General features: G+C 62.7%; 57 protein-coding genes and 2 pseudogenes (1 of these 59 running past the window's edge). 34 read left to right on the top strand and 25 right to left on the bottom strand.

Features of this window, described 5'->3' with window-relative positions; genetic code table 11:
* Positions 1 to 1636 carry the 5' portion of an ATP-dependent nuclease gene (locus B3E91_RS20795; RefSeq protein WP_273234149.1) on the bottom strand. Its footprint begins 95 nt before the window's first position, so only the first 1636 of its 1731 coding nucleotides appear in the window; the start codon lies at positions 1634 to 1636; the stop codon falls past the left edge of the window.
* 444 nt (positions 1637 to 2080) lie between these two features.
* On the opposite strand from B3E91_RS20795, the gene B3E91_RS20790 reads away from it, so the two are divergent.
* Both B3E91_RS20790 and B3E91_RS20785 read left to right on the top strand, forming a co-directional pair.
* Entirely contained in the window at positions 2081 to 3049 is a 969-nt protein-coding gene (locus tag B3E91_RS20790; protein ID WP_178383276.1) for an SPOR domain-containing protein, read from the top strand.
* 124 nt (positions 3050 to 3173) lie between these two features.
* Positions 3174 to 3740: a hypothetical protein gene (locus B3E91_RS20785; RefSeq protein WP_073672918.1), complete on the top strand. Its 567-nt coding sequence runs from the start codon at positions 3174 to 3176 to the stop codon at positions 3738 to 3740.
* Positions 3741 to 4092: 352 nt separating this feature from the next.
* Here B3E91_RS20785 and B3E91_RS20780 read toward each other — a convergent pair whose 3' ends face one another.
* Together B3E91_RS20780 and B3E91_RS20775 are read right to left on the bottom strand one after the other, a co-directional pair.
* Entirely contained in the window at positions 4093 to 4758 is a 666-nt protein-coding gene (locus B3E91_RS20780) for a transmembrane anchor protein (RefSeq protein ID WP_073672919.1), read from the bottom strand.
* Positions 4759 to 4770: 12 nt separating this feature from the next.
* Positions 4771 to 5508 (bottom strand): HupE/UreJ family protein, encoded by a 738-nt coding sequence (locus tag B3E91_RS20775; RefSeq protein ID WP_033985547.1) that lies wholly within the window; start codon positions 5506 to 5508, stop codon positions 4771 to 4773.
* 495 nt (positions 5509 to 6003) lie between these two features.
* Between B3E91_RS20775 and B3E91_RS20770 the strand changes: the two genes are divergently transcribed.
* The 5 genes from B3E91_RS20770 to B3E91_RS20750 all read left to right on the top strand — a co-directional run bounded on the left by B3E91_RS20770 (position 6004) and on the right by B3E91_RS20750 (position 8803).
* Positions 6004 to 6297, top strand: a complete 294-nt coding sequence (locus B3E91_RS20770) for a metal-sensing transcriptional repressor (RefSeq protein WP_003246772.1) — start codon at positions 6004 to 6006, stop codon at positions 6295 to 6297.
* Positions 6298 to 6305: 8 nt separating this feature from the next.
* A complete protein-coding gene (locus B3E91_RS20765) occupies positions 6306 to 7427 on the top strand; it encodes a nickel/cobalt efflux protein RcnA (protein WP_142028713.1) in 1122 nt (373 codons plus the stop codon).
* Positions 7428 to 7868: a YqaA family protein gene (locus B3E91_RS20760; RefSeq protein ID WP_033985552.1), complete on the top strand. Its 441-nt coding sequence runs from the start codon at positions 7428 to 7430 to the stop codon at positions 7866 to 7868.
* Positions 7868 to 8569 carry a TraX family protein gene (locus B3E91_RS20755; RefSeq protein WP_073672922.1) on the top strand — a complete coding sequence of 234 codons (702 nt, stop codon included), beginning with the start codon at positions 7868 to 7870 and terminating at the stop codon, positions 8567 to 8569. Before B3E91_RS20760 ends, B3E91_RS20755 begins: the two co-directional genes overlap by 1 nt.
* Before the next feature lie 99 nt (positions 8570 to 8668).
* A complete protein-coding gene (locus tag B3E91_RS20750; RefSeq protein WP_142028712.1) occupies positions 8669 to 8803 on the top strand; it encodes a YHYH domain-containing protein in 135 nt (44 codons plus the stop codon).
* Between the two features lie 47 nt (positions 8804 to 8850).
* On the opposite strand, the gene B3E91_RS20745 is transcribed toward B3E91_RS20750, so the two are convergent.
* Genes B3E91_RS20745 through B3E91_RS20735 form a run of 3 tightly spaced genes read right to left on the bottom strand, consistent with a single transcriptional unit; the run spans position 8851 to position 11482 of the window.
* Entirely contained in the window at positions 8851 to 9174 is a 324-nt protein-coding gene (locus B3E91_RS20745) for a rhodanese-like domain-containing protein (protein WP_073672923.1), read from the bottom strand.
* Positions 9175 to 9183: 9 nt separating this feature from the next.
* A complete protein-coding gene (chrA, locus tag B3E91_RS20740) occupies positions 9184 to 10545 on the bottom strand; it encodes a chromate efflux transporter (protein ID WP_073672924.1) in 1362 nt (453 codons plus the stop codon).
* The gene (locus tag B3E91_RS20735; protein ID WP_256674069.1) at positions 10538 to 11482 is read right to left on the bottom strand and encodes a chromate resistance protein ChrB domain-containing protein; all 945 of its coding nucleotides are present in this window, start codon (positions 11480 to 11482) and stop codon (positions 10538 to 10540) included. The genes chrA and B3E91_RS20735 overlap by 8 nt, the downstream gene beginning before the upstream one ends.
* Positions 11483 to 11896: 414 nt before the next feature.
* On the opposite strand from B3E91_RS20735, the gene phnC reads away from it, so the two are divergent.
* The 5 genes from phnC to B3E91_RS20710 are packed head-to-tail and all read left to right on the top strand — an operon-like array spanning position 11897 to position 16308.
* Positions 11897 to 12724, top strand: coding sequence for a phosphonate ABC transporter ATP-binding protein (phnC, locus tag B3E91_RS20730; RefSeq protein WP_003117867.1), 828 nt, complete (start codon positions 11897 to 11899; stop codon positions 12722 to 12724).
* Positions 12721 to 13584: a phosphate/phosphite/phosphonate ABC transporter substrate-binding protein gene (phnD, locus tag B3E91_RS20725; protein ID WP_003117866.1), complete on the top strand. Its 864-nt coding sequence runs from the start codon at positions 12721 to 12723 to the stop codon at positions 13582 to 13584. Before phnC ends, phnD begins: the two co-directional genes overlap by 4 nt.
* 8 nt (positions 13585 to 13592) lie before the next feature.
* Positions 13593 to 14420: a phosphonate ABC transporter, permease protein PhnE gene (phnE, locus tag B3E91_RS20720; RefSeq protein WP_003298907.1), complete on the top strand. Its 828-nt coding sequence runs from the start codon at positions 13593 to 13595 to the stop codon at positions 14418 to 14420.
* 8 nt (positions 14421 to 14428) lie between these two features.
* Complete coding sequence (gene ptxD, locus B3E91_RS20715; RefSeq protein ID WP_287031214.1) at positions 14429 to 15439, top strand: phosphonate dehydrogenase PtxD; 1011 nt, start codon at positions 14429 to 14431, stop codon at positions 15437 to 15439.
* Positions 15433 to 16308 carry a LysR family transcriptional regulator gene (locus B3E91_RS20710; protein ID WP_287031213.1) on the top strand — a complete coding sequence of 292 codons (876 nt, stop codon included), beginning with the start codon at positions 15433 to 15435 and terminating at the stop codon, positions 16306 to 16308. Before ptxD ends, B3E91_RS20710 begins: the two co-directional genes overlap by 7 nt.
* A 173-nt stretch (positions 16309 to 16481) precedes the next feature.
* On the opposite strand, the gene B3E91_RS20705 is transcribed toward B3E91_RS20710, so the two are convergent.
* Together B3E91_RS20705 and B3E91_RS20700 are read right to left on the bottom strand one after the other, a co-directional pair.
* Positions 16482 to 16739: a hypothetical protein gene (locus tag B3E91_RS20705; RefSeq protein WP_073672934.1), complete on the bottom strand. Its 258-nt coding sequence runs from the start codon at positions 16737 to 16739 to the stop codon at positions 16482 to 16484.
* 389 nt (positions 16740 to 17128) lie between these two features.
* Complete coding sequence (locus B3E91_RS20700) at positions 17129 to 17956, bottom strand: inositol monophosphatase family protein (RefSeq protein ID WP_073672935.1); 828 nt, start codon at positions 17954 to 17956, stop codon at positions 17129 to 17131.
* Positions 17957 to 18521: 565 nt separating this feature from the next.
* On the opposite strand from B3E91_RS20700, the gene B3E91_RS20695 reads away from it, so the two are divergent.
* The 6 genes from B3E91_RS20695 (at position 18522) to B3E91_RS20670 (ending at position 24932) form a co-directional block, all read left to right on the top strand.
* Complete coding sequence (locus B3E91_RS20695) at positions 18522 to 18731, top strand: carbon storage regulator (protein ID WP_073672936.1); 210 nt, start codon at positions 18522 to 18524, stop codon at positions 18729 to 18731.
* Between the two features lie 102 nt (positions 18732 to 18833).
* The gene (locus tag B3E91_RS20690) at positions 18834 to 19277 is read left to right on the top strand and encodes a LexA family protein (protein WP_073672937.1); all 444 of its coding nucleotides are present in this window, start codon (positions 18834 to 18836) and stop codon (positions 19275 to 19277) included.
* Positions 19274 to 20548, top strand: a complete 1275-nt coding sequence (umuC, locus tag B3E91_RS20685; protein ID WP_073672938.1) for a translesion error-prone DNA polymerase V subunit UmuC — start codon at positions 19274 to 19276, stop codon at positions 20546 to 20548. The genes B3E91_RS20690 and umuC overlap by 4 nt, the downstream gene beginning before the upstream one ends.
* Before the next feature lie 98 nt (positions 20549 to 20646).
* On the top strand, positions 20647 to 21243 hold the full coding sequence (locus tag B3E91_RS20680; protein WP_256674065.1) for a DUF6088 family protein: 597 nt from the start codon (positions 20647 to 20649) through the stop codon (positions 21241 to 21243).
* 251 nt (positions 21244 to 21494) lie between these two features.
* Positions 21495 to 22481, top strand: coding sequence for an AAA family ATPase (locus B3E91_RS20675; protein WP_073672939.1), 987 nt, complete (start codon positions 21495 to 21497; stop codon positions 22479 to 22481).
* Positions 22482 to 22505: 24 nt separating this feature from the next.
* Positions 22506 to 24932 (top strand): S8 family peptidase, encoded by a 2427-nt coding sequence (locus tag B3E91_RS20670; RefSeq protein ID WP_073672940.1) that lies wholly within the window; start codon positions 22506 to 22508, stop codon positions 24930 to 24932.
* Here B3E91_RS20670 and B3E91_RS20665 read toward each other — a convergent pair whose 3' ends face one another.
* From B3E91_RS20665 to B3E91_RS20655, 3 genes and pseudogenes are all read right to left on the bottom strand, one after another.
* Complete coding sequence (locus B3E91_RS20665) at positions 24933 to 26735, bottom strand: hypothetical protein (protein ID WP_143178209.1); 1803 nt, start codon at positions 26733 to 26735, stop codon at positions 24933 to 24935.
* Positions 26736 to 26814: 79 nt separating this feature from the next.
* Positions 26815 to 27042, bottom strand: a pseudogene (locus B3E91_RS20660) (magnesium chelatase domain-containing protein); the annotation flags it as partial.
* 39 nt (positions 27043 to 27081) lie between these two features.
* Positions 27082 to 27354 carry an accessory factor UbiK family protein gene (locus tag B3E91_RS20655; RefSeq protein ID WP_287031212.1) on the bottom strand — a complete coding sequence of 91 codons (273 nt, stop codon included), beginning with the start codon at positions 27352 to 27354 and terminating at the stop codon, positions 27082 to 27084.
* A gap of 404 nt (positions 27355 to 27758) precedes the next feature.
* On the opposite strand from B3E91_RS20655, the gene glnK reads away from it, so the two are divergent.
* The 4 genes from glnK to sutA all read left to right on the top strand — a co-directional run bounded on the left by glnK (position 27759) and on the right by sutA (position 30445).
* Entirely contained in the window at positions 27759 to 28097 is a 339-nt protein-coding gene (gene glnK, locus B3E91_RS20650; RefSeq protein ID WP_003457590.1) for a P-II family nitrogen regulator, read from the top strand.
* Between the two features lie 30 nt (positions 28098 to 28127).
* Positions 28128 to 29444, top strand: coding sequence for an ammonium transporter (locus B3E91_RS20645; protein WP_090224327.1), 1317 nt, complete (start codon positions 28128 to 28130; stop codon positions 29442 to 29444).
* Positions 29445 to 29633: 189 nt separating this feature from the next.
* On the top strand, positions 29634 to 30059 hold the full coding sequence (locus B3E91_RS20640) for a secondary thiamine-phosphate synthase enzyme YjbQ (RefSeq protein ID WP_282340197.1): 426 nt from the start codon (positions 29634 to 29636) through the stop codon (positions 30057 to 30059).
* A 68-nt stretch (positions 30060 to 30127) separates the two neighbouring features.
* The gene (gene sutA, locus B3E91_RS20635) at positions 30128 to 30445 is read left to right on the top strand and encodes a transcriptional regulator SutA (RefSeq protein ID WP_090224324.1); all 318 of its coding nucleotides are present in this window, start codon (positions 30128 to 30130) and stop codon (positions 30443 to 30445) included.
* Between the two features lie 61 nt (positions 30446 to 30506).
* Here the strand turns inward: sutA and B3E91_RS20630 are convergent, their stop codons facing one another.
* The 6 genes from B3E91_RS20630 to lptM form a co-directional block, all read right to left on the bottom strand.
* Positions 30507 to 31208, bottom strand: coding sequence for an HAD family hydrolase (locus B3E91_RS20630; protein ID WP_287031211.1), 702 nt, complete (start codon positions 31206 to 31208; stop codon positions 30507 to 30509).
* Positions 31205 to 32101, bottom strand: coding sequence for a tyrosine recombinase XerC (gene xerC, locus B3E91_RS20625; protein WP_287031210.1), 897 nt, complete (start codon positions 32099 to 32101; stop codon positions 31205 to 31207). Before xerC ends, B3E91_RS20630 begins: the two co-directional genes overlap by 4 nt.
* A 51-nt stretch (positions 32102 to 32152) precedes the next feature.
* Positions 32153 to 32851 (bottom strand): DUF484 family protein, encoded by a 699-nt coding sequence (locus tag B3E91_RS20620; RefSeq protein ID WP_287031209.1) that lies wholly within the window; start codon positions 32849 to 32851, stop codon positions 32153 to 32155.
* A gap of 13 nt (positions 32852 to 32864) precedes the next feature.
* Positions 32865 to 33695: a diaminopimelate epimerase gene (gene dapF, locus B3E91_RS20615; RefSeq protein ID WP_287031208.1), complete on the bottom strand. Its 831-nt coding sequence runs from the start codon at positions 33693 to 33695 to the stop codon at positions 32865 to 32867.
* A gap of 10 nt (positions 33696 to 33705) precedes the next feature.
* Entirely contained in the window at positions 33706 to 34953 is a 1248-nt protein-coding gene (gene lysA / locus B3E91_RS20610; RefSeq protein WP_287031207.1) for a diaminopimelate decarboxylase, read from the bottom strand.
* Positions 34954 to 35156: 203 nt separating this feature from the next.
* Entirely contained in the window at positions 35157 to 35291 is a 135-nt protein-coding gene (gene lptM, locus B3E91_RS20605) for an LPS translocon maturation chaperone LptM (RefSeq protein WP_090224313.1), read from the bottom strand.
* 247 nt (positions 35292 to 35538) lie between these two features.
* Here lptM and cyaY point away from each other — a divergent pair, with 247 nt between their 5' ends.
* Both cyaY and B3E91_RS20595 read left to right on the top strand, forming a co-directional pair.
* On the top strand, positions 35539 to 35871 hold the full coding sequence (gene cyaY, locus B3E91_RS20600; RefSeq protein ID WP_090224311.1) for an iron donor protein CyaY: 333 nt from the start codon (positions 35539 to 35541) through the stop codon (positions 35869 to 35871).
* A gap of 22 nt (positions 35872 to 35893) precedes the next feature.
* Entirely contained in the window at positions 35894 to 36058 is a 165-nt protein-coding gene (locus B3E91_RS20595; RefSeq protein ID WP_090224309.1) for a DUF1289 domain-containing protein, read from the top strand.
* A gap of 18 nt (positions 36059 to 36076) precedes the next feature.
* Here B3E91_RS20595 and B3E91_RS20590 read toward each other — a convergent pair whose 3' ends face one another.
* From B3E91_RS20590 to B3E91_RS20575, 4 genes are all read right to left on the bottom strand, one after another.
* Positions 36077 to 38944: a class I adenylate cyclase gene (locus tag B3E91_RS20590; RefSeq protein WP_287031206.1), complete on the bottom strand. Its 2868-nt coding sequence runs from the start codon at positions 38942 to 38944 to the stop codon at positions 36077 to 36079.
* 132 nt (positions 38945 to 39076) lie between these two features.
* Positions 39077 to 39325, bottom strand: coding sequence for a TIGR02647 family protein (locus tag B3E91_RS20585; protein ID WP_090224306.1), 249 nt, complete (start codon positions 39323 to 39325; stop codon positions 39077 to 39079).
* A 59-nt stretch (positions 39326 to 39384) separates the two neighbouring features.
* Positions 39385 to 40131 carry a substrate-binding periplasmic protein gene (locus B3E91_RS20580; protein ID WP_090225178.1) on the bottom strand — a complete coding sequence of 249 codons (747 nt, stop codon included), beginning with the start codon at positions 40129 to 40131 and terminating at the stop codon, positions 39385 to 39387.
* Between the two features lie 57 nt (positions 40132 to 40188).
* Positions 40189 to 40455: a hypothetical protein gene (locus B3E91_RS20575; protein WP_090224304.1), complete on the bottom strand. Its 267-nt coding sequence runs from the start codon at positions 40453 to 40455 to the stop codon at positions 40189 to 40191.
* A gap of 132 nt (positions 40456 to 40587) precedes the next feature.
* On the opposite strand from B3E91_RS20575, the gene B3E91_RS20570 reads away from it, so the two are divergent.
* Positions 40588 to 41562 carry a magnesium transporter CorA family protein gene (locus tag B3E91_RS20570; protein ID WP_287031205.1) on the top strand — a complete coding sequence of 325 codons (975 nt, stop codon included), beginning with the start codon at positions 40588 to 40590 and terminating at the stop codon, positions 41560 to 41562.
* 7 nt (positions 41563 to 41569) lie between these two features.
* On the opposite strand, the gene B3E91_RS20565 is transcribed toward B3E91_RS20570, so the two are convergent.
* Entirely contained in the window at positions 41570 to 41992 is a 423-nt protein-coding gene (locus tag B3E91_RS20565) for a hypothetical protein (RefSeq protein WP_287031204.1), read from the bottom strand.
* Positions 41993 to 42086: 94 nt separating this feature from the next.
* Entirely contained in the window at positions 42087 to 43481 is a 1395-nt protein-coding gene (argH, locus tag B3E91_RS20560) for an argininosuccinate lyase (RefSeq protein ID WP_287031203.1), read from the bottom strand.
* A 150-nt stretch (positions 43482 to 43631) separates the two neighbouring features.
* Between argH and B3E91_RS20555 the strand changes: the two genes are divergently transcribed.
* The 9 genes and pseudogenes from B3E91_RS20555 to B3E91_RS20515 all read left to right on the top strand — a co-directional run.
* A complete protein-coding gene (locus B3E91_RS20555) occupies positions 43632 to 44714 on the top strand; it encodes a sensor histidine kinase (RefSeq protein ID WP_090224298.1) in 1083 nt (360 codons plus the stop codon).
* Positions 44711 to 45454: a LytR/AlgR family response regulator transcription factor gene (locus tag B3E91_RS20550; protein ID WP_090224296.1), complete on the top strand. Its 744-nt coding sequence runs from the start codon at positions 44711 to 44713 to the stop codon at positions 45452 to 45454. The genes B3E91_RS20555 and B3E91_RS20550 overlap by 4 nt, the downstream gene beginning before the upstream one ends.
* Positions 45455 to 45593: 139 nt before the next feature.
* Entirely contained in the window at positions 45594 to 46532 is a 939-nt protein-coding gene (gene hemC / locus B3E91_RS20545) for a hydroxymethylbilane synthase (protein WP_090224294.1), read from the top strand.
* Entirely contained in the window at positions 46529 to 47296 is a 768-nt protein-coding gene (locus B3E91_RS20540; RefSeq protein WP_287031202.1) for a uroporphyrinogen-III synthase, read from the top strand. Before hemC ends, B3E91_RS20540 begins: the two co-directional genes overlap by 4 nt.
* A 16-nt stretch (positions 47297 to 47312) precedes the next feature.
* Positions 47313 to 48440 (top strand): uroporphyrinogen-III C-methyltransferase, encoded by a 1128-nt coding sequence (locus B3E91_RS20535; RefSeq protein ID WP_287031201.1) that lies wholly within the window; start codon positions 47313 to 47315, stop codon positions 48438 to 48440.
* Positions 48437 to 49642, top strand: coding sequence for a heme biosynthesis protein HemY (locus B3E91_RS20530; RefSeq protein ID WP_287031200.1), 1206 nt, complete (start codon positions 48437 to 48439; stop codon positions 49640 to 49642). The genes B3E91_RS20535 and B3E91_RS20530 overlap by 4 nt, the downstream gene beginning before the upstream one ends.
* 91 nt (positions 49643 to 49733) lie before the next feature.
* A complete protein-coding gene (locus B3E91_RS20525) occupies positions 49734 to 50228 on the top strand; it encodes a disulfide bond formation protein B (protein ID WP_287031199.1) in 495 nt (164 codons plus the stop codon).
* Positions 50229 to 50502: 274 nt separating this feature from the next.
* Complete coding sequence (gene rsd / locus B3E91_RS20520) at positions 50503 to 50973, top strand: sigma D regulator (RefSeq protein WP_273234006.1); 471 nt, start codon at positions 50503 to 50505, stop codon at positions 50971 to 50973.
* Positions 50974 to 51155: 182 nt separating this feature from the next.
* A pseudogene (locus B3E91_RS20515) lies at positions 51156 to 51923 on the top strand (AlgP family protein); the annotation flags it as partial.
* 112 nt (positions 51924 to 52035) lie between these two features.
* Here B3E91_RS20515 and B3E91_RS20510 read toward each other — a convergent pair.
* Together B3E91_RS20510 and B3E91_RS20505 are read right to left on the bottom strand one after the other, a co-directional pair.
* The gene (locus B3E91_RS20510; protein ID WP_287031197.1) at positions 52036 to 54420 is read right to left on the bottom strand and encodes a penicillin acylase family protein; all 2385 of its coding nucleotides are present in this window, start codon (positions 54418 to 54420) and stop codon (positions 52036 to 52038) included.
* Positions 54421 to 54513: 93 nt separating this feature from the next.
* Positions 54514 to 54734, bottom strand: a 221-nt coding sequence (locus B3E91_RS20505) for a DUF6436 domain-containing protein (RefSeq protein WP_287031196.1), incomplete at its 5' end; no start/stop codon positions are given.

Here is a 54734-nt window from a genome sequence, read left to right as displayed (position 1 = left end):
GCCCAACGTGCTGGAAGGCGGTTACGTTCTTGAACCAACCATTCCTGGTGCGAGCCGCTTGGCCAAGCATCTGACGGGTCGGTGGTGCGTATGGCACACCCTGTGCGCGTGAACCTTTAATTTGCTCCAGCGTAAGCGTTCCGCTTGACCTAGAGCGGATATGTTCCGCCACCGTCTCGGTTCCTTTCTCTTCCTCCGCGAAGGCCAACAGTGCATCGATCGCTTGATCTGGAAGGCCGAGGAAAATCGCGTCCTCCAATGCCTGGCCTTGTTGCCATGTGAGTACGTCGATCCCCTCTCTGACTACTTCATCCAGCACTGTCTGAGTGTGTGGCTTGTCGGCATCGATGAACACCATAACCCGGTAGCCCAGTCGTCGAAGGACAAGGCTGCGCTGCAAGCACAGGTCTGGCGTACTGCCACCAGCGTTGACGTAGGAGCCCCCTAGCGCAAAGAAGGAAGGGTGATTGCGCTCCGTCCAATACTGGTCCAAGCCCCTGGCCAATCCAATTTCGCTCGCTCCCTCACATACCAGCAGTGAGCTGGCTAGAAACGCCTCTGGATCCGTACGTAAGGTGCTCTGCACGTGATCCGACAGCCCAGGAGCGCGCACCTCGTGGATGTCCAGTCGTTTGCGGACAATGAACAGCTGGCTGCTGCTGAGCTCTCGCAGCGCAACCGGTGAGTGCGTTGTCAGAAAGACCTGCAGAGGTGCATTGGCCTCTTTGGCTCCCAGCGAGTCAAGCAAGCGTTTGAGGCGGTGCGGCTCCAGGCCGTATTCGACCTCGTCTACGAGCGCGATTGTCGACGCTTGCGCCGCCGCTCTTTGCAGGCCGGCAGTGAGCAGTCGTGCAGAACCTGTCCCCAATGCATGCAGCGGCACGCCTGCCTGATCATGTAGCGCAATCGCACCATCGCCGATAGAGACCGCATGTGCATCAAGTAGCGCCTGTGGATGTCCGACGTGCACCCCCAAATTAGCCGCGGTCAGCGCCACCGTTTGGAGGGTCTGCGCGAGCTGGGCGCTCGCCTGATTACCAAACCCTGCACGGGCTTCTCGGGCAGCGCGAGCGAGCTCTGCGCCCAAGTCCGGACGCTCCTCAGTTAAGCGGTTGAGCACCGAGCTGCGGTTCCAGGTCAAGTGTGTGCTGGCGTATTGGCCGATACGAGCCGGCGCCAACAGTGCACGATGCTTCCAGGCCAGCCCACGCTCTATCCCCTGAGCAACGGCCCTATTGGAGATGAGTGACCAGACAGGCTCCAGGTCAGCCCCCACCTGTAACTGCACGGTCAGGACTGTTTCGATGTCAGCACGCGGCTCATCTTCCAAAAGCCTGGTGTTCGTATCAAATCCGCGTAGAAACTCGCCGTAGGTGTCGAGATTCAACAGCTCATCGGGCAAGGCCCCTATGGTGACCGTGATGAGGATGGGGTGAGCGACGTTCAGCAGATGAAAATCGGTATCGCTGAAGCGGGCGCTGCGTCGAGCGCCCAGGCAGAGGTCGATGGCATCAAGAACGCTGGACTTACCGCTGTCGCCTGGACCTATCAGGCAGTTGATACCAGCGGAGGGAGCCCAATCCATGGCCCTGATGGCTCGGAAGTTTCGAATACTCAAGTGCCTGACTCGAACCATCACGGCCCCCATCATCATCCCTGTTTGGTTTGAGTATCCAATGCGTTGTGCAAAATATCCACTCACTATGGCAGACGGTTCTCTGCATCTAAATGATGCCTTAGGACTGTCAAGTGTAGGGATGTAACCATGTGAGGCTGGGTTTGGCCGATAGCCGCCTGTTACAAGCGTCAGCTATCGGCCAGAAGCGGTCAGTCACGAAAGACAGAGTCGACCCCGAGCTGACGCTCGGCAGCATCAATATCGTGTCTCCGATTATTTACCGACTGGGTTGTGGGGCTGGCGGGACCGGCAGAGGTAGATGCGTCGCGCGCTGATCACACAAAAAGATCCCGCTTACTGGCCAGCCAGAACAGATAACGCCAAACTCCGACGTGTGAAGCCGGCGCTGGCTGGTTTTCGATCACAAACTGGATAGCCCCAAAAATGCTTGTGAGGAGCCTGATGAAAAGGAAGTTACTTCTGTCCGTTCTGGGGCTGGTTGCCGTTTCAGTGGGTGGTTTCTACTACTACACGACCACACCAACCTATTCCGTCCTGCAGATCCGCAACGCGGTACAGGACCATGACGTGGCCTTGTTCGAAAAGCATGTTGATGTCGACACGCTCTTCAATCGCCTGATTGACGATGTGATGGCGCAAGCACTCTTCCAGGCCGCTAATGAGGATAACTCCGGTTGGAGCACGCTCGGCAGTGCCTTGGGCACGGGCATTGTGCAGATGATGAAGCCAACTCTTGTGAGCGGGCTGAAGTCGTCGACCTTGCGGTACGTCGAAACGGGCGAGCTGGTTAAAGGCGGACAACGTGTCGCGCCCTCTGCAGTGCCTGCTGTTGCCAGTGATGCGGCTAAAAAGGCCAGTCTTGACGGCATGGCATCGTCATTTGGCCTGGAGCAGTTGAAGCTGCAGGATTACGACGTCGAGAAGCAGGGCAAGGTGGCCATCGTGACCATACCCTACCGTAACGAACAGCTCGATCTTCCCCTTGAGATGAAGTTCACCCTGCGTGACCAGGGTGGTTACTGGCAGCTGGTGCAGTTCAATAATGCGGCTGAAATCATGTCAGCGATTGAGAAGGAGCAGCAGCGCCGACTGACTGAAGCTAACAACAAGATCACGGCTGCCCCCCAAAAACCGGTTTCTGTGAATGATGAGCTTTTGTGGAGTGTCCAGGTCGCGTCCTTGAGCAGTAAAGAGACAGCCGAGAAGCTTGAAATGCGCTTAAAGGACGCCGGGTATGAAGTGTACACAACCACGGCTGATGGCATGAATCGGATCTTTTGTGGCCCCTACAAAGGCCGGGAACATGCAGACATAGCTAGGGATCAACTGCAGCGCCAGCAACGTCTTAACGGGTTTGTTGTGCGCTATGAAGATCCCAAAGTTGGCGCCAGTCTTCTGCTAAAGCCTTGATCACACGCCACGATCTAAACCTCCGGTCCGAGCCGATTTCTATGCAGTTGAATAGGCAGCTGTTTGCTGGACGCGAGCTTCAGAGAGCTGCGGCTCTGCACAACAACAGGGAGGCAAAGCAAGCATGGCTCGTGAAACGGTACTGATCGACAACTGCGCATGGGATATTCTTGAAAGTCGAGGAGTCGTTCTGGTCGACGAGTGCGGGGAAGATCTGCAATTCACCGTCAGCGATCTCGGCTTGATTGAGATCCCGGCAGGCTCTCATCCGAGTGAAGACGCCCAGCGAGTTGGTAAGTACGCACGAGCGCAACTGGCAGCCCTAGAAGCAGAACCCGCAGTCTGGTTTCAATTCAGGGATATTAATGCCCCGGCCCCAAGTGGGGGTGGTTTCGGTGAGTTGCAGACTGACGGTAGCGTCACTGGTGGGGGGTTCCTGACCAGCGTCGAGGGGCGGGCGTATGCCGACGCGAACGAACACCGAATCGGCGGCGCCAGCGGTGTGAAGAGGATGGGGAGCGGTCTGCTCAAGCATCAGACCGACATTGATTACGGAGAATGGTCTGCAGGCCTTCTGGTGATTACTGCCAATCCCAAGGACTTTAAAGCTGGGGCCAAGGCCCTGGATATCCGCACCTGGGGGGCGGGTAGCTTCGGTGACTTCGTACGGAAAGCTCTCGCGGAGAGGTAGCTCCACCCGTTGAAGCAGCCGGGTCGCTGGATGCACTGTTTGGATGCACAGAGCATCGAGTTTGGACGAGGAAAAGGGACAGACCTATTTTCCCTACCCTGCACTAAATGTCTGCTCTTGGTCGATTCTTTTGAAAACTCGGTATGCGGCAGAGCTGCCAGTTCGGGGTCTGGAAACGCCCTAGTCGAGCGTTGCTACGTGAAATCCAGAGCATTCAGGTCACTGAAGCAAGTCAGATTTCAACGTTAGCCATGCACTTTCGGCGAAAGAAATCGCCGAGGGAGTTTTTCAACAGAATCGGCCAGCAGCTGACAGTGAGTGGCAGCCCCGGGTAGGGCTGCCTGATGAGGCGTCAGATCACGCGTTTGATGCTGATGTAGTCGCCCTGAGTGCGCAGGGTGACGGTCACCGGTTTGCTAGTGCGATTACGCCAGAACCAACCGTGCTTGCCATCGAATGCGGCCTCCAGAACACCCGTGTCTTCTGGCGTTGAGCGTCCCTTCCCGTAGCCGTGATAGAAGTCGCGCGGCGCGTTGTAAGGATCGCCATGGGTGTCGTAGTTAACGACGCCGCCATTGGCAGTCCAGCGGTAGTTCACCTTGGCACCTTGCTTCATTTCCAGTTTCACTTCGGCACCCTGGTTCGGGCTCAAGGTGATGCTCATTTCATGCTGCAGGGCAGCCTGCTCAGGCGCAGCCGGTTGCTCCGGAGCGGGAATGACCTCGGCAGGAGCGGCCGGGGTAGTGGGTGCTGCGGCGATAGTTTCAGCTGGCGGCGGAGTGGGAGTCTGAGCTGCGACCTCATCGGCGCGGGCCTCGTCAGCCAGCTGGATCTTCACCTCACCCATCTGAGTGAGGCCCAATGCTCGGCCCACGCCAGTGGGGTCGATCGCATATTCCGAAGGCATTACCACGGTGACCAGGAGCACGCAGGCAATGATTGCCGCGATGATCGTGGAGCGCAGTAGCTGTGCTGTCGAGGGGAGTTCGTTAAGGGTCGGAAGCTTGGTATTGAACATAGAAAGAATTCCTTACTGAGAGACGATCAGGCCGGTGATCTGGTAGCCCATGAGCAAGAAGCCGGCGCTCATCATGGCGACGTTGGCGGTGTAGGCGTGGCGCCAGAAGCTGGCGGTACGTCGCCAGTAGCCCATCAGAATGAGAATGCCGCCGAGGGCCAGTAGCTGGCCGATCTCGACACCTACGTTGAAGGCAATCAGGTTGGCGATCAGGCCATCAGGAGAAATTTCGAACTCCTGGATCTTGGTGGCCAGACCGAAACCATGAAGCAGGCCGAAGATCAGCGTTGCTGCGCGGGTATCGGGCTGGTACCCAAACCAGCGCTGGAAGGCGCCGAGGTTATCCAGGGCCTTGTACACGACCGAAAAGCCGATGATCGCGTCGATCACATACGAGCTGATGCTGATGTTGCTAAGCACTCCAAAGAGCAGAGTGATCGAATGGCCAACTGCGAACAGCGTGACGTACAGCCCTACGTCCTTCAGACGGTAGAGAAAGAAGATCACGCCGAACAGGAACAGCAGATGGTCGTAGCCGGTGATCATGTGTTTGGCACCCATGTAGATGAAGGGCACCAACATCACGCCGGTACTTTCCTGGATGAAGCCCTTGTCTCCTTCGGGAACTCCGTGGGCCAGCGCCTCAGGCATGACTGCCATCAGTAGAGCGAGGGTAAGCAAGGGCAGAAAGAGTGATCGACGCAGGCGTGCGATCAGCGCCGTTGCCCTGCTTAGGGGAAGCGAATTCATAACGATTTCCTAGGCTGTAGTGGTCTGGGGCCGCGAGGCGGCCGGTTTCAGAGCACGAACCTAGAGCGTGGTGGCCGTTCGATCAGGTAGATCGGCACTTCAGGGACAATTGCCCGCAACGAGCTGGGAGGGGTTTCCCGCTCGGGGCGTGACAGTAGTGTCAACGCCGACCCGAGATAGGGGATCTCATGGCTATGGTCAGCTGCATGTTTGTGGCTCGGGAATGCCGGCGCGTCCACGTCATGGGAATGACCATGGGACACAGCGCCAGAGTAATCCCCCGGTATCAGCGGTGCTTTGATGGCGGCCAGCGAATGCCCTACCCAGGCCAATAGCAAGGCCAGTATCAATGCGATAACGGGTTTCTTCGAGGCACTACGGCGAGCCATTTTCCTATGTCTTGCAGCTTGCAAAGGACCAACAGGGTCGTTTGACCGCATCCCCCCCAGGGGGATAGGATGCGAGCGTAAATCATCGAGGCATAGGACTCAAGGCATGAGCGATCACGAACACAGCCATGGCCACCGACACCAAAGCCACAGCGATGTCATGAAGCGCCTGAAGCGCGCCGAGGGCCATCTGCGCAGCATCATCACCATGATCGAGGATGGCCGTGAGTGCGTGGATATCGCGCAGCAGCTGCATGCCGTGGAGAAGGCCGTATGCCAGGCCAAGCGCACTCTGATTCAAGATCACATCGATCACTGCCTGGAGCACACGATGGACGCCCTCGCTACTGGCGAGCGCACCTCCCTTGAAGACTTCAAGCAGATCACGAAGTACCTGTAGGTATCACCATGTCGAGCTTTGCCGAATTGCTGCAGCAGGGTGCGTCTCACGCCTGGCTGTACTTCCCCAGCGCCATCCTCCTAGGGGCATTGCATGGCCTGGAGCCAGGCCACTCGAAGACCATGATGGCGGCCTTCATCGTAGCCATCCGCGGCACCGTGAAGCAGGCGGTATTGCTGGGGCTGGCGGCAACCATTTCGCACACCGCGGTGGTCTGGCTGGTGGCCATGGGCGGCATGTATCTGGGCCAGAACCTGAATGCCGAGACGACGGAACCTTATTTCCAGCTCGCGTCCGCCGCGATCATCATCACCATCGCGCTCTGGATGCTGTGGCGAACCTGGCGTGGCGAACAGATGTGGCGTTTCGAAGAAGGTGATCATGCGCATGATCACCACCATGACGAGCTTCGCCGAATCGATACCGGACACGGGCGAATCGAACTCTCGATCTTCGAGGAAGGGGTTCCCCCGCGCTGGCGTCTGCGCACTCTGACTGGTCACTCTTGGCCAGCAGAAGACGTGAATCTGTCGACGACGCGTCCTGATGGGACAGCTCAGCTGTTCCGCTTTGTGCATCGCGGCGAATACCTGGAATCGGTCGCGGAAGTTCCAGAGCCTCATCAGTTCACCGCGCGTCTGAGCCTTGGCCACGCGGGCCATTCGCACGACTATGACCTCGATTTCCATGAGCACGACCACGGCCACGACCATTCCGATCTGCAGGGCCTGGAGCTGTCGCTGGAGGGATACCAGGATGCCCATGAGCGAGCTCACGCCAACGATATCCGCAACCGCTTCAATAACCGCAACGTCACTACAGGCCAGATCATCCTGTTCGGCCTGACCGGAGGACTGATCCCCTGTCCTGCCGCGATTACGGTGCTGTTGCTATGCCTGCAGGTGAAGGAAGTCGCACTCGGGGCTGTTCTGGTGCTGTGCTTTAGTGTCGGCCTGGCGTTGACGCTGGTATCCGTCGGCGTAGCTGCTGCGGTGGGCGCTCGCCAGGCCTCCAACCGGTGGCCATGGCTGGGAGCGGTCGCGCGTCGCGCGCCCTACCTCTCGAGCATGCTCATTATTGGGGTCGGTATCTACGTCGGTGTTCATGGCTGGATCGGTCTGACCGCCTAAATGTGGGAGCTATCAGGCTACCTGGGCCTACTCCTCGCGGCCTTCAGTGCCGCGACTTTGATCCCTGCACAGTCCGAGGCAGTGCTCACCGGCCTGCTGATAAGTGGCAACTACTCGGTGGTCATGCTGTTGGTGGTGGCTACGGCAGGAAACGTTCTGGGTTCCGCGCTCAACTGGCTGCTCGGTCTCTACATTGAGCGCTATCGGCACAGACGCTGGTTCCCGGTCAGTGACGACAAGCTGGCCCGCGCGCAGCGGGCCTACCACCGCTACGGCCGTTGGTCACTGCTGCTGAGCTGGGTACCGATCATTGGCGACCCGCTGACCCTGATTGCCGGTGTCATGCGCGAACCCTTCTGGAGCTTCTTTTTGATCGTGCTACTGGCCAAGGCGGCTCGATACCTGGTGCTCACTGTGGTGACCCTCGGGATCATGGGGTAATGCGCTCGACCAGCCTGGATCTCGTCAAATGGCTCGCCATGCTGACAATGGTCATAGACCACCTGCGCTATCTCTGGCCCGAAGCAACAGCATGGCTTTTCGTGGTTGGACGCTTCGCCTTTCCGCTGTTCTGCCTTGGCATCGCCGCCAATGTGTCGCGTTCCCTCCCAGGAGATCTGTACAGCGAAAATAACTTTCGCTACTTGAGTTGGATTCTGGCCTTCAGCCTCATATCCGAGATGCCGTATCGGGCGCTGTCCGAGATGAGCAATACGCTGAATGTGATGCCGACACTGATGTTGGGGCTCATAGTTGCTTGGAGCGTCCATCACAGCGATCGTACAGGCTTGGTGCTGGGGCTATTCACGCTGACCGTTTCGATAGTGCTGCATGATCGGCTGATGTATGGCGCGTTTGGCGTCCTGCTGCCGGCGACCATGGTGCTGGCAGTGCAGCGCCCCTGGATTACCTGGCTCATACCTGCAGTCTTCAGCGTGTTGGCCAATAGCCGTGACGGCTGGATCGGAGCTGGTCCCTTTGGCACCTGGTGGGCCATGGCCACGACCTTTGCGGCTCCGCTGGTTGGCCTGTGGCTATTGCGGCAGAAAATCACCCAACACATATGGCCAGTGGGGCGTTGGGGTTACTACTTCTACCCCGGCCATCTAGCGGTGCTGGCGTTGCTTCGTGTGGCTCTCTGACCGATCGATCAAAATCCCCTTGCTCAATGCAGGCCTTTTGCCATAATCCGGAGCGTGACCTAGATCACATATAAGAGCCAATCGAAACGGAGTTTGAACATGAAGAAGCTTTCTGCCGCCCTGATCGCCACCGTGATTGCCCTGTCCTCCGGCGCTGCCATTGCCCATAGCGGCGGTACCGACTCGAAGGGCTGCCATACCAACCACTCCACAGGGACGTACCACTGCCATTAATTAAGGCAGCGCTGGTCGCCTCTCGCGAGGCGGCCAGAACCAGATGGCTAGACCAAATCGCACACCGGCTGCTTGGCTTCACTCCACCCTGCAAAGCCGTCGACGAGATACCGCGCATCCAGTCCCATCGCCCAGAGAGTAGCGGCACACCCTTGGCTGATTTCATGCCCATGCGCGCAGTAAAGAATCACGGGGCGATCCCGTGGCACCTGATCCTTCCAGGAAAAAAGCAGTTCGGGGTCCTGCCATTTCGCGTTGGCGATCTGTGCCCCGTCGGCGTTGCGCACGATGGCTCGGCGCACATCGAGCAGCTCGAAGCTGCGACCAGCAGCCTGCCACTCGGCGAACTCGTGAATCGATATGCGCCCCATAACCCCTCCCTAACGCAGCAGGTGGATAGCCAAGCCCACCAGAGCGCAGCCCAGCAACACCTGGATGACTCCACGCTTGAAGCGGAACAGCGCCACTGCAGCTCCGACAGTGATCAGCGCGGAGGGCCAATCGAAACTGCCAGCAAAGCCCTCAGGCCACAGCACGTGATAACCGAAGAACAGCGCTAGGTTGAGTATGACGCCAACCACCGCGGCAGTGATGCCGGTCAGTGGTGCCGTAAACTTCAATTCGTTGTGGGTCGACTCCACCAGCGGCCCGCCGACGAGGATGAACAGGAACGAGGGCAGGAAGGTAAACCAAGTTACGAGGCTGGCTGCCACAGCGCCGGCAAGGAATGCCTGTTCCGGCCCAAAGACCTGGTGCACATACGCGCCAACGAAGCCCACGAAGGCCACGACCATGATCAGTGGCCCGGGGGTGGTTTCGCCCAATGCCAGGCCATCAATCATCTGGGTAGGGGTCAGCCAACCGTAATGGCCTACCGCGCCCTGATAGACATACGGCAGTACCGCATAGGCGCCGCCGAAGGTGAGTAGAGCGGCCTTGGTGAAGAACCAGCCCATCTGGGGCAGGGTGCCGTCCCAACCATAGAGGGCAGTCAACAGCCCCATCGGCAAAGCCCACAGCACGACTCCTACTGCGGCCAGCAGAGCCAAGCGCGACCAGCGGAAGCGCGCATGGGCCGGTGGTGGCGTGTCGTCGTCGATCAATGCTGGCCCATAGGACTGCTTGGACGCGCCATGCCCACCACCGATGCTGAACTTGTCGGGAGCATAGCGTCCGCCCAGGTAGCCGATCATGGCTGCTCCCAGGACGATCAGCGGGAACGGGAGGTTGAGCGCGAAGATCGCCACGAAGGAGGCGGCAGCGATCGCCCACAACCAGTTGTTCTTCAGTGCGCGTGAACCGATACGGTGAGCAGCCTGAACGACGATGGCGGTGACGGCGGGTTTGATACCGTAGAACAATCCCGCCACCACGGGCACTTCGCCGAAGGCGATGTAGACCCAGGACAGGGCAATCAGGATGAACAGTGAGGGCAGCACAAACAGTGCGCCGGCAATCACCCCACCCCAGGTGCGATGCATGAGCCAGCCGATGTAGGTGGCCAGTTGCTGGGCCTCCGGGCCTGGCAGGAGCATGCAGTAGTTCAATGCATGCAGAAAGCGGCGCTCCGAGATCCACCGACGTCTCTCCACCAGCTCCTGGTGCATGATCGAGATCTGCCCGGCCGGGCCGCCGAAGCTGATGAAACCGAGTTTCAGCCAGAACAGAAATGCCTCGAATAGGCCAACTTTTTCTACCTTGCCCTGACCTTGCTCTGTCGCTTGCATGGCTGTCTCACTCATCACTCTGTCCTTCCTTGCCGAATGCGGCCAACAGCCCATCGAAGATGGCGCAGGCCGCGGCTAATAACTGATCGTCGTCCTGGATGCTGGCTCGCAGTCCAGCCAGTACGCGCTCTACACCCGTCGCTTCTGTGGGTTGCGCGCCCCCCACATCCAGGTAATGCACCAGTGCCCCTACGCGCTGCAGTCCTGAAGCCTCCAGCCCGAAGCTAGCCTGCAGGGTTTCGAAGGTGACCTTGTTGCCGACGTGGCTGAACCGGGCACCATCGAAATCGAACCCAAGTGCTTCCGCAGGACATGCATCAGGAGAGGGAAGCCAGAGGATGCTGGCACCTGGATCGATGAAGCGGCGGATCAGCCAGGCGCTGGCCAGGCGGTCTACCCAGGGGCGCTGGCGAGTCGCCCAGGTTCGCCCTTCGTAGTCCCGCGGATCGAGCTGCTCGATGGCTTGCTCATGGCTGGTGGGCTCATCCTTGGAAAGCGCCCGGTTGATGGCCACTTCGAGATCACGTAGCAGCGCGTCTGTCTGTTGCAAAGGTTCGCCCGGAAAGAAGTCGATCGACTGGATCTGAGCGAACGACTTGCGCAGCTTGCGGGCCTGACGAGCAGTCGCCAGGGCGTTCTCGGGCGTCAGCTGGGCCAGTTGGGGCTCAACCTCCGAGCGCAACCTGGCGTAGTCGTCGCCACGATCAAAGAGAGGTATGAAGCGCTCACCCTGGGGATCAGTGACCGGCAGGAGCGACGCCGAGCCACTGCTATCCAGCACGTCACGCTCGACGGACTCCAGTACCTCACGACTAGCCGAGCCATCTGGCAGGAGATAAACCCCATCGCGTAGCACCGCAGCGCCAGCGCTTTTCAACGTGCGCCAAGCGCGCATTCGCTCGGCGGCATTTGCCGTAGGCAGTGCCATCACGAGACATAGCCAATTAATCAATGTAGCGATCTCACTAAATATGTTCGATCGCTACATTACCTGGGGGTTGCTGAATTGGGAACCGGGAAGTTAGCCCTGCTGGGCGGAGTGGTATGCGATTTTCGCCGCCTCCGATTCAGAATGTCCGCTTATGGCCGCTAGTGTGCGCTCTCTTGCTTGGATGGCATTACGTTCTGGCCCAACGTTACTGTAGCGAATCCGCAGCAGTATCAATCAAAGCCTCCTGTATCCCGCGTGAAGAAAGACGCTACGTTGCGCCCGTTCTTCCACGGCTTCGCTTGCCGCCCCGCTACGGCAGATTCGAAGCATTCATCGAAATGTCATCATTTAGAAGCAGTGCGTTAACAAGGAATTTCTACCCTTTGCATCGCGAACCGCAATTGTGCGGCCAGCAATATTGCGAAAGGTGATCAAATGACGCCCCATCCGATACAGGACGCCGTGCTGCGGGTCGACCGGTTGAGCGTCGTCTACCCAGGCGGCGTGACAGCCCTACGCGATACCTCGATTGCATTTCGGCGTGGTGAGTTCACCGTGCTGCTTGGTCTCTCGGGCGCAGGCAAGTCGACCTTGCTCCGTAGCCTCAATCGACTCGTCACGCCCACTCGCGGCAGTGTCACCAGCGAGCTCGGTGAGCTCGGCAGCGGCTCGGCCTTGCGTCAGCATCGTCGGCGTACCGCCATGATCTTTCAGCACCACCAGCTAATCGAACGTCAAAGCGCACTGGCTAATGTGCTTACCGGTCGGCTGGCCTTTCACAACACGCTCCGCTCGCTGTTTCCTCTGCCGCGTGCCGATCAGGAGATTGCGCTCAGTTGCCTCGCTCGGGTCGGTCTGGCAGACAAGGCGCTAAGCCGGGTGGACAAACTGTCCGGTGGCCAGCAGCAGCGGGTAGGCATCGCGCGTGCGCTAGCGCAACAGCCCGCGATCATTCTTGCCGATGAGCCGGTAGCCAGTCTCGACCCGGCCACTTCGGTCCGTGTTCTCGGACTGCTGCGCGACATCTGCAAGGAAGACGGCATCACCGCCATCGTTTCGCTGCATCAACTCGAATATGCCCGCCGCTTCGCCGATCGCGTCGTCGGGCTGGCCGATTCTCAGATCGTTTTCGATGCCGCGCCCTCGGAACTCACCGATGCGCAGCTTGAGCGCATCTATGCAGGCCGCTCTACGACTCAGCCAGCAACTGCTCCGGCTGAAACCCCTGTCATGCTCGCACCTTCACTGGAGATGTCCCGATGAAACGCTTATCCGCTCTCTTATTGACCTGTTTGCTGTCCGCTGTTTCAAGTCTGTCCGCCGTAGCGGCCGATGCCGATCCGGATGTGCTAAAGGTTGCGCTGCTGCCGGACGAAAACGCCTCGGAGTTGATCAAGCGAAACCAGCCGCTGAAGGATTATCTGGAAGAGCATCTGGACAAGAAGGTGCAGCTGATCGTAACCACCGACTATTCCTCGATGATTGAGGCGATGCGCTTTGGCCGTATCGACCTGGCGTATTTCGGTCCGCTGTCCTACGTCATGGCCAAAAGCAAAAGCGACATCGAGCCCTTCGCTGCCATGGTCATCGACGGCAAGCCGACCTATCGCTCAGTGATTATCGCCAATGTGGCGTCAGGCGTGAATGAGTATGCCGACCTTAAGGGCAAGAAGATGGCCTATGGTGACCGGGCATCGACGTCCAGCCATCTGATTCCCAAAACCGTGCTTCTTGAGACGGCCGAGCTGACGGGTGGGCAGGACTACGAACAACATTTTGTGGGCACGCATGACGCCGTTGCCGTCAACGTGGCGAACGGAAACGCCGATGCGGGTGGGCTGTCGGAGGTAATTTTCAATCAAGTAGCCGAACGTGGCCTAATCGATCCGAGCAAGGTGAAAGTACTTGGTTACAGCGGCGAATATCCCCAATACCCCTGGGCGATGCGCTCGAACCTGAGCCCCGAGCTGAAAACCAAGGTGCGGGATGTATTCGTCGGTATCGACGATCCCGAAGTGCTGCGCAACTTCAAAGCCGAGGCCTTCGCGCCAATCACCGACGCCGACTACGATGTGATTCGCAACATGGGATCGCTGCTCGGCCTCGACTTCGCCACGATGTGAGCACCGATATGTCTACTCATCATGACGTGCAGGCGCTGCCTGCAGAGCAACGCGAGCACATCCTTCGAGGCTTCGGCCTCGGTTGGTGGCGCCAGCTGGGGCAGGTGGCAATTGTACTCGGAGTGGTGCTGTTGGCCTGCTGGTACGTGGGGCTGCTCGATGCCACCACGCTGCTGAACGGGCTGCCCTCCATCGCGACCCTGGCAGGCGAGGCCATGCCGCCAGACTTTTCGGGCTATCGAAGCTGGATTCGCCCGTTGATCGACACGCTGGCGATGAGCATCGCCGGCACGGCCATCGCAGTGGTGTTCTCGCTGGTGGTGGCCTTCGTTGCAGCGCGCAATACGGCGCCGCACCCCCTTGTGTTCGGTGTTGCCCGGGTGCTGCTCAATGCCCTGCGGTCGGTGCCGGAGCTGATCATGGGCATCATCTTCGTTGCAGCCGTAGGGTTCGGCGCCTTGCCGGGCGTGCTTGCCCTGGGTCTGCATTCGATCGGCATGGTCGGCAAGTTCTTCGCCGAGGCCATCGAGCACGTCGACGAAGCGCCGGTGGAAGCCGCTCGGGCGGCGGGGGCTACGCCGATGCAAGTGCTGCTGCACGCGGTTTTGCCACAGGTGACTCCGCAGTTCGCCGACGTGGCGATCTACCGCTGGGAATACAACTTTCGCGCCTCCACCGTGATGGGCATGGTTGGCGCCGGCGGTATCGGCTTCGAACTCATGGGCTCGCTGCGCATCATGCAGTACCAGGAGGTTGCAGCAATCCTGCTGGTCATCCTGGCCATGGTCACGCTAGTAGACGCCTTCAGTGGCGTGCTGCGCAAACGTTTCAAATAGGACAAACCATGCTGCCGAAACTCGTTATAACTCACCGAGTACACGATGAGATCCTGCAACTGCTGGCGCCACATTGCGAGCTGATGACCAACCAGAGCGACAGCACGCTGACGCGCGAGGAAATTCTGCGCCGCTGCCGCGATGCTCAGGCGATGATGGCGTTCATGCCCGATCGGGTCGATGCAGAATTTCTCCAAGCCTGCCCCGAGCTGCGTGTGGTCGGCTGCGCGCTCAAGGGCTTCGACAATTTCGATGTGGACGCCTGTACTGCCCGCGGGGTCTGGTTGACCTTCGTGCCTGATCTGTTGACGGTCCCGACTGCCGAGCTGGCGATCGGACTGGCGGTGGGGCTGGGGCGGCATCTGCGCGCAGCAGATGCGTTCGTCCGCTCTGGCGAGTTCCAGGGCTGGCAACCACAGTTCTACGGCACGGGGCTGGATAACGCGACGGTCGGCATCCTTGGCATGGGCGCCATCGGACAGGCCATGGCTGAGCGCTTGCAGGGATGGGGCGCGACCCTGCAGTACCACGAGGCGAAGGCTCTGGATACACAAACCGAGCAACGGCTCGGCCTGCGCCAGGTGGCGTGCAGCGAACTCTTCGCCAGCTCGGACTTCATCCTGCTGGCGCTTCCCTTGAATGCCGATACTGAGCATCTGGTCAACGCCGAGCTGCTTGCCCTCGTACGGCCGGGCACTCTGCTTGTAAACCCCTGTCGTGGTTCGGTAGTGGATGAAGCCGCCGTGCTCGCGGCGCTTGAGCGAGGCCAGCTCGGCGGGTATGCGGCGGATGTATTCGAAATGGAAGACTGGGCTCGCGCGGACCGGCCGCGGCTGATCGATCCTGCGCTGCTCGCGCATCCGAATACGCTCTTCACTCCGCACATAGGGTCGGCAGTGCGCGCGGTGCGCCTGGAGATTGAACGTTGTGCAGCGCAGAGCATCATCCAGGCGTTGGCAGGTGCGCGCCCAATCAACGCTGCGAACCGTCTGCCCCAGGCCGAGCCTGCCGCATGTTGAATCCGGTCTGGCTGAAGAGCCTGGTAGCGATCGTTCAAACAGGCAGTTTTCAGAGCGCGGCGAGGGCGTTGGGGCTGGCCCAGCCGACGGTGTCGCAGCACTTGCAGAAGCTTGAAGAGCAGGTCGGCGTAACGCTGGTGCAGCGCAGTCGTAGCGGCTGCCAGCCTACCACACGTGCGCTGGCCTTCATGCCGCATGCGACCGCCTTGCTCGACATGCACGCCCGGGCGCTAGAAGCCCTGCATGGAAATAGTGAGCGCGTCGGGGCCAGCTCCAACATCGGCACCTACCTTCTCCAGCCATTCGTGCGCAGCTATCTGACGACCGCAAATGAGAGGGGCGAGGTGGATCTGCGCATCGCCGCCAACCCGGATGTGGCCGACCAGCTACTGGCGGGCCAGCTCGACGCCGCGATCATGGAATGGTGGCTCCCTCCCCCCGACTTCGAACACCGCCTCTGGCGGGTCGAGCCGCTGGTACTTATCGTCAGCCCCGACCATCCGCTGGCTGAAGCAGGGTGCATAGAACGCGATCGTCTGGTGGACCTGCCGATGCTGGGAGGTGAACCGGGTAGCGGTACCGGACGGCTTCTGACCGAATACTTTGGCGAGCTGGGCGTGCCTCGCAGCGGTATGCAGCTAGGCAGCACCGAGGCAATCAAACAAGCAGTCAGGGCGGGACTCGGCGTGTCGTTGGTGATGGCTTCCGCAGTACAAGACGAAGTTCGCAGTGGCGCGCTGGTAGCTCTTCCCATCCCGGGGCTTGAAAAGCGTCTCCAACTGATCTGGCGCAAACCGCCCGGAAATCTGCACCCGCCGGGATTTGTGCGGCACTTATTGGCCGATAGCAGCCTGTCGCCGCCTGTCTGAAAGCGGTCGCCCACAAAAGTCAGCTACAAGCAGACACAGACATTTGGTGCCGCAAAGGCTGCAAGGTAAGAGGAACCGCCATCTCCGCCTACTTGGCAGAAAAGTCCACTCTCTTGCCGGCAGAGAGTAAGCCAGGCCGAGTACACAGTAGTGTGTGCACCCGGCCGGCCTCGTTATTTGCTCCGGCCCTCTGTCCATGGCCCAATGGTCATGGCGAGACTGAACACAAAGAACATTGGAATCGTAAGCACGGACAGAATGCCTACAACGCCGGTGGCCACTAGGTAGCCAAAGACCTCTCTGAAGCCCAATGCAACGGTCATATCCCAGGCATGCATAAACAGGGTGACTGTGGCGTTGCCCCATGAAAACGACCCGTACAGCATCATCAGGCCCAGGGCGCTCAGAGCTAGCTTTACCTTATCGTCCATTCTTTTGAACCTTCGTAGTCATGCCACACGGCACCTGACCATCGAATCACAGGCAGTATGTCGGTGCGACCCAAAACCCTGTCATCAAACTCAGCTAGGGTGAGGCCCCTCTATCGCTGGGCTGCTTCTGATGACCAGCCTTACGCAGAAGCCCATCCGGAAAATTATTCCAGGGCAATAATTATTGGCCTTGAATAATTTCATATAAAATCGCGTGACGGCATGGAATCGCGCTGACGGAAAAATGGTCGCAATAAATTGCCTTCTTTTTCCTATCGGCTGGTGGATTCCATGTCTGGATGCGAATTATGCGATTTTATGCGGAAATTCATAATTCGCTGACCACGCAGTCATGTTCTCCTCCGGAAGCCGTGCCTGGTTGAATTCGCTCAGTAGCCGGAGGTGTCCGGGCGGTCTCCGAACAATCGGTTCCAGTCTCTTTGGACAAGGTCACTGCAAGCTTCTGGAGCGCCCCCGAAGCAGCGTTGGGACACTGTCGCCATCTGAGCCTTTGAGTCGTATGAAATTGGATGCCCATCCTGATTGAGCAGTACGCCATGCGCGCCAATCAGAAGTGCATGCCCCCCGACGACATCATGGGCTGAAACCGGTACCAGAGATGCACATGCAACAGCGTCGCCAGCCGCTACACGAGCCAGTCGGTAAGCGATGCTTGGCATCGGAATGAAGTCAGCAGGCGCGCACAGCTCAGCATTGAGCTCAGGTTTGTTGGCTGCTGCTGTGCTCACGAGCACGTGACTACCGGGCACCATGGTTGCGTGCGCTAACTGCGAAAGCACTTCTCGACCGTTGCGGATAACGTGGCTGCATCCTGTCGCCCAGGAGACGCAATCGGGACCTCGATCAGGTGTGACGGGCGCGTATACCACCCCGAGAACAGGCCTGGCGTTGCGCAGGAGACCCACCGATACCGCCGATCCCTTCCGCCCCAGCAGGAAATCACTGGTTCCGTCATTGGGGTCCACTACCCAGCAGTACTCGTGGTCAGTCAGGCGGGACCCGGTCTCTTCTCCCCAGAAATCGCAATCCAGCAGCTCAAGAAGCCCCGCCCGCAGTACAACCTCGATCTCCGCGTCGATCTCGGCCTTATCTCCGTGGCCTCGGGGCCCGTTTGGACGTTCCCACTCCGCGGCCAGCAGTGCACCTGCCGCAAGCACCCTTTCAGTTACTGGTTTCAGCAACTCTAAGCAGCTCATTGGGCCCTCCGAAAACTAGGGAGCCTGTGCCTTATAGCTCTAACAGCGGCCACCTGTCATGGATCCAGGCTTACTCAGCCGGTGAATCTGTGGTCACGATATAGGCCCGCCGCTGTTCTCCTTCACCCAGTACTAGGCACTCCAAAGCATAGCCTTCCGGCACATCGAACCAATGGGACTGCCTGTTCTTGTCGCCAGGATGACCATCCTTTTCCGTGAAACGGTGCGCCATGGCTAGCCCTCGCTGCGGCCGGTACCTGGCCCATCCGCCGGCCTTCACAGTGCTGAGTCTCGCCCAGCCGCCAGGAGGGCCTTCGCCAGGCTCTTCCTTGCGCCGGCCCCACTGAATCCAATCGAGCTGGCCGGAGCCTTCCAGGAGCACTGGTAGGGCTGCCTTGGGATTGGGGAAGTAGATTTTCCAGACCTTATCAGCCTCGCGGGCCTCAACACCTCCGCACATCGACTACCTCCTCGAGCTGCGCGCAGTTGCACATTCGGTGCTCGTCTTCCTGTTCTAGACTGCTCGCGCAGGACTCACATTCCCCAACCGGAAAAGGATTTCGCCATGGGATTTCTGACTGTCACTCGCCGCGAAGGCGAGAGCATTCGCCTCACGATTGACCCCGGCGTCGACACCGAAAAACTGCTCGCGCTGCTACTGCGCGATGGCATCACCATCCACATGCACCGAGGTCAGCGCGACGGGCATATCCGCGTAGGCATCGAGGCGCCGAAGCAGGTCAAGATCCATCGTGATGAGTTGGTCGAGGACTGAGGTCGTCCACTCCACCTGTCGGCGTTCCTCTCGGTTCTGATTGACCGGCGTCGGATCATCTCAAATACTGTTTATTCATACAGTATAGCCCTGGATTTTCCGATGCCATCTCTTTCCATACTCGCCCGAGGTGAGCACCTCCGCGAACGCTTGCTCACCGACGTAGCCAAGGGCCTGCGCATTACCGGCTTCCAGTCCCCTGCGGAGGATGAAAAAGAGCAGGGGCTTTCACTGGACCTGCTGACTGATCTGGCTGCACCTCATATCTGGCCGGTGCAGGTACTGGATATGAGCCTGGTGGGGTTTGGCATCTTCCAGGGCGATCGGCTGATCGTGAATCGGGCTGCAGGCCATGTGGATGATCGCCTTGTCGTCGTTGACCTGGGCAGTGATGGTTACCAGGTGCGCATGGTCGTGAAGGACATGTTCGGTGGTCGCTGGCTGCAGGCTGCCGAATCCTACATTCGGGATGTGCAACTCGATGGCGATGTACCTATCGAGGTATGGGGGGTGGTTCGTTTCGTAGTCAGCCAAGTTGCCGAATGAATACCTCTGGGCGTGTATTCGCGCTGATCGACTGCAACTCCTTCTACTGCAGTTGCGAGCGCATCTGCCGGCCCGCGCTCAAGCGCCGGCCCGTGGTGGTGCTATCGAACAACGATGGGTGCGTTATCGCTCGTAGCGCCGAGGCCAAGGCACTCGGCATCGGTATGGGCGTGGCCTACTACAAGGTGCGCGACGAGATGCGCCGCCAGGGCGTGGTGGCATGCTCGAGCAACTACACGCTGTACGCCGACATCAGCAATCGGGTGATGCGGATCATTGCCGAGATGTTGCCCGGGATTGAGGTCTACTCGATCGACGAAGCCTGGGGAGACATGACAGGCGTACCTGACCTAGAAGGCCTCGGGCACCAAATTCGTGATCGTCTTGCACGCGAGATCGGCATGCCCGTTGGCGTGGGTATCAGCACCACGAAGACCCTGGCCAAGCTGGCGAACTGGGCAGCTAAGAAGTGGAAAGGCACCGGAGGCGTGTTGGACCTGACCGATTCAAGCCGGCAGGAGAAGTTACTTCGCCTGGCGCCGGTGGGTGAGGTTTGGGGTGTTGGCCACCGCTCGGCGGCCAGGCTTTCTGCGTTGAAGATCTCTACTGCCTGGGACCTGGCTCAGTTCGATATCAGCACGCTTCGAGACACATTCGGGGTGACCATGGGGCGCACCGCGCGCGAGCTACGAGGAATCAGCTGCATCAGTCTCCACGAGGGGCCGCCGCCGAAGGAGGCCATCTGTTCGAGCAAGATGTTCGGTGAGCGCCAAACAGAGCTGCCCCCCATTCGTGAGGCATTGGCCGCCTATGTGAGCCGGGCCGCGGAAAAACTGCGCAGCCAGTCCTCGCTGTGCAGCACCATCCAGGTTGGTCTGCAGACCCAGTTGGCTGACCTCAAGGGGCCGCGTTACGCCAATGCGGTCACTCTGGCCCTGCCGGCGGCCACCGATGACACCCGCGAGATTCTCGCGCTCGCCCAGCGTGGGCTAGGGCAGATCTTCCGACCTGGGTACCCATTCTCGAAGTGCTCCATCTTGTTGATGGATCTGAGCCGACGCGGAGAGCTGACACCGGACCTTTTTGCACCTAAGCCTCGACCTGGTGCAGACCAGCTCATGGCGGCGATTGATCAGATCAACCTGAAGGAAGGTCGTGGTGCCATCCGCATAGGACGGATCCCCGAGAAGCCCAAGTGGGCCATGCGCCGCAACATGCTGAGTCAGCGCTACACGACGCATTGGGATGAGTTGATCGGCGTCCGCGGGTAGCGATCACGAGAAAGCTCCTGGCGTCCCGGTTGATCATTACTTGACCATTGTCAGAAAATAATTAAGATTTCTGACATACGAACGATGATAGTTGCTTGATGCCTATGAAGACCCTTCCTGAATCGATCTTGGATCACAGCAGGCAGCTGCCCGAGGGCGGCATGCTCAGCCCCAAGGATTTTCTGCACCTGGGGAGTCGTGCAGCCGTGGATCAGGCGCTTTCACGATTGGCGAAGGCTGGGCACCTTATTCGTGCGGCTCGTGGGCTCTACATAGCGCCCATTGCTGGCCAAGGCGAGCAAGGAGCGCCGGCGATGGATAAGGTCATCAGCGGTCTGGCCTCGAAGAATCAAGAAGAGATCGCCCTCGATGGGGCGCGCTCGGCTCAAATGCTGGGTCTTTCGGCTCAAGTCTCGGATGGGGACGTGTTTCTCACCAGCGGGCGCACTCGGACGCTTAAGGTGGGAGATGTCGCGGCAGAAGTCAGGCGCGCCCCGAGGTGGATGCTATTGCTCGCCGCCACGACTGCCGGTGCGGTAATTCGCGCCTTGGCCTGGCTGGGAGAGGCACAAGTGGGGACGGCGATGGAGAAGCTGCGCCAGCAACTGACTCCTATCGACTGGCAGGCCTTGGGCTCGGTGCGATCGCTCTTGCCTTCCTGGATGGCGCTGGCGATCGGTCGTGAGGTGGTGTGACAAGCTGCAGTTCGGCGGAATTTCCTGGGCAGCCGTTTAAGGCCACTTCAAAGTGAACTAGGCTACGCCGCCATGCCAGCTGCCCTGCAACAAAACGTTGGTTTCATGTGGTTTCAGATGTTTAATTAGGAATGGAGTTCCTGATTATGAGGATCAAAATGCGAGACGGGTTATTGCAAGTTATGTAGTCGAGATAGGGTTTGTCGAAGTCTATATAAGAGAATAAAGCAATAATTCAGAGGGTGGTGATTATGGCCAATGGCAAAATTCTCAGGCAGCTGTTCAGAGCAGGCACGGCAGGCGACGCCGATGCATTTCGCCTTGCCTCCAAAGCTGTCATCGAAGAAGAGCGGCAAAAGCAGCACCATCTTCTGGCTAATGATCTAGAGCAGATCCTGTATGGCAGTGATTTGAATCTCAAGGCGTCCGATAATACGTCGCGGATTCACTACGACGTTCCTGTGGATAAAGAACGTGGTTTACCACTGCTTGATATAAGAACTCCTAAGCGATCCCTTGATGAAGTGATTCTTCCCCCCAGCAGTTCTGCTGCGCTAGAGGAAATTCTCGAGGAGAACCGTCGTGCCGATGTGCTGCGAAGCTACGGCATGAAACCCGCGGGCAAGGTGATCTTCTTCGGTCCCCCTGGTTGCGGGAAAACACTGGCGGCAGAGGTCGTAGCCTTTGAGCTTGATCGACCTCTAGCGATCGTCCGCTTGGATGCCTTGGTGTCTTCGTTCCTGGGCGAGACTGCGGCTAATCTGCGTAGGGTCTTCGACTTTATTGCCCAGCATCCGTTTGTGGTTCTCTTCGATGAGTTTGATGCGATCGGTAAAGAGCGCGGCGATAGTGGTGACCATGGTGAGCTGAGGCGCGTTGTGAATGCCGTCCTTCAGATGATGGATTCATACGAAGGTCGTAGTTTGATTCTGGCTGCTACCAACCATGAGAAGATTTTGGACTCTGCTATTTGGCGGCGTTTCGATGAGTCCATCGAATTCCCGCTGCCCGATGAGAAACAGCTGAAGGAAATCCTGTCGCTGAAGCTGCGAGGGATCCGTCGGCAATTCGAGATTGACGACAAAGAAGTATTGAGGGAATTTAAGGGTAAGAGCGGAGCGGACATCGAGCGAGTCATACGCCGTGCCGCCAAGCGGATGATCCTGCGGGAGCAAGAGTTTTTGACCATCAAGGAGCTGAAAAGCGCCCTTGTACGGGAGGACCTCAGGAAGTCCTAAACATGAGCCTTCAAGGAAGAAGCAGTGGCGACCTACAAGCATCTGAGCATTGCGCGGGAAGTACTGGATAACACTCGCCGGACTAAGAACTCGCCCCCTTTCGTCAAACGGGATGATCGTCGCGGGCACGGTCAGAAGCTCAACGCTTACTTCGCCACCGCTGCAGGGCAAGCCAAGAAGCAAATTGGCTCTTCAGCAAAATCCCCCTATGTACTCAAACTGAAGTACGAGGGCACTCTCACCTTCGCCAACCTTTCGACTCATGGCTTGGAGTTTGTCAGCCAAGAGGGCAAACAACTCTGCGTAGTTTTCGCGAACGAAGAGGGCTTGGCCAAATTCACTGACCACCTACAAAAGCTAGGTGTCATGGATTCAGCCTTGACTCACCGCCAGATCCTGGAGGCTATCGCGGGTGTTGATGCCTGGTCTGCGGAAGACCGAATGAGTTGGGCGCTTAACAACATTGGGCTGCCCAATACCCCCACCTTCAAGCTCGACGTTGAACTCTGGCCTGTCCTGGTTGCGAACCACCCAAGTCGTATTCAACTCAGGACAGCTTTTGAGGGGTGGCTTGCAAGCCAGAAGATTAGACAGATCGACTGGATCAACCTAGACAGCCTTCTGATGTACCGGGTTGAGGTCACCCCGGAGCAAGCACAGCTGCTGCTGAACCATCGTGATGTGCGCTTGGTTGATCTCATTCCTGCGACCGGGATCAGTATTCAGCAGCTGGCTCGGGACATCGATGAAATCCCTCGAAATATTCCCTCCCCACCCGCTGACGCAGCCCGGATCTGTATTCTGGACAGCGGGATCAACGGAAACCACCCTCTGCTGAGTGCTGCGATGGCTGAGAGCGCTTCCTTCGTGGATGAAGAGGGAGATGATGACCAGGCTGGACATGGCACCGCTGTAGCTGGTGTTGCCCTATATGGTGACGTGGAGGCATGTAACAACTCGAATTTTTGGCGGCCCGAGTTCTGGATCTTCAATGGAAAGGTGATGAAGAAATGCCCGCACACAGGTGATGCGGTCTATGATGAGTTCGCGCTGGAGGCCTCGCTGACAAAGGCTGTGGAGCACTTCGTCGGTCTCGGATGCCGGATCTTCAATCTCTCGCTTGGTAACAGCAATGCCCCCTATGATGGTGCGCACGTAAGGGGGCTGGCCTACATCCTGGATGTCCTTTCCAGGCGGCACAACATCCTGTTTGTGGTCTCTACGGGTAATTTCCGTGGCTCTGAAGAGCCGCCAGTGCCAGCGAATGGCTGGCGCGATGATTACCCTGAATACCTTATCGCTGTGCAGAGCGCGATCATCGATCCTGCGCCTGCAATGACCGTATTGACAGTGGGAAGTATTTCCCGCCACAACGCCACATTGGACAGCCAGAGGTATCCGGAGATCAATCAGCTATCTCCGGCCTCCGAAAATCAGCCATCGCCATTTACGAGGCATGGCCCCTCGGTTAAGGGGGCTCTTAAGCCTGAACTCGTTGCGCCAGGTGGCAACCTCGCTAGCCCCATGAGGCAGCTCAGAGAGCCTTGGGCGGCAAGCATGCGCGGATTGGGTGTGCTTACGCTCAACCATCAGTGGAGAGGCAACACCGTCTTCAAAGAGGTCAGCGGAACTAGCTTTGCGGCGCCGTACATTACCCACCTGGCTGGGCGCTTGCTGAACGAGTACCCAACGATTTCAGCAAACATGCTTCGCGCAATGCTGGTCAACCAGGCTTACTTGCCGGATGAGGTTTCCTCGTCGTTTTCTGACGAATTCAGAAAGGGCTACAAGAAGGCAAAGGCTACTTGGAACCGCGATGTTGAGAGGGATGTGGCTGGCTATGGCGTAGTGAGTGAGACAGATCTCTTCCGGTCATCCGATAACGTAGTGGTTCTGATGTCGGAAGAGACCATTGAAAACGACGGTTGCCAGTTCTTCGAGTTGCCGTTGCCAGAGGATTTTTTGCGCTCGGCTCGGGGGACACGAGAACTCTCGATAACACTGGCCTACACGCCAGTGGTGCGCACGACCAGGATTGACTACCTGGCCACTCAAATCAATTTCCGCTTGGCTGTAGGGGCGTCGCTGGACGAAGTCCAGAAACACTTCAGCAAAGAGATGAAGGCTGAAACCGACGTTCTTAAAGAGGCGCGGGATGGGAACCGTGATATCTCTGCGCAGTTGCGAAACCGGGGTACGGTGCAGTCATCCCGTTGGACGTTCAAGCAAGCTAAGCCTGGAGAGAAGTGGTTTGTAGTAGTAGTCCGCCAGGATCGCGACTGGAACCCCTCGGCCGCAGAAAAGGAACAGTATGCTCTCGTGGTGACAGTGGCTGACCGCGACAACGAGCATGCCCAGCTCTACACCCAGATTCAGCAGCGGATTGCAGAGCAGGCGGTGGCGAGAGAGCAGGAAAGAGCCAAGCAGGCTCGCCTGCAGAGCAGGGGCTAATCACAAGCTGTCCAGGAGCTCGGATTCATTGCAGGCTCTGCCGTGTGGTGACACGGGTTGAGCATTGACGATGCGCTCTAAGTAACGGTGCGCTGTGTCGCGGTTCGTCTCAAGGTCGGGAGCCTGCGAGTGGATAATCCGCCCCCATTGGATGTGAGGGCAACCGCCAGCCACCAAGGTAGCTTTGCTCTCGATTGCGCATGACGTCAGCAAATCTACGATGTCGGAGTCATCAATGCGCTCCTCGGCATCGCTCCAGAACACAATCGTTGAGTACTGCTGATTCCCGATCTGCTGGAGTTCAAGAAGGTAGCGATATCGCTCCTGGTACTTGATCTCAGCCACGATTGCGAAGCGGCGTTTCGTCTTCTCATTGTCGGTGTAGAGCCATTTCTTCTGTCGGCCGCTGACCGTTGAAGGATAAACATTCACTGGGACAGTTCCAACGGTAGAAACGTCAGGCAAGACGGTGCAGTAGCGAATAGCAGCCTGGGTATAAAGCTCCATCCAGGCCAGTCTCTGAAGCACTGCAGTGTGTCCAAGCTCGCTGGGCGAGGCATCGATGTCGGCGGCCTGCTTAGGCACCTTGTCTGGACTCTGGCTTTCCTTCTTTATCCGCAGCGCTCCGCTTACCCCGGTTCTTGCGACAGGCCCTCCTGAGCCTCTGCCAGGTACCACCGAGCCTGTAGAAACTGGTGCAGGAGGTAGTAAGCGAGCTTTGGCGCCACTTCGGTCCTCTACTTGGTCCCTGCTGTGAGGAATTACGTCGACATCGCTGAACTCCGGAAAGCGGTCGTCGATTGCGGGGTCTTCAATGGAGTTGCTCGATTCACCAGTGGGGGCTTGATCAGAGAGCGTATTTGGTGGGGTGTCGTTATGCCCTTCATAAGCTCCTCGTGCTGATTGTCCATCGGCTGGTGGTCGATCACCTTTGGCATCGGTTTCGCGCCCGGTCAGAAGGCGCTGGCATGGTGGTGGGCACTTGCACGACAAGATCTTGGTAATCAGCTTTCTCGTGCGGCCTGGTGTTTCTATCTGCCGGTAAAGGAATGCTGTCTCAGCTTCGACATCGATCGGGGGGATCACGCTAACGAATGCATGATTTTCGGTCGCATTCCGAACCGCCCATCGCAGGTGCAGGTTCTTGGCCTGTTTCATGGCGTAGGGGCTGAAAGCGAAGCGGCTCAGATAGCGCGCATCAGCGTCCCTGACTTTTTTCCGAAGCATCATCGAGCCGGTACCGTGCTCGTCCAGCTTCTCCTCATAAAAGAGGTTTCCATGCGGGTCCAGAATGCTGCCGTCGAAAAGGGCTCGGGTGAAGCTATCAGACGTTGCGTAGAAGAACCGTAGGACCTCTGCAGCGGGAATTATGAGGCTATATGGGTCATCACCCTGCCTGATGCCTAGAAAGTATCCGTTGAAGGCGTCATTGGCGGGCGGAGCGCCGTTCCTGCTCGCTGGGATGATGAGCTCGCCATCTTCGGTTGCCAGGCGGCGAAAGATCTTGAGATTGCTCGGAGCGTAATTGAGCAGTTCGGCCCCATGGCGGAGTTTGGGCTGAAAGCGTTCTTCTTTGGAGATGCGTCCATCGATGAGGACTGCCTCGTGGTAAAGCAGGGGCATTTCACCCACGGGCATTTGAACGACTTTGGTCTGCGGCTTTTCCAGATTTCGCAGCTTCACTAAGAAGCGGATGTCTGAGGAAGGGTTGCCGGGGGATGAGACATGAGGTGCGGTTGCGCCGAATGCTGCGATTCGCCAGACCCCTTCTAAGGCCAGGGATTCATGTTGTACAGCCCCCATGCACCCTCACGATTTATCAACCGAACTGGCCGATTATCATTTGGGTTGGTCTTTTTATCAAATAGCGGTGGTCTTCATACTTGGGCAGGTCGGCCGGAGCCAGGTTCAGGGTGATTCTGCGGGGTGGAAAGTCGAAACCCGAGTTCAGGATGGCACTGCGCACGCGGTCCTTGCTTTCCTTCACCGCGGTTTCCGGCAGGCCCACCAGCGCCAGGGACGGCAGGCCGTTCGCCAGGTGCGCCTCGACGGTGACGGGCGGGGCTTCCACGCCGACCTGGGCGCGGCTGTGGACGATGGCCAGGGACATGCATCACTCCTTGATGACATGCCGCTCGCCGAGCGCGATTCACTCGGCGGCGGGAGAAGACTCTTTCGCCAGGCGTTCTTCGAGTTCGAGAACCTTGCTTTCCAGGGCTTCGAGGCGAGCGCGGGTACGGGCGAGCACGATCATCTGGCCGTCGAATTCGTCGCGGCTGACCAGGTCGAGCTTGCTGAAGGTGCTTTGCAGCAACGCCTTGAACTGCGATTCGAATTCTTCGCGCTGAACGGGGCGCTCGCCATTGAACAGTCGCGAAGCATGGGTGCTGAGGGCATCGAGCAGGGCTTTGGGCGGCAACATGGGCTTATTCCGGTGACAGTGGCGGCGGAGTCTAGCATGGCGCCGGAAAATCCCGGCCTTGAGGCATAAGCGCACGTTTATCGCGCATGCGCTCCGCAGTGCGCGCTCTATCTTGGTGCGCATTGGCGATTTGGCCGGTTCTATTGCCGATGGAATCGCCCGCGAGGCCCCAAAAACCGTCCATCGCCGTAGATGGCAAGCTTTCTGCTTAGCTGCCTGTGACGCGTGCACCGATGCAGTTCCGGTGCGTTAGGCGAAGCGGGGGAGAATGCTTCGTCGGGAACGGTAGGTTGATGTCGGCGCGGCCGAGCCAGGGCCGCGACGCGTTACAAAGCCAGACACTGCGCATAGACTTGGTTCAGGTCATCTGTTCCTGGGGCAAGTCATTTACACGGGAGATAGTTATGAAGCTAGTCACTGCCATCATCAAACCGTTCAAGCTGGACGACGTGCGCGAGTCGCTGTCGGAGATCGGCGTGCAGGGCATCACGGTCACTGAAGTCAAAGGCTTCGGTCGCCAGAAAGGTCACACCGAGCTGTATCGCGGCGCCGAATACGTCGTCGACTTTCTGCCCAAGGTGAAGATCGACGTAGCCATCGCTGATGATCAGCTGGACCGCGTCATCGAAGCCATCACCAAGGCCGCCAACACCGGCAAGATCGGCGACGGCAAGATTTTCGTGGTGAACCTCGAACAGGCTATCCGTATCCGTACCGGCGAAACCGGCACAGACGCGATTTAAGCCCCCGACCCCGACCCAGGAGATATACAGATGACTCTGCGTCAGTTCGCAGGGCTTGGAGCCCTTTTGTCCCTTTTCACCCCCGGTCTGGCCATGGCTCAGGAAGTTACCCTGAACTCTGGCGATACCGCCTGGATGCTGACTGCCACGGCTCTCGTGCTGTTCATGACCATCCCCGGCCTGGCGCTGTTCTACGGCGGCATGGTGCGTTCGAAAAACATTCTCTCGGTAATGATGCAGTGCTTCGCCATCACTGGCCTGATCAGCATCGTCTGGGTTGTCTACGGCTATAGCCTGGCCTTCGATACCACCGGTATGGAGCAGGGCGTTGTCAACTTCAACTCCTTCGTGGGTGGCCTGTCGCGTGTATTCCTCAGCGGCCTGACCGTCGACAGCCTGACCTCGGCCTTCCCGGAAAGCGTGTTCATCACCTTCCAGATGACCTTCGCCATTATCACCCCGGCACTCATCGTCGGCGCCTTCGCCGAGCGCATGAAGTTCTCCGCCATGCTGATCTTCATGGTCGTGTGGTTCACCCTGGTGTACGCACCGATCGCCCACATGGTGTGGAGCGGCAACGGTGGTCTGCTGTGGGACTGGGGCGTACTGGACTTCGCGGGCGGCACCGTAGTGCACATCAACGCCGGTATCGCCGGTCTGGTTGCCTGCATCGTGCTCGGCAAGCGTAAAGGCTACCCGTCCACTCCGATGGCTCCGCACAACCTGGGCTACACCCTGGTCGGCGCCGCCATGCTCTGGATCGGCTGGTTCGGCTTCAACGCCGGCTCCGCTGTAGCTGCCAACGGCACCGCAGGCATGGCCATGCTGGTCACCCAGATCGCTACCGCCGCCGCTGCCCTGGGCTGGATGTTCGCCGAGTGGCTGACCCACGGTAAGCCGAGCGCCCTGGGCATCGCTTCCGGTGTGGTTGCCGGTCTGGTTGCCATCACCCCGGCCGCCGGCACCGTCGGCCCGATGGGCGCCCTGGTGATCGGTCTGGTCGCTGGCGTGATCTGCTTCTTCTGCGCCACCAGCCTGAAACGCAAACTGGGCTACGACGACTCCCTGGACGCCTTCGGCGTGCACGGCATCGGCGGCATCATCGGCGCTCTGCTGACCGGCGTCTTCGCCGCTCCGGCTCTGGGTGGCTTCGGCACCGTCGAAGACATCGCCGCTCAGCTGTTCATCCAATTCAAAGGCGTTGCCTTCACCGTTGTCTACACCGGCATCGTGACCTTCGTGATCCTCAAGGTTCTCGATCTGGTCATCGGCCTGCGTGTCAGCGACGAGACCGAGACCGTTGGCCTCGACCTCGCTGAGCACAACGAGCGCGGCTACAACCTGTAATACGCTCCACCAGGAAAAAGCCCGGTTCGCCGGGCTTTTTTTTTGCCTGCGAAACGGCCACCGCCTTGCTATACAAAGATCGCAGCATGCGGCGAAGGTCGCCACCACCGGCTAAATTGAGGCCCTGGCTGGCCTTTGTTTTTTCCGGCGTCGCGCTAGAATGCGCCCGCCAAAAGGGGAGAACGCCAGATGTGGCTGCAGCGATCGATCACCTTGCGGGCGCGTCCGCGTGGTTTCCACCTGATAACCGACGAAGTGCTGAGCGTTCTGCCGGAACTGTCCCGTTATCGGGTTGGTCTGTTACACCTGTGGCTGCAGCACACGTCGGCGTCGTTGAGCGTCAACGAGAATGCCGACGCTGCGGTGCGTCGAGACTTCGAGCGGTTCTTCAACCGTCTAGTGCCGCAGGGGGCCGACGGCTACGAACACGATTACGAAGGCCCCGACGATCTGCCGGCGCACTTCAAGGCGAGCCTGCTGGGCTGCCAACTGAGTCTGCCGATAGCGTCGGGCGAGTTGGCGTTGGGGACCTGGCAAGGTGTCTACCTCGGTGAGCACCGCGACCAGGGCGGTGCACGGCGGTTGATCGCTACCCTGCATGGCGAAGTTTGCTGATTTTTTCCTGTCGCGCAGTGCAGCGGCGGGACCATAACAACCTGCTTATCGCGAGCGTGAGGTCGAACATGAGCGACGAAGAACTGGAACAGGACGAACTGGAAGGAACCGACGAGGACGAAGGCGAGGAGCTCGCCGCTGCCGAAGACGTCGATAGCGAAGACAGCGAGAGCGAGACCCCTGCCCCGGCCGGCAAGAAGGCCAAGGCAGCCGTCGAGCCCGAAGAGCTGCCCAGCGTCGAAGCCAAGCAGAAGGAGCGTGACGCCCTGGCCAGAGCCATGGAAGAGTTCCTCGCGCGCGGTGGCAAGGTGCAGGAAGTGGAGCCCAACGTGGTCGCCGATCCGCCCAAGAAGCCCGACAGCAAGTACGGCAGCCGCCCCATCTGAGGCTGTCCCGCCGATGAAAAAGCCCGCCATGTCGCGGGCTTTTTCATGGCTGGCGTTCGGCTCAGTGGCTGTTCCAGGCGTCCAGCAGCGCCGGCAGCTCGGTCAGGCTGCGAATCTGCGCATCCGGGGCGCCCGGTTGTTCCCAGGCGTTGCCGAGCGGGTTGTACCAGACCGCACGCATCCCGGCCGCCTGGGCGCCGAGGATGTCGTCGCCGGGATGGTCGCCGACATGCACGGCACGCTCGGCCTGCGCATCGGCGCGGCGCAGCGCTTCCTGGAACGGATGCGGATCGGGCTTGCCGACGCCGAGCTCCTCGGCGCAGAGGGCGAAGCGAAAATAGTCGGCCAGGCCCAGGCGGCGGACGTCGGCGTTGCCGTTGGTGATCACCGCCAGCGCATAGCGCCCGGCGAGTTGCTCCAGGGTGGCGATGGTGTCCGGAAAGAAGGTGATCTGGTGACGGGCATCGAGCATGGTCTGGAACGCGCCCTCGGCGAGTTCGCGCGCCTCGCCTTCTCCGTGGCCCAGCTCCGCCAGCGCATGGAACAGCGTGCGCCGGCGCAGTTCGCTGAGGCGGTACCTGAGGCCGGGCTCGGCTTCCACCAGGCGCGAGCGGATGCCCCACAGATGATCGACCGGCAACGCGCCCAGGCGCGGCGCGTGGAGGTTGAGCCAGTCGCGCATGCTGCGCTCGGCGGCGACGATCACCGGGCGGTTGTCCCACAGGGTGTCGTCGAGATCGAAGGTGACCAGTTGGATGCTCATTCGGGTTCGCTGCGCCTCTTCGCCCGCGGGTGGGCACTGTCATAGACCTTCGACAGGTGCTGGAAGTCCAGGTGCGTGTAGATCTGCGTGGTCGCGATGTCGGCGTGGCCGAGCAACTCCTGCACCGCACGCAGGTCCTGCGACGACTCCAGCATGTGACTGGCGAACGAGTGGCGCAGCATGTGCGGATGCACGTGCTGACCCAGTTCGCGCACGCCGGCCAGATGCACGCGCTGGCGGATCGCGCGCGCGCCCAGGCGCTGTCCCTGGCGGCTGATGAACACCGCGCGGTCCGCCGGATTGGCCAGCGCACGCAGGCCGAGCCAGGTGTCCAGCGCCTGGCGTGCGTGGCGACCGACGGGCAACTCGCGGACCTTGTTGCCCTTGCCGTGTACGCGGACCAGGCCGGCCGACAGGTCGAGGCCGTCGAGGTCGAGACCGGCCAGCTCCGACAGCCGCAGTCCGGATGAGTAGAACAGCTCGAGCATGGCGTGATCGCGGCGGGCGAGGAAGTCGTCCTCCACCGCGCCATCCAGCAACTGCTGGGCGCGATCGGCGTCCAGCGTGCGCGGCAGGCGCTTCTGCGCTTTCGGCGGGCTGAGGCCCGCGGCGGGATCGTGGTTGGAGCGACCTTCGCGGATCAGGTAGCGATACAGCCCGCGGGTCGCCGAGAGCAGTCGCGCCAGGCTCGGGCCCGACTGTCCGCGCTGGTGCAGCTGGGCGACCAGGCGACGCAGGCGGCGCGTATCCAGCGACTGCCAGTCGGCCAGTTGCTCTTCTTCGGCAAAGGCGAGCAGCTTGCCGAGGTCGCGGCGATAGCCTTCCAGCGTGTGTGGCGAGACCTGGCGTTCGCTGCGCAGGTGCTCCAGATAGGCGTCGAGGTCGTTCTGCATGGGGCTCCGGTCAGGCGTGTTCGCATCCAGCGGAGCGCCGCGCCGGGCGGTTCAGCGCACCGAGCGCAGCGGCGCCGAAAAACCCGGCAGCACGCGGGACAGCACTTCGCCCAGGTAGCTGAGGAACAGCGTGCCCAGCGAGCTCTTGTAGTGTTGGGGATCGGGGCTGCCGACCGCGAGCAGGCCATGCAGGCCCTGATGGTTGAGTGCGACCACCGCGGCGGAGCCGACCTTCTCGCGGTCTTCGTCGCCGAAGAGGAAGGCCAGCTCGTGGCTGCGCAGCACGCCGCAGAGGGTCTTGCTGCCGCTGAGCAGGCCGCCGACCGCCTGGTGCGCTTCGGCGACGCTCACCGAGCGGCCAACGCCCAGCGGCGTTTCGCTGAACAGGATCAGGCTGACGAAGGGCACCTGGAACTCGTGACGCAGGCTGTCTTCGACGGCGCTGACCACTTCTTCCAGGCTGCCGGCATCGAGCAGGTCGAGGACCAGGCGGCGGGTCTTGTCGAACAGCCGGTCGTTGTCGCGGGCGACATCCATCAGCTGCGACAAACGATGGCGCATCTCGATGTTGCGCTCGCGCAGCAGCTTGACCTGGCGCTCCACCAGCGACACCGCCTCGCCCCGCGAATGCGGGATGCGCAGCTCCGGAATCAGCTCCTCGAAGTCGACGAAGAATTCCGGATGCTCGCGCAGGTAGGCGGCGACCGCGGCGGCGTCGAGTACAGGCGGCTCTTGGGTTTTCTCGCTCATCGCTGGCTCTTGTTCATAGACGGACCTGGCCTTCGTACACGCGTACGGCAGGGCCGGTCATGATAACCGGGTGACCGGGGCCTGCCCACTCGATGGCCAGGCGGCCGCCGGTGAGGTCCAGATGCAGCGGCGAATCCATCCAGCCCTGCTGGATCGCGGCAACCGCGGCGGCGCAGGCGCCCGTTCCGCAGGCCTGGGTTTCGCCGACGCCGCGTTCCCACACGCGCAGGCGGGCCAGTTTGCGGTCGAGCACCTGGAGGAAGCCGACGTTGACCCGCTGCGGGAAGCGCGGATGCTGTTCCAGTTTCGGCCCCAGCGTGCGCACCGGAGCGGCCTGCACGTCGTCGACGCGCAGGACTGCGTGCGGATTGCCCATCGACACCGCGGCCAGCTCGACGCTTTCGCCGTCGACCTCGACCCGATAGCTCAGCGCCTGGCTTTCGGCCTGGAACGGAATCTCGCTCGGCAGCAGGCGCGGTGCGCCCATGTCGACGCTGATCTGGCCGTCGGCGCGCAGGGTCAACTCGATGATGCCGCCCTTGGTCTCGACGCGAATCTCGCGCTTGCTGGTCAGGCGTTTGTCGATGACGAAGCGTGCGAAGCAGCGCGCGCCGTTGCCGCATTGCTCCACTTCCGTGCCGTCGGCGTTGAAGATGCGATAGCGGAAGTCGACGTCCGGATTGCTGGGCGGTTCGACGATCAACAACTGGTCGAAGCCGACGCCGGTGTGCCGATCGCCCCACTGGCGTGCGTGTTTGGACTGGATGTGCGCGTGCTGGCTGACCAGGTCGAGGACCATGAAGTCGTTGCCCAGGCCGTGCATCTTGGTGAAGCGCAATAGCATGGTCGGGCCCTCAGACCGGTAGCAGGCTTTCGCCTGCGTAGAGTTCTTCGAGGGTTTCGCGACGGCGCACTTCGTAGGCCTGTTCGCCGTCCACCAGCACCTCGGCGGCGCGGCCGCGGGTGTTGTAATTGGAGCTCATCACGAAACCGTAGGCCCCGGCCGAACGCACGGCCAGCAGGTCGCCCTCGGCGAGTGCCAGTTCGCGGTCCTTGGCGAGGAAGTCGCCGGTCTCGCAGATCGGGCCGACCAGGTCGTAGCGGCGCTTCTCGCCGTCACGCTGCTGCACCGGTACCACGTCCATCCAGGCCTGGTACAGCGCCGGGCGGATCAGGTCGTTCATCGCCGCATCGACGATGGCGAAATCCTTGTGCTCGGTGTGCTTCAGGTACTCGACCTGGGTCAGCAGCACGCCGGCGTTGGCGACGATCGAGCGGCCCGGCTCGAACACCAGGGTCAGCGCGCGGCCGGCGATGCGCTGGCGCACCGCGGCGATGTAGTCGCTGGCCAGCGGCGGGGTTTCGTCCTTGTAGCGCACGCCGAGACCGCCGCCGAGGTCGAGGTGGCGGATCTGGATGCCACGCTCGGCGAGGCGGTCGATCAGGCTCAGCAGGCGGTCGAGGGCATCGAGGAACGGCGGCAGGCTGGTCAGCTGCGAGCCGATGTGGCAGTCCACGCCGAGCACCTTGAGGTTCGGCAGGCTGGCGGCGCGCGCGTACACCGCCTCGGCGTCGGCGATGGCGATGCCGAACTTGTTTTCCTTGAGCCCGGTGGAGATGTACGGGTGGGTGCCGGCGTCGACGTCGGGGTTCACCCGCAGCGAGACGGCGGCGCTCACGCCCTGTTCGGCGGCGACTTCCTGCAGGCGCTCCAGCTCGTCGGTGGACTCGACGTTGAAGCAGTGCACGCCGACTTCCAGCGCGCGGCGCATGTCGTCGCGCGATTTGCCTACGCCGGAAAAGATCACCTTGCCGGCATCGCCGCCGGCGGCGAGCACGCGCTCGAGTTCGCCGCTGGACACGATGTCGAATCCGGCGCCCAGGCGCGCCAGCAGGTTGAGTACGCCCAGGTTCGAGTTCGCCTTGACCGCGAAGCAGACCAGGTGCGGAACACCGGCCAGCGCATCGGCGTAGGCGCGGTACTGCGCCTCGATATGGGCGCGCGAGTAGACATAGGTCGGTGTGCCGAAACGTTCGGCGATGGCGGACAGCGCCACGCCCTCCGCGAACAGCGAACCGTCGCGGTAGTTGAAGGATTCCATGATGCCTCCTCGGTGGAAGCGCCCGTTCCGCCGGCACTCGGTGCGGCGGCCGCGGGCGACCTCGTCGAACCCGTTCCCGATCTGCTGCGGCGTGAAAGCGGCCTTCGGGGCTTATCTACGATGTGCAGATTCCGCCGTCTCGGGCCTTGCGGGGCCGCTTCAGGCCTGTCCGGCGCTAGCTCGCCAGACCGGGAACCGGGTTCTTAGAATTCGAAACGATCTTTGCTGTTGGCGGCCTTTTCGTCGTCCGGATGGTACAACGGCCCTTTCTGGCCGCAACCGGCGAGGGTGGCGCTGAGCACGACCAGCGCGAGGAAGGGAAGCAGCAGGCGCTTCATGGCGAAAATCCTTGTGAAAAGCGTGATTGCGCCGGAGTATACCGGCCGCCCGGCGCCTTGCCTATGCGCAGGACTCCCGTCCGGCGCGGCTTACGGCGGTTCTCGCGGGGCATTGGCGGAGGTCCGACGAATGGCCTCGCGATGGCTGCCGAAGGGCGGCAACGGCATCGCCCGGCCATCGTCGCGACTGGCGTGCCGGGAGATGATTGGCTACGACAAGACTGTTCCATTGACGAGGATTCACCCGATGAGCCTGAGCGAAGCCCGCTACCATGACCTGATCGACGCTGCCCAGCAGGAGATCGAGGACGTGTTCGACGACAGCGACCTGGACGTCGATCTGGAGAATTCCGCCGGGGTCCTCACGATCGGTTTCGAGAACGGCACGCAGGTGATCCTCAGCCGCCAGGAGCCGCTGCGCCAGCTGTGGGTCGCCGCACGTTCTGGCGGTTTCCATTTCGACTACGACGAGAAGAGCGCGCGCTGGATCTGCGACACCAGCGAGGAGCCGCTGGGCGAACTGATGGCGCGGGTGACCCGCGAACAGACCGGCAGCGACGTTGAGTTCGAGGAACTCTGAGCCGACGCCGGGCGCGGCGTCGGTGGCGTCGCCTTGCTGCCGGCGCTGCTGCCTCGACGCGCTGGACGTCTGCCTGGGCTGCGGCCGCAGCCTTGAGGAAATCCTCCAGTGGAGCGAGTCTGACGACGCACGTCGTCGTCAGATCGTCGATGCCGCCGCCGACCGCCTGCGCAACCGGCAACCCTAGCCTTATCTTCGCTCGCGCTCAGGGCGTTCCCAGCAACGCCCCATTCAGCGCCTCTTCCAGCTTGGCCTTGTAGCGCAGGTAGTCGATGGTCTGCAGCTGGCCGTCGCTGGCCACCTGCGAGAGGTCCAGATCGGTCAGGTAGCAGCGATAACGCTCGTTTTCGCGACGCTGCTCGACAATGTGCCGCGCCACGGCGGCGAACAGGTCGGCACCGTATTCCAGTTCGGAAAATTCCCGGTCATTGCAGTACAGGGTGACGTTCTCGCGCACGCTGTCCAGCGGCTCGACGATCGCCTGGACGTTGTAGAAAAACGGGTTGTCCGAACTCTGCGGCGCGGCGCGGCGCTCCAGGCGCTGGGCGCGCAGGGGCGGCGCCGGCAGCACTTCGTAATAGCGGATATCCAGCGGCAGCGCCGGCAGCTCGTCCAGCGGCTGCGACGCGTTGCGCCGGTAGAGCACCGACTGCAGGAAGCGCTGCAGCGGGTTGAGCAGGCTGTGTTCGTCGCGGAAGGGCAACTGCTGGCGCCACAGCGCATTGCGTTCGTCGAGCACGCTCAGCTCGGCGAAATCGCCGGCCAGGCGGTAGAACACCTGGATGCAGTCAGCCTGCCCCAGCGGCAGGATCAGCGCCAGCTCGCTGCCCTCCAGCGCGTAGCGGTCCAGGTGCAGCGGGCTGAAATGGCCCAGCCCCGCGCCCAGGTGCTCGACCAGCGCCGGCAGGTCGGCGAGGGCAGCGTGACTGACGGCCTGGCCGGGATTCAGTTCGAGGAGGTGGTACTGCTGCTGGACCTGCACCAGGTAGCGGCTGTTGCGTTCGCCGTCGAGGTGGCCGAGCACGTCGTGGAACAGTTCCTCCACGCGCTGGGCGATCGCCGGCGCCCGGTTGCGGCAGAAGCAGCGCACCCGCAGGTCCGGCCGCGCGCGGCCCGCGGGCAGGCTGTCGAGGAAGCTGCGCAGGCAGTCGAGCAGCGCGAACGGGCCGTCGAAGCGGGTGACCAGCATCTCGTTCCAGCTGTTGAGGGTGACCTGGTCGAGCGTAAGCACCAGGTTCTCGCGCGCGCCGGCATAGCCCAGCGCGTCGGTGCGCTCGGTGGTCAGGTGCACGTTGAGCTGGCTGTGCTGCCTGAGCGGGTCGACGCCGACGTTCACCAGCAGCAACACCTCGCTCGGCGCGCTGGCGCGCAGCAGGGCGCTTTCCCCGGCGGTCGGCAGCGGCAGCGGGAAGACCTGGCGCAGGCTGGTCAGCAGGTTGTTCAGTTCGAACTCGCTGAGGTCGGAGCTGCCGGCGTGCAGGGTGAGCCGCGTGCTGGCGTCGATGACGCCGTTGCGATGGCACCAGGCGAGCAGGCCGATCAGCTCGCGGGCGCGCTTGAGCGGCGCGAAATCCTGCCATTCCTGGGCGTTCAGGTTGCCGCCGAACAGCGCCCACTGGCTTTCGCCGTTGTATTCGCCGAGCGAGGCGTGCACCAGGGTCAGCGCATCCTCGGCGAGGTCCGGGGCGATCCCCGGGTTGACGTTCTCGACCTTGCCGGCCTTTCGCTCGAAGGCGGCGTAGAGGCGCCGGCCGAGCACGCCGAGGTCGCGGCTGTTGAGCGAGCTGCCTACCTGCAGGTTGCGCGCGAACTGCGAGAGGAAGCGGTAGCTGTAGGTCAGCTCGTTGACCAGCGCGCGGCGTTCGGCGCTGACCTGGCGGACTTTCCACTGGCTGCGGCTGTCGAGCATCGCCAGTTGCCGTGGCGGCCATTGCCACTCGTCGGCGAGGCGCTCCAGAAGCAGGCGTTGCCAGCTCTTCGCCCGGCCGCGGGCGGGGCGGCTGAGCTTCTTGTTGATCTTCAGGTAGAGGCTCCGGCGCACCAGTTCCAGGCGTTCCTGCTCGCCGCGTTCGCCGAGGTACTCCTCCAGTCGGCGCAGCACGACGATGTAGGGGTCGAGTTCGTCGAGGTCCAGCTGGTTGGCGAACACCGCGCGCTTGAAGCGCAGCGCCAGGCATTCGACCTGCGGGTGCTCGCTGGCGTAGACCTCGGTAAGCAACAGCTTGAGCACCGACTTGTAGGGCGACTCGATGCCCTTGAACAACTGCCACATGCCAGCGCCTATGAATTCGCCGGGCGGAATCCGCGCCAGGTGGCCGAGGTCGAGCACTTCCTCGGCGCGGATGAAGCGCTTCGACAGTAGCGTGTGCACGTACTCGGCATAGCGCTGCTCCTCGTACGCCGGCACCAGCCACCACACCGGCGTGCGTCCGCCGAGCCAGATCGCGGTGCGGTAGAACTCGTCCAGCAGCAGGTAGTGCTGGGTGGTGCCGCAGTCATCCGAGGTCAGCTTGCCTTCGCGCTCGCCGCTGGCGAAACGCGAGGGGTCGATGAGGAAGAAGTGCGCCTCGGTGCCCTGGGTGGTGGCCCAGGCTTCGAGTTGATCGCACTTGCGCTGCAGGTCGGCGACTTCGGCGGCGCTCAGCTCCGGCGCGTGGCAGACCCAGATATCCATGTCGCTCTGATCGGCCTGCGCGACGGTGCCCAGGCTGCCCATCAGGAACAGACCGTGGATCGGTTGCCGGGGCTTGCCGGCGAGTGGGTTGCCGGTGCGCTCGCGGTAGGCGAAGGAACGGGTCAGGCGCTGCGCTTCGGCGAGGATCTGGTCGTCCGGCTGAAAGCCCGAAAGGCCTGCGGGCGTGGTGCCGGAGACGTAGCCGGGAAGCAGCGGGTGGTTGACGTGGAACAGCAGCGGCATCAGCCGCAGGACCAGTTGCTGGCGCGTGGAAAGCATCTGCATGGCGCGCTGCAGGCGACCGTCATTGACCGCCAGGTAGCGCGCGCGAAGCTGCTTGAGCACCTTGCGGTCGATACCCTCGTCGATGTCGGGGCGAATTTCGTGGCTGCGCGACATGGCGGGTCCGCGTCGAATGAGGGCGCCCAGCCTATCAGGAGGTGCGCCGAATGCTCAGTGTATCGGGCGTTTCGGGGCGTTCTTGAGGGGGAAACGCCGGCGCAGAGGCCGGCGAAGCGGGGCGGTCCGGCGTCAGGCCGTTTCGGGTTCGAAGGCCAGGATGGTCAGCAGCGATTGGGCATGCTCGGCGGCGTCGAGGCCGAGGCTGGTCAGGTAGCCGCCATCGGCGGCATCGACCAGGCCCTTGTCGTACAGCCGGCGAACGGCGGCAATGGCGGAAGGCGCGGCAGTGTGGTGGATCTTCAGTCCTTCCTGGGTGTTGGCCAGGTTGAACAGGGCGAGGATTTCGAGTTCTGCGATCAGCTCGGGCGTATAGGACATGGCAACTCCAGAGTGTGAGCCCGCCTACTTTGGGCGGGCATCAGCAGTGTAGACCGCGATCAGTCGGATGTTTCATGACGCCAGGCAGTCAGGATGCGCTCATAGCGTCCGTTTTCGTGAATGCGCTGCAGGCCCTCGTCGAAACGCTGCCGCAATTCGTCGGCCCCCGGGTAACGGCGGGAAAACGACAGGCTCAGCTGCGGGCGCAGGACGCTGGCGACCGCCACGAACTGGTCCTGCAGGGCCGGCGTCTCGCGAAACAGCGCTTCGCTGGTGCCTCTATAGGCCACGCAGTAGTCGACGCGACCGCGCTGCAGCATCAGAAAACCGTTGAGATCGCGGCGCACCGGCACCCGCTTCAGGGTCGGGTGCTGATCGATGAGCGGCCCGTATTCGTAGCCGATCACCATCGCCACCTTCTTTCCTGCCAGTTGCCCGAGGTCGTCCAGGGCCTCCGCCTGGTCGCGGCGCGCCCAGAGCATCAGTTCGGCACTGAAGAGGGGCTGGGACAGCTGGAACTCGGCGGCGATGCGCCGGTCCGGTGCGGTGTTGAAACAGCCGGCGATGGTGCCCTGGCGGGCCAGCTGCATGCAGCGCGAGTAGGGATAGGCGACCAGTTCGACATCCGCGCCGACCGCCTCGAAAGCGGCCCGGACGATGTCCGCCGACATGCCGGTTATCTTGTCGTCGCGCAGGGCGGTGTAGGGGTACCAATCGTCTTCGGCGCCGACCACGTAGTGTTCGGCCAGCGCTTGCGCACCAAGGAGTGCAGCGGCAAACAACAACAGCAAACGCGGTACGAGCATGAACGAACGGCCGGCAATGAGTCGACGGAAGGCAAGCAAGAGTCCAGCCAGCCGTGTTCAGTCGTCCTCCGGCAGCTCCGGGAGCGCGCGCAGGGCCTGCTCGTACCAGTCCATGTCGAAACCGCGGTCGTCGCGCAGCATCGTGCGGATTTCCTGGGCCAGGACCTGGGCCATCAACGCGAGAATGTCTTCGCGCTCGTAGCCGACCAGGGTCAGCTTGTTGAAGGTGGCCTGTGCCGCTGCCGGCTCGCCGGCTTCGAGCTGGTTCTCGATGGCTTCGATCAGCCGCGCTTCGGCGAATGCTTCGTCGTCGTTCTCGTTCATGCCGTTTTCCCGTGAATGAGGCGCCAGTCTGCCATGCGCGGGGCCTGCGCGGCAGACGCGCGAGAACGAATCGCCCGCGATGCCGCTCTATTGCTGGCGTCGAGCCGATGAAGAACCTGGAGTGTTCCCCGCATGATCACCTACTACCTGCCCAGCAGCGAGGGCCTGCGCGCCTGTCATCCCGACGACCTCGGCGAGCTTCCCGCGCAGGTGCTGTGGATCGACCTGCTGAACCCGACGCAAGCCGAGGAGAAGCTGGTGGAAAAGGCCCTCGGAGTGGGCGTGCCGACGCGCGAGGAAATGGCCGAGATCGAGGATTCCTCGCGCTTCTACGAAGAGAACGGCGCGCTCTACATGACCACCAGCGTGGTCACCGGCATCACCGAGAAACACCCGCGTTCGGAGGAGTCGTCCTTCGTGCTGTCCGAGCGCTGGCTGGTGACCGTGCGCTACAGCGAGATGACCGCATTCCGCACCTTCGTCAACAAGGCCGCGCGCCAGGCCGACTGTCACCAGAACAGCGACATGCTGTTCGCCTCGCTGCTGGACAGCATGGTCGACCGCATCGCCGACGTGCTCGAGGAGCTCCAGGCGCAGCTCAACAGCCTGTCGCAGCACATCTTCAGCGAGACCCGCGAGCGCGCCCAGGAAAAGGCCGACCTGCAGCGGGTGATCAAGGACCTGGGACGCTACAACTCGCTGCTGGCCAAGCTCAACGAAAGCCTCCTGAGCATCGGCCGGCAGATCACCTACGTGCGCCAGGCCGGCAATGGCTGGCTCAGCGAGGCGGCGCGGACCTGGCTCAAGTCCAGCGAACGCGACGTGCGCTCGCTCAACGACTACCAGACCAAGATGTCCGGCGAGATCGTCTTCCTGCTCGACGTCACCCTCGGGCTGATCAACATCGAGCAGAACAGCATCATCAAGGTGTTTTCCATCGCCGCCGTGCTGTTCCTCCCGCCGACGCTGGTCGGCACCGTGTACGGGATGAACTTCAAGGTGATGCCGGAGCTGGACTGGACGCTGGGCTACCCGATGGCGCTGGGCATGATGGTCGGCTCGGCGCTGCTTTCCTATGCCCTGTTCAAGTACAAGGGCTGGCTGTGAGCATCGCTCAGGCGCTGGCGCTCACCGCGTTGCCCGTGGCGCTGCCGCCGGCTTCCTTGATCGCCTTCATCAGCATCGCGTAAGCCTGGGTCAGCGAGCTGGTCAGCGAGGCGACCTCGGTCTGAGCCGCCTGCAACGCCGCCTGACTGGCCTCGGAATCGGGGTTCGCGCTGGCGTCGCGGCTCGCCTGGTCCAGGCGCTTCTGGGCCTCCTTGAGCTGCTCCTGAAGCTTGGCGATCATTTCCTTGAGCTTGTCCACCGTGCTGTTGGAACTGCCGCCGCTCGAGCCGCTGGCCTTGGCGGCGGTCGCCTGGTTGGGCTTGCCGATCGACAGCTTGCCGCTGGTCGCGGCATCGCTGTTGGCGACGGCGCCGTTGGCACTGCTGGCGATACGCGTATGCGCGGCGAGGTTCTGGCTGATGCTGGTCATTACCGCCTTCCCTGAAGAGGTTTGCCAGGCTATCGGCCAGCGAATGCCCGGCTTGAGGGCGATGCGGGCCGCGAATGCGGCCCGCGGCGGCGGCTCAGCGTGTGGCGAGCAGTTGCTTGCCACGCAGCACGGCGGCGCGGACCTGCGCCGGCGCGGTTCCGCCGATGTGGTCGCGGGCGTTGACCGAGCCTTCGAGGGTCAGCACGGCGAACACGTCCTGCTCGATCTGGTCGCTGAAACGACGCAGCTCGTCCAGGCTCATCTCGGCCAGGTCCTTGCCGGTCTCCACGCCGTACTTCACCGCATGGCCGACGATCTCGTGGCAGTCACGGAAGGGCAGGCCCTTGCGCACCAGGTAGTCGGCGAGGTCGGTGGCGGTGGAGAAACCACGCAGCGCCGCCTCCCGCATGATGGCGGTCTTCGGCTTGATCGCCGGGATCATGTCGGCGAAGGCGCGCAGCGAATCGCGCAGGGTGTCGGCGGCGTCGAACAGCGGTTCCTTGTCTTCCTGGTTGTCCTTGTTGTAGGCCAGCGGCTGGCCTTTCATCAGGGTCAGCAGGCCGGTCAGGGCGCCGAACACGCGGCCGGTCTTGCCGCGCACCAGCTCGGGGACGTCCGGGTTCTTCTTCTGCGGCATGATCGAGGAGCCGGTGCAGAAGCGGTCGGGCAGGTCGATGAACTGGAACTGCGCGCTGGTCCAGAGCACCAGCTCTTCGGAGAAGCGCGACAGGTGCATCATCGCCAGCGAGGCGGCGGCGCAGAATTCGATGGCGAAGTCACGGTCGGACACGCCGTCCAGCGAGTTGCCGCCGACTGCCTCGAAGCCGAGCAGGCGGCAGGTGGTTTCGCGCCGGATCGGGTAGGTGGTGCCGGCCAGCGCGGCCGAGCCGAGCGGCATGCGGTTGGTGCGCTTGCGGCAGTCGACCAGGCGCTCGTAGTCGCGCGATAGCATCTCGAACCAGGCCAGCAAATGGTGGCCGAAGGTCACCGGCTGAGCGGTTTGCAGGTGGGTGAAGCCGGGCATGATGGTTTCGGCTTCGCGCTCGGCCTGTTCCAGCAGCCCCTGTTGCAGGCGGGTGATCTCGGCCAGGATCAGGTCGATCTCGTCGCGCAGCCAGAGGCGGATGTCGGTGGCGACCTGGTCGTTGCGCGAGCGGCCGGTGTGCAGCTTCTTGCCGGTGATGCCGATGCGGTCGGTCAGGCGCGCTTCGATGTTCATGTGCACGTCTTCCAGGTCGACGCGCCACTCGAAGGTGCCGGCCTCGATCTCCGCCTGGATTTCCTTCAGGCCGTTCTCGATCGCGTCGCGCTCGCCGGCGGTCAGTACGCCCGCCTCGGCGAGCATGGTGGCGTGGGCGATGGAGCCCATGATGTCGTGCCGGTAGAGGCGCTTGTCGAACTCGACGGAGGCGGTGAAGCGCGCGACGAAGGCGTCGACGGGTTCGCTGAAGCGGCCGCCCCAGGACTGGTTGGTTTTTTCGGCACTCATGGACATTCTCTCGGCTAGGCGCGGGGCCGCGGCAGCGGCCTAAAACGTGCGGCGATGATAGCAAAAGCCGCCACCGGCTTCAGGCGCTGCTGTGGGCGGCAGGCTTTGCCTGTAGCCTGTGCCGATTATCAGAGGGGGAGACCTGCCGGGATGCGAGTCGACTGGCTGAACCGCGCCCGCACCACGGCGCCCATCGATGACTTCTTCGTGCCCGAGCTGTGCGAGCCCGAGGCGCTGCTGGCGCTGATCCTGCTCGCCGAGCTGCTGGTGCTGGTGCTGGTGCTCGCCGAACCGATGCTGCCGGGCTTCAACTGGGTGCGCCTGGCGCTGAGTTCGCTGTTCGTGCAATGGATCGTGCTGCTCTCCGCCGCCGTGCTCTGCCGCCTGCGCCCGCTGCTGGCGCGTCTGCGTGCGGCGCTGGCCGGCGCGGTGTGCTGCGCGATCGTGGTGGCGCTGACCCTGACCTGCACCGCGTTCGCCGATCATTTCAGCCTCGGCGGTCCGCTGCCGCGCAGCGGCGAGGTCAATCTCTACCTGCGCCACGGCCTGATCGGGCTGATCATGTCCGCGCTGCTGCTGCGCTACTTCTATCTGCAGAGCCAGTGGCGCCGCCAGGAGCAGGCCGAGCTGCGCGCGCGCATCGAGTCGCTGCAGGCGCGCATCCGCCCGCATTTCCTGTTCAACAGCCTGAACAGCATCGCCAGCCTGGTGGCAATCGATCCGTACAAGGCCGAGCAGGCGGTGCTCGATCTTTCCGACCTGTTTCGCGCCAGCCTGGCCAAACCCGGAACGCTGGTGTCGTGGAAGGACGAACTCGAATTGGCGAAACGCTATTTGTCGATCGAACAATATCGACTTGGCGAGCGTCTACACCTTGAGTGGCAGGTGGAGGGGGTGCCGGACGATCTGCCGATTCCGCAGCTGACCTTGCAGCCGCTGCTGGAAAACGCACTGGTCTACGGTATCCAGCCACGCATCGAAGGCGGCCTTGTCTGTATCGAGGCGGAGTACGAGGCGGGAGTATTCACGTTGCGGGTGAGCAACCCTTATGAAGAAATCGCCGAAGCGAAACCGTCCAGGGGAACACGACAGGCGCTGGTGAACATTGAGGCGCGCATCACGGCACTTTTCGGGCCAAGAGCGAGTCTCAGCGTGGAGCGCCGTGATGGGCGGCACTTCACCTGTCTACGCTATCCTTGTGCAAGACTCACGCAGGAAGCCAGAGCAATATGAATGTCCTGATTGTCGACGACGAACCTCTCGCTCGTGAGCGCCTTAGCCGACTGGTGGGCGAACTTGATGGTTATCGTGTATTGGAGCCCTCGGCCAGCAACGGCGAAGAGGCGCTCGCCCTGATCGAAAGCCTGCGGCCCGACGTGGTCCTGCTCGACATCCGCATGCCCGGCCTGGATGGCCTGCAAGTGGCTGCCAAGCTATGCGAAAGCGATGCGCCGCCGGCGGTGATCTTCTGCACCGCACACGATGAATTCGCCATCGACGCCTTCGAGGTAAGCGCGGTGGGTTACCTGGTCAAACCGGTACGCGCCGAGGCCCTCGCCGATGCACTGAAAAAGGCCGAACGACCGAACCGTGTGCAGCTCGCCGCGCTTACCCGGCCCTCGGTCGAGCACAGCGGCCCGCGCAGCCATATCAGCGCGCGCACCCGCAAGGGCATCGAACTGATTCCGCTGGATCAGGTGGTGTTCTTCATCGCCGACCACAAGTACGTGACCCTGCGCCACGAGGGCGGCGAGGTGCTGCTGGACGAGCCGCTCAAGGCGCTGGAAGACGAGTTCGGCGATCGCTTCGTGCGCATCCACCGCAATGCGCTGGTCGCCCGCGAGCGCATCGAGCGTCTGCAACGTACGCCCCTCGGGCATTTCCAGTTGCACCTGAAGGGTCTCAACGGCGATGCGCTGACCGTTAGCCGGCGCCATGTCGCCGGTGTGCGCAAGTTGATGAACCACCTCTAGCTTCCGCGCTTCGGCCCCGTTCAGCGGGGCCACCCGACACGCCGCAGTCCGACGCGCGCCCGGCCCTGAGCCGGGTCAGCGATTGCGTCGGTCGCGGCCTGTTATCATTCGGCGCAGTTCATTCTCTGGAATTGCCCCGATGTCCCGCGAAATCCGCATCGCCACCCGCAAGAGCGCCCTGGCCCTTTGGCAGGCCGAATTCGTAAAGGAAAGCCTGGAAGCCGCCCACCCCGGCCTGACCGTCAGCCTGGTCCCGATGGTCAGCCGCGGCGACAAGCTGCTCGACGCCCCGCTGGCGAAAATCGGCGGCAAGGGGCTGTTCGTCAAGGAGCTGGAAACCGCGCTGCTGGAGGACGAAGCGGACATCGCGGTGCATTCGATGAAGGACGTGCCGATGGATTTCCCCACCGGGCTCGGCCTGTTCTGCATCTGTGAACGCGAAGACCCGCGTGACGCCTTCGTCTCCAACACCTACGACAGTCTCGAGTCGCTGCCGGCCGGCAGCATCGTTGGCACCTCCAGCCTGCGCCGGCAGGCGCAACTGCTGGCGCGGCGGCCGGACCTGACCATCCACTTCCTGCGCGGCAACGTGAACACGCGTCTGGCCAAGCTGGATGCCGGCGAATACGACGCCATCATCCTCGCCGCCGCCGGGCTGATCCGTCTTGGTTTCGAGTCGCGCATCCGCGCCCGCATCAGTGTCGAGGACAGCCTTCCCGCCGGTGGCCAGGGCGCCGTAGGTATCGAATGTCGTACCGCCGACCTCGACCTGCACGCGCTGCTGGCGCCGCTGAACCACGCGCCGACCGCCGTGCGGGTCAACGCCGAGCGGGCGATGAACAAACACCTCAATGGCGGCTGCCAGGTGCCGATCGCCTGCTACGCCGAGCTGGAAGGCGAGCAGCTGTGGCTGCGCGGCCTGGTCGGCCAGCCAGATGGCGGCCTGCTGCTGCGCGCCGAAGGCCGCGCGCCGGCGGGCGACGCCGAAGCGCTCGGCGTGCGGATCGCCGAGGCACTGCTGGCGCAGGGCGCGCAGGACATTCTCGCCGAGGTCTATGGCGAGGCCGGGCAGCCGTGAAATCCGGCTGGCGCCTGCTGCTCACCCGCCCGGCCGAGGACTGTGCCAGCAGCGCCGCGCAGCTCGCCGAGCATGGCGTGCATGCCAGCTGCATGCCCCTGCTGGAGATCCAGGCGCTGGAAGAAAGCGCCGAACAGCACCGCCTGCTGCGTGACCTGAACCGCTATCACGCGGTGATCGTGATCAGCAAACCCGCCGCGCGCATCGGCCTCGCACGGCTGGCGAGCCACGGGACAGCGGTGCCGGAAAGTCTGCGCTGGTTCAGCGTCGGCGCCGCCACCGGAGCGCTGCTGCGCGAACACGGGCTCGACGCCTGCTGGCCGCAGACGGGCGATGACAGCGAGGCCCTGCTCGCCATGCCGCAGCTGGCCGAGCTGCTGGCGCAGGCCGAGTCGCGGATTCTGATCCTGCGCGGGGAGGGTGGCCGCGAACTGCTCGCCGAGCGGTTGCGTGAGCGCGGCGCGCATGTCGACTACCTTCCTCTTTATCGCCGCGCCCTGCCGGAATACCCTGCGGGCGCCCTGCCCGAGCGGGTTCGATCGGAACGCTTGAACGGCCTGGTGGTCAGCAGTGGGCAGGGTTTGGAACATCTGCGCCTGCTGGCGGAGCAGGCCTGGCCGCAGCTGGCCGAGTTACCCTTGTTCGTACCGAGCCCGCGGGTCGCCGAGCTGGCCCGCGAGGCCGGTGCCCGAATCGTTGTGGATTGTCGCGGTGCCCAGGTCGCGGCGTTGCTGGCGGCGCTGGAGGACCGGCCCGCCCCCTGATGCAAAGGATGGATACGTGAGCGAAACCGACGCGAAGATCGCCGAAGCACAAGACCCCGTCACCCCCGTCGAAGTCGCTGCCGAGCCCAGGCGGCCGGGCAACGGCGTTGCCGTCCTGGCGCTGCTGGTGGGTATCGCCGCGCTGACCATAGGAGGTTGGGCGGGCTGGCAGTCGCATACCCAGCAGCAGCTCGAACAACGCCGCCAGGCCGAGCAGGCGAGCCTCGCGAAGCAGGTCGACGAACGCCTGCAGCAGAACGGCCAGCAGGTCGAAGCCCGCTTGCAGGGCCTGCCCAGCGCGCAGAGCATCGACGAGCAGCGGCGCCTGCTGGTGACCCTTCAGGGAGACCAGCAGCAACTGGCGAAGACCATGACCAGCGTGCTCGGCGCCAGCCGCGAGAGCTGGCGCCTGGCGGAGGCGGAACACCTGCTGCGCCTGGCGATCCTGCGTCTCACCGCGCTGCAGGACATCGCCAGCGCCACCGCCCTGGTCCAAGGTGCCGACGACATCCTGCGCGCGCAGGACGATCCGCTGGCCTTCGCCGCCCGCGGTGAGCTGATCAAGGCCCTGGAGACGCTTCGCGCGCTGCCGCAGCCCGACCGCAACGGCCTGTTCCTGCAGCTTTCGGCGTTGCGCAGCCAGGCCGATCAGCTGCAGACCCTGGCGCCGGAGTACGAGATCGACGAGAGCGGCGCGGCGCCGGTCCCGACGGAGGCGCCCTGGTGGCAGCGCACCTGGGACAAACTCTCCAAATACGTGCGCCTGGAACTGCATGCCGACCAGGACATTCGTCCGCAACTGGCCGGGCAGAGCCTGGCCCAGGTGCGTCTGACCCTTTCGCTGGCGCTCGAACAGGCGCAGTGGGCGGCCTTGAACGCCCAGCCGGAAATCTACCGCGCCGCCCTGACGCAGGCGCAGGAGCTGCTGAAAACCTACTTCGACGCGCAAAGCCACGAGGTCGGCGCCCTGGCGTCGCGCCTGGCGCAGCTTGCCGAGCAACCGGTGAGCGTCGAGATTCCCGACCTGCGTCCGGCGTTGCTCGGCCTGCAGGCCTATCTGAAAGAACGCGAGGCGCCACGCCAGGACAAGCCCGCGGCCGATGAGGCCGAACAGCCGGCGGATGCCGTGGAGGCAGGCGAATGATCCGCGCATTGCTGGTGCTGCTGGTCGTCGCCGTCGCCGCCACGCTGCTCGGCCTGGCGATCTCCGAGAGCAGCGGCTACGTGCTGATCGCCTACCGCGGCTTTCGCTACGAATCCAGCCTGTGGGTCTTTCTCGGCCTGCTGGTGCTGCTCGGCCTGACGCTGTATCTGCTGCGCCTGGTGGCGCGCCTGCTGGTCGCCTCCAACGGCGCGCTCAACCCCTGGTCGAAGAAGCGCCGCAGCCTGCGCACCCGTCGCGCCGCCGAGCACGGGCTGCTGGACATGCTCGAAGGTCGCTGGGAGCGTGCCTTGCGTCACCTCAAGCTGGCTGCCGAGAACGAGCCGCAGCCTCTGATGTACTACCTGGGAGCCGCCCGTGCAGCCAATCACCTGGGCCAGTACGAAGAGAGCGACAACCTGCTCGAGGGCGCCCTGCAGCGTCAGCCCAAGGCCGAACTGGCGGTGGCGCTGACCCACGCCGAGCTGCAACGCGAGCGCGGCGACCTGGAAGGCGCCCGTGACACCCTGCAGGCCATGCACGAGCGTCATCCGGGGCATCACCAGGTGCTGCTGCAACTGCTCGCGGTGCATCGCCAGCGGGGCGAGTGGGCGGCGTGCGGCGCGCTGCTGCCGGAGCTGCGCAAGCACAAGCTGCTGGGCAACGGGGAACTGCTCGAGCTGGAGCGCGCCAGCTGGCGCGGGCGGCTGAGCCAGTCGACCGATCTGGCGACGTTGCAACAGGCCTGGCAGCACCTGCCCTCGGCGCAGAAACAGGACCCGGAGATGCTCTTCGCCTACGCCAGCCAGCTGCGTTACCTGGGCAGCGACGCCGACGCCGAGGAAGCGCTGCGCGGACCGTTGAAGAAGCATTACGACAGTCGCCTGATGGATTTCTACGGCGACCTGCAGGGGCGCGATCCGGCGGCTCAGCTGGAGATCGCCGAGGGCTGGCTGAAGCAGCATCCCGAGGACCCGCTGTTGCTGCGCGCGCTGGCGCGGATCAGTCAGAACAGCGCGCTCTGGGGCAAGGCGCGGGACTACTACGAGGCAAGCCTCGGCTTCTCCCGTGATCCGCGCACCTGCGCCGAACTGGCGCGGTTGTTCACTCGCCTGGGCGAGCACGAACGCAGCAACCAGCTGTTCCAGGAAGGCCTCGGCCTGCTGCCGCGCAACCTGCCTGCGGCGTTGCCCGCGACCTCCTGAGCAGCACGCCGGCTGCCGGATGGCGCCGCGGCTTGAAAGGCCGGGGCGCTTTCCTCTACCGTAGCGGCCTTTCCCGTCAATCGGTGCCTTCATGTCTTCCCTGGCCAGTTCGCGTTCGCTGTTCCTGCTCGCCTTTGTTGCCTGCGTGCTCGTCATGGCCGGCGCGCTTTATCTGGAGCATGTGGTCGGTCTCGAGCCGTGCCCACTGTGCATTCTCCAGCGCATCTGCGTGATCGCTTTCGGGCTTGTCTGTCTGGTCGCGGCCATCCACGGCCCGCGTCGTCGCGGTCGCCGGGTGTACTCGGTGTTCGCGCTGATCGCCGCGGTCGCCGGCGCCGCGGTCGCCGGACGCCAGGTCTGGCTGCAGAAGATTCCCGCCGACGAACTGCCCGCCTGCCTGCCAAGCCTCGACTACATGATGGAGGCGCTGCCGTTCCAGGACATCATCCGCCTGGTGCTGCACGGGACCGCCGACTGCGCCGAAGTGAAGTGGACGCTGTTCGGCCTCAGCCTGCCGGAGTGGAGCATGCTGGCGTTCGCCGGGCTGATCCTCTTCGCGCTGTTCCAGCTGCTACGTAGCGACTGAGCGACGAACCCGCACCGCGCGCACGTCCTGCCGGGAAGCGAAACGCCGAACGGGAGCGGGCCTTGCCCGGCGATGAAGGAATCGAGGTAAACATCCCGTTCGATTTTTTCCGACCGGGCACCTTGATGGTCCATGGCCTGGGGCATACTCTGGTTTTTCACGCGGCCCGGAAGGCGTCATTTCCGGGTCTCTTCCCATGCGCATGCGCTGCCGACCAAGCACCACGTCCGGCGCCGAAGTACAGAAAACACCGATAAAGGGAAGCGAGGACATCATGCTCGAGAGCTGTCATAACGCCCAGGAGCGCTGGGGTGGCGTACACCAGATGATCGACCGCTGGCTGCAGGAGCGCCATCAGCTGATCAGCGCCTATTACGCCTTCGAGGCCGAGCCGGACGGCCTGGCCGTTACTCCCGAGGCCTTGCAGGCCTTCTGCGAATTGCTGCTCGACTACGTGTCGGCCGGGCATTTCGAAATCTACGAACAACTGCTCGGCGAAGGGCGCGCGTTCAACGAGAGCCGAGGGCTGGAACTGGCCAAGCGGATATTCCCGCGCATCGAGGCGATCACCGAAGTCGCGCTGCGCTTCAACGACCGCTGCGCCACGGGCGATTGCGCCGCCAGCAAGGACCTGCTGGACGAACTGAAACACCTGGGTCAGCTACTCCACGAGCGTTTCGAGCTCGAAGACTGCCTCATCGAAGTCCTCCACACCGCCCACCAGCAGACCGCCGCGGCGGTCTGACCCGTGTCGCACGAAGCCGCCCGGCTCGGGCGGCTTCAGGTGCGGGACGCTGCCGCTTGATCTTCTCCGGGCCTCATTCGCAGGCTCTCGAACTCCCGTAACGGCGCTGTCACATTCCTGTCATTGGCGGGCCTTCGCTCGGACGACTACTATGGGCCAGTCAAATTGCCCAGGAGCCCTCCATGTCGGCGAAAAAAAGCAAGAAAGCGGTGCCCACGCCGCTGCATCTGTTGCAACAACTTTCCCAAAGCCTGCTGGAACACCTCGACAACGCCTGCACCCAGGCGCAGGCGGATGCCGAGAAGCTGCTTGCCAAGCTGGAGAAGCAGCGCAGCAAGGCGCAGGACAAACTGCATGGCGCGCACAGCAAGCTGCAGCTCGCCGCCGCGGCCGGCAAAGCCAAGGCGCAGTCCAAGGCCCGCAAGGTCATCGACGAGCTGGAAGGCTTGCTCTCCGCGCTGGAATCCCGTCAGGCCGAGACGCGCGTCTACATCGTCCAGCTGAAGAAGGATGCCCAGCAGAGCCTGAAGCTTGCGCAAGGCGTCGAAAAGGTGAAGGAAGCCGCGGACAAGGCCCTCGATGCCCGCACCGCCGTGCCGGCGGTGAAAACCGCGAGCAAGCCGGCCGTCAGCCGCGTGGTCAAGCCTGCGGCGAAGCCGGCCCAGCCGCGCACCCGAGCCGCTGCCAAGCCCGCTGCGAAGCCGGCCGCGGCGAAAACCGCGGCGGCCAAACCCGCTGCGGCCTCGGCTGCCGTCAAGCCCGCCGCGAGCGCGAAGACGGCCGTCAAGCCCGCCAGCAAGGCGCCCGCCGCTCCGGCGAAGGCCGCCAGTTCCGCCAAGCCGGCACGTCCGGCCGTCAAGCGCGTCGCCAAGCCGGCGGCCAAGCCCGCCGCGGCGAAACCCGCTGCTCCGGCCGCGCCTGACGCGGTCTCCAGCGCGGTTCCGGCGGCCGCGGGCGATACGCTCTGAGGCACTGAAAGGCGCCACCGGCCTTTCGCGACGCCATGAAAAAGCCAGGCTTTCGAGCCTGGCTTTTTCGTTTGCGCCGTAGCGGCGATCGGGTCTAGTCCGCCGGCAGCAGGTGCAGGGTGCCCTCGGCGTGCGCCGCGACATCGTCATCGCTCATGCGCATCGGCTGGTAGCGTCCGGCGATGTAGTCCCGTGCCTGATCGGCGTTGTGGCGATCGAAGAGCACGCCGCTCTGCCCGACCGGGTTGATGCCGAGGCTGTGCAGCGGATCGTCGAAATCCACCAGGCGGCGCGTCGAAGGGCCGTAGGTGACCGGCCAGGGCGCCGGGCCGATGCGCTGGGACAGGTTGTTGGGCAGCTCGTGGCCGCCGGGCGCGGCGAAGGGGCCGACGTTGAACAGGCGATCCAGCGGTTTCTGCTGGCCCAGCGCATGGGCGTGGGTGACCTGGTGCAGCGTGCCCCAGGTCCAGCCCTGCGGGTCCTTGCCGAAGTGTTCGCGCAGGTGCGCGAGGGTGGCCTGCCAGGCCTTGCCCAGTATAACGGCGCGGCTTTCCGTCTCGCCCGTGGTGCGGTCGTCCCACCACGGCGAGCGGGCATCGGCCACCAGCCGCGGTAGCGCATGGTCGAGGACGCGGGTGCTCAGCAGCGTGTCGAAATAGTCCGCGCCCAGCTCATCGGCCATCGCGGCGCGGGCGATCTCGTAGAGCAACTGGTTGAACAGGCTGGCCTCCACCGAGTCGAGGTCGTGTACGCCGTCCCAGGCGGCGAGACGCTCGAGCAGGGCGCGGTCTTCGCCGTCGCCGACCTGGCTGCGCAGGTCGGCGAGGATCGGTAGCAGGATGCGTTCGTAGTAGTCGGTCTTCGCCTCCAGTTGCAGCGCCTGGCTGTTGTCGCGGTCCCATTTCACCGTGGCGTCGGCCAACTGACGGTCGAGCTCGCGGCCACGGTCGGGCAGGTTGTAGTGGCCCGGAATCTCGATGCCGGTCGGCGAGACCGGCTGGAAGTTGGCCGAGACGATGTAGCCGCGGGCCGGGTTCTCTTCCTGCGGGTTGTCGCTGAACGGGTAGAAGCCGGGCTTCTCCGCTTCGCCGCGGCGCGCATCGAGGATGAACAGCGGATTGACTCCCTCGGGGCGCCTGACCAGCTTCGCCGCCGCCCACCAGGCGATGTCGCCGTGGGCGTTGGCGTAGACCAGGTTAAGGCCGGGCGCGTGGATCTTCTCGGCGGCGGCGCGCGCCTGTTCCAGGCTGTCGGCGTCGCGCAGGCCGTAGAAGGCGTCGATCAGCGGGTTCTCGGTTTCCAGGAAGGCCCACCACATGGCGATCGGCGTCTTGCCGGCGGCCTTGCCCAGGGCGTCGGTGATGATCGGCCCGTGCGGCGAACGGCGCAGGGTTAGCGTGACCGGCTCGGCGTCCTTCACCCGGATGGTCTGCTCGGTCTTTTCCATGGTCACCCAGCGGCCCTGGTAGCGAACCTGCTCGGGGTCGTCCGGGTTGACTTCTTCGGCGATCAGGTCGAGGTCGGCGTTCTGGAACATGGTCAGGCTCCAGGCATGCCCGGCGTTGTGGCCGAGCATGGCGAACGGCGTCAGCGCCTGGTAGTGGCCGTACAACTCGCTGCCCGGCATCTGCGTGTGCGCCTCGTACCACACCGCCGGATTGGAAAAGCGGATATGCGGATCGCCGGCCAGCAGCGCCTTGCCGCTGGCGGTGCGCGCGCCGGAGACCACCCAGGCGTTGCTGCCCTCGAACTGCGGCAGACCGGCATCTTCCAGTCCGTCCGCGCTCAGCTGGGCGATGCGGCCCAGATCCTTCCAGTCGCCAGCGGCCAGGGCCGGCCCGGCGAGCGCGCCTTGCGGCTGCCAGTCGATATCGAAGGCGCGCAGGTAGTCGGCGCCCAACCGGTCGCGGATGAAGGTCAGCAGCGGATTGGTGCGCAGGGATACGGCGAAGCTGTACGCGGTGTAGCCGTTGATGGCGAAGGTGTCTGCCGCGGTGAAAGGCCGTTTGCGGATGCCTAGCAGATCGAACTCCAGCGGGGCCGGATGGCTGTCCTGGAACTGGTTGACGCCGGCCAGGTAGGCCTCCAGCGCCTTCCAGGGCTTGCCGTTGCGGTCGACGCGCGCGGCGTAGGCCTCGGCATGTTCGCCCAGGCGCAGGGTGCGGAACAGGCGGTCGGTATCGACCAGCTTGGCGCCGAAGATTTCCGCCAGCTCGCCGCGTGCCAGGCGGCGCATCAGTTCCATCTGGAACAGCCGGTCCTGGGCGTGGGCGTAGCCGAGGGCGCGGTACAGGTCGGCTTCGGTCTGCGCGCGGATGTGCGGCACGCCGCGGTCGTCGTAACGGATCTCGACGGGCTTTTCGAGGCCGGCCAGGTGCCGTTCGCCGGATCGCGTCGGTTGTTTGCCGTGGAAGTACCAGGCGCCGCCGCCGGCCACGACGGCGAGCAGCAGGACGAGCAGCGTGAGCACGCGTTTCATCGGTGTTCCTTGTTGTTATGGGCTGATCCGTTGCGCATTCTGCCGTGCGCGGGGGGCGGTGGGGTGGCGCCCTCCCGTGCAAATACCGGGCAATCAGTCTGCCGTATCGTCCCACGGACAGTAGCAGCCGACGGCGAGGGTGTTGGTGGCACTCACCGTGCGGCCCTCGGCCAGTGCCTCCAGCACCGGCTCGATGAAGCTGTTGCCCGAGGTGCAGCTGGCACCCTCGCTGTAGGGGCCGAAATAGACCAGTCGCCCGTCCACATCCCAGATGCCCACGGCCGGGCTCGCCGGAAGGTCTTCCGAACCGGGCA

Origin of the sequence: Pseudomonas sp. UBA6310 (assembly GCF_002438225.1) — a bacterium.
Taxonomy (GTDB): domain Bacteria; phylum Pseudomonadota; class Gammaproteobacteria; order Pseudomonadales; family Pseudomonadaceae; genus Pseudomonas_O; species Pseudomonas_O kuykendallii.
This window is presented reverse-complemented; position numbering and strand designations above follow the sequence as displayed.

Coding starts and splice junctions, on each gene's coding strand:
- B3E91_RS20790 (WP_178383276.1), top strand. CDS start 2,081: ATGAAAAGGAAGTTACTTCTGTCCGTTCTGGGGCTGGTTGCCGTTTCA.
- B3E91_RS20785 (WP_073672918.1), top strand. CDS start 3,174: ATGGCTCGTGAAACGGTACTGATCGACAACTGCGCATGGGATATTCTT.
- B3E91_RS20780 (WP_073672919.1), bottom strand. CDS start 4,758: ATGTTCAATACCAAGCTTCCGACCCTTAACGAACTCCCCTCGACAGCA.
- B3E91_RS20775 (WP_033985547.1), bottom strand. CDS start 5,508: ATGAATTCGCTTCCCCTAAGCAGGGCAACGGCGCTGATCGCACGCCTG.
- B3E91_RS20770 (WP_003246772.1), top strand. CDS start 6,004: ATGAGCGATCACGAACACAGCCATGGCCACCGACACCAAAGCCACAGC.
- B3E91_RS20765 (WP_142028713.1), top strand. CDS start 6,306: ATGTCGAGCTTTGCCGAATTGCTGCAGCAGGGTGCGTCTCACGCCTGG.
- B3E91_RS20760 (WP_033985552.1), top strand. CDS start 7,428: ATGTGGGAGCTATCAGGCTACCTGGGCCTACTCCTCGCGGCCTTCAGT.
- B3E91_RS20755 (WP_073672922.1), top strand. CDS start 7,868: ATGCGCTCGACCAGCCTGGATCTCGTCAAATGGCTCGCCATGCTGACA.
- B3E91_RS20750 (WP_142028712.1), top strand. CDS start 8,669: ATGAAGAAGCTTTCTGCCGCCCTGATCGCCACCGTGATTGCCCTGTCC.
- B3E91_RS20745 (WP_073672923.1), bottom strand. CDS start 9,174: ATGGGGCGCATATCGATTCACGAGTTCGCCGAGTGGCAGGCTGCTGGT.
- chrA (WP_073672924.1), bottom strand. CDS start 10,545: ATGAGTGAGACAGCCATGCAAGCGACAGAGCAAGGTCAGGGCAAGGTA.
- phnC (WP_003117867.1), top strand. CDS start 11,897: ATGACGCCCCATCCGATACAGGACGCCGTGCTGCGGGTCGACCGGTTG.
- phnD (WP_003117866.1), top strand. CDS start 12,721: ATGAAACGCTTATCCGCTCTCTTATTGACCTGTTTGCTGTCCGCTGTT.
- phnE (WP_003298907.1), top strand. CDS start 13,593: ATGTCTACTCATCATGACGTGCAGGCGCTGCCTGCAGAGCAACGCGAG.
- ptxD (WP_287031214.1), top strand. CDS start 14,429: ATGCTGCCGAAACTCGTTATAACTCACCGAGTACACGATGAGATCCTG.
- B3E91_RS20710 (WP_287031213.1), top strand. CDS start 15,433: ATGTTGAATCCGGTCTGGCTGAAGAGCCTGGTAGCGATCGTTCAAACA.
- B3E91_RS20705 (WP_073672934.1), bottom strand. CDS start 16,739: ATGGACGATAAGGTAAAGCTAGCTCTGAGCGCCCTGGGCCTGATGATG.
- B3E91_RS20700 (WP_073672935.1), bottom strand. CDS start 17,956: ATGAGCTGCTTAGAGTTGCTGAAACCAGTAACTGAAAGGGTGCTTGCG.
- B3E91_RS20695 (WP_073672936.1), top strand. CDS start 18,522: ATGGGATTTCTGACTGTCACTCGCCGCGAAGGCGAGAGCATTCGCCTC.
- B3E91_RS20690 (WP_073672937.1), top strand. CDS start 18,834: ATGCCATCTCTTTCCATACTCGCCCGAGGTGAGCACCTCCGCGAACGC.
- umuC (WP_073672938.1), top strand. CDS start 19,274: ATGAATACCTCTGGGCGTGTATTCGCGCTGATCGACTGCAACTCCTTC.
- B3E91_RS20680 (WP_256674065.1), top strand. CDS start 20,647: ATGCCTATGAAGACCCTTCCTGAATCGATCTTGGATCACAGCAGGCAG.
- B3E91_RS20675 (WP_073672939.1), top strand. CDS start 21,495: ATGGCCAATGGCAAAATTCTCAGGCAGCTGTTCAGAGCAGGCACGGCA.
- B3E91_RS20665 (WP_143178209.1), bottom strand. CDS start 26,735: ATGGGGGCTGTACAACATGAATCCCTGGCCTTAGAAGGGGTCTGGCGA.
- B3E91_RS20655 (WP_287031212.1), bottom strand. CDS start 27,354: ATGTTGCCGCCCAAAGCCCTGCTCGATGCCCTCAGCACCCATGCTTCG.
- glnK (WP_003457590.1), top strand. CDS start 27,759: ATGAAGCTAGTCACTGCCATCATCAAACCGTTCAAGCTGGACGACGTG.
- B3E91_RS20645 (WP_090224327.1), top strand. CDS start 28,128: ATGACTCTGCGTCAGTTCGCAGGGCTTGGAGCCCTTTTGTCCCTTTTC.
- B3E91_RS20640 (WP_282340197.1), top strand. CDS start 29,634: ATGTGGCTGCAGCGATCGATCACCTTGCGGGCGCGTCCGCGTGGTTTC.
- sutA (WP_090224324.1), top strand. CDS start 30,128: ATGAGCGACGAAGAACTGGAACAGGACGAACTGGAAGGAACCGACGAG.
- B3E91_RS20630 (WP_287031211.1), bottom strand. CDS start 31,208: ATGAGCATCCAACTGGTCACCTTCGATCTCGACGACACCCTGTGGGAC.
- xerC (WP_287031210.1), bottom strand. CDS start 32,101: ATGCAGAACGACCTCGACGCCTATCTGGAGCACCTGCGCAGCGAACGC.
- B3E91_RS20620 (WP_287031209.1), bottom strand. CDS start 32,851: ATGAGCGAGAAAACCCAAGAGCCGCCTGTACTCGACGCCGCCGCGGTC.
- dapF (WP_287031208.1), bottom strand. CDS start 33,695: ATGCTATTGCGCTTCACCAAGATGCACGGCCTGGGCAACGACTTCATG.
- lysA (WP_287031207.1), bottom strand. CDS start 34,953: ATGGAATCCTTCAACTACCGCGACGGTTCGCTGTTCGCGGAGGGCGTG.
- lptM (WP_090224313.1), bottom strand. CDS start 35,291: ATGAAGCGCCTGCTGCTTCCCTTCCTCGCGCTGGTCGTGCTCAGCGCC.
- cyaY (WP_090224311.1), top strand. CDS start 35,539: ATGAGCCTGAGCGAAGCCCGCTACCATGACCTGATCGACGCTGCCCAG.
- B3E91_RS20590 (WP_287031206.1), bottom strand. CDS start 38,944: ATGTCGCGCAGCCACGAAATTCGCCCCGACATCGACGAGGGTATCGAC.
- B3E91_RS20585 (WP_090224306.1), bottom strand. CDS start 39,325: ATGTCCTATACGCCCGAGCTGATCGCAGAACTCGAAATCCTCGCCCTG.
- B3E91_RS20580 (WP_090225178.1), bottom strand. CDS start 40,131: ATGCTCGTACCGCGTTTGCTGTTGTTGTTTGCCGCTGCACTCCTTGGT.
- B3E91_RS20575 (WP_090224304.1), bottom strand. CDS start 40,455: ATGAACGAGAACGACGACGAAGCATTCGCCGAAGCGCGGCTGATCGAA.
- B3E91_RS20570 (WP_287031205.1), top strand. CDS start 40,588: ATGATCACCTACTACCTGCCCAGCAGCGAGGGCCTGCGCGCCTGTCAT.
- B3E91_RS20565 (WP_287031204.1), bottom strand. CDS start 41,992: ATGACCAGCATCAGCCAGAACCTCGCCGCGCATACGCGTATCGCCAGC.
- argH (WP_287031203.1), bottom strand. CDS start 43,481: ATGAGTGCCGAAAAAACCAACCAGTCCTGGGGCGGCCGCTTCAGCGAA.
- B3E91_RS20555 (WP_090224298.1), top strand. CDS start 43,632: ATGCGAGTCGACTGGCTGAACCGCGCCCGCACCACGGCGCCCATCGAT.
- B3E91_RS20550 (WP_090224296.1), top strand. CDS start 44,711: ATGAATGTCCTGATTGTCGACGACGAACCTCTCGCTCGTGAGCGCCTT.
- hemC (WP_090224294.1), top strand. CDS start 45,594: ATGTCCCGCGAAATCCGCATCGCCACCCGCAAGAGCGCCCTGGCCCTT.
- B3E91_RS20530 (WP_287031200.1), top strand. CDS start 48,437: ATGATCCGCGCATTGCTGGTGCTGCTGGTCGTCGCCGTCGCCGCCACG.
- B3E91_RS20525 (WP_287031199.1), top strand. CDS start 49,734: ATGTCTTCCCTGGCCAGTTCGCGTTCGCTGTTCCTGCTCGCCTTTGTT.
- rsd (WP_273234006.1), top strand. CDS start 50,503: ATGCTCGAGAGCTGTCATAACGCCCAGGAGCGCTGGGGTGGCGTACAC.
- B3E91_RS20510 (WP_287031197.1), bottom strand. CDS start 54,420: ATGAAACGCGTGCTCACGCTGCTCGTCCTGCTGCTCGCCGTCGTGGCC.